43 protein-coding genes and 1 tRNA gene (1 of these 44 running past the window's edge) are annotated in these 51,592 nt (G+C 46.5%); 17 read left to right on the top strand and 27 right to left on the bottom strand.

All coding sequences use genetic code 11. From position 1 onward, the window contains the following. Positions 1–111: 111 nt before the first annotated feature. The 9 genes from AYK67_RS13860 to AYK67_RS13820 all read right to left on the bottom strand — a co-directional run bounded on the left by AYK67_RS13860 (position 112) and on the right by AYK67_RS13820 (position 8,582). Positions 112–459: a TM2 domain-containing protein gene (locus AYK67_RS13860; RefSeq protein ID WP_068087969.1), complete on the bottom strand. Its 348-nt coding sequence runs from the start codon at positions 457–459 to the stop codon at positions 112–114. Between the two features lie 183 nt (positions 460–642). Beyond that, the gene (kduI, locus tag AYK67_RS13855) at positions 643–1,473 is read right to left on the bottom strand and encodes a 5-dehydro-4-deoxy-D-glucuronate isomerase (protein ID WP_068087968.1); all 831 of its coding nucleotides are present in this window, start codon (positions 1,471–1,473) and stop codon (positions 643–645) included. A gap of 53 nt (positions 1,474–1,526) precedes the next feature. After that, positions 1,527–2,315 (bottom strand): GntR family transcriptional regulator, encoded by a 789-nt coding sequence (locus tag AYK67_RS13850; protein ID WP_206597542.1) that lies wholly within the window; start codon positions 2,313–2,315, stop codon positions 1,527–1,529. Positions 2,316–2,609: 294 nt separating this feature from the next. Next, positions 2,610–3,077 (bottom strand): NanQ anomerase/TabA/YiaL family protein, encoded by a 468-nt coding sequence (locus AYK67_RS13845; RefSeq protein WP_068087966.1) that lies wholly within the window; start codon positions 3,075–3,077, stop codon positions 2,610–2,612. Between the two features lie 19 nt (positions 3,078–3,096). After that, complete coding sequence (locus AYK67_RS13840; protein WP_068087963.1) at positions 3,097–4,377, bottom strand: TRAP transporter large permease subunit; 1,281 nt, start codon at positions 4,375–4,377, stop codon at positions 3,097–3,099. Positions 4,378–4,379: 2 nt separating this feature from the next. After that, positions 4,380–4,871: a TRAP transporter small permease gene (locus AYK67_RS13835; RefSeq protein ID WP_068087960.1), complete on the bottom strand. Its 492-nt coding sequence runs from the start codon at positions 4,869–4,871 to the stop codon at positions 4,380–4,382. A 203-nt stretch (positions 4,872–5,074) separates the two neighbouring features. Next, a complete protein-coding gene (locus AYK67_RS13830) occupies positions 5,075–6,082 on the bottom strand; it encodes an Ldh family oxidoreductase (protein ID WP_068087957.1) in 1,008 nt (335 codons plus the stop codon). Positions 6,083–6,094: 12 nt separating this feature from the next. Then, entirely contained in the window at positions 6,095–7,114 is a 1,020-nt protein-coding gene (locus AYK67_RS13825; protein ID WP_068087954.1) for a zinc-binding alcohol dehydrogenase family protein, read from the bottom strand. 1 nt (position 7,115) lies between these two features. After that, a complete protein-coding gene (locus AYK67_RS13820) occupies positions 7,116–8,582 on the bottom strand; it encodes a mannitol dehydrogenase family protein (RefSeq protein WP_068087949.1) in 1,467 nt (488 codons plus the stop codon). A gap of 241 nt (positions 8,583–8,823) precedes the next feature. On the opposite strand from AYK67_RS13820, the gene AYK67_RS13815 reads away from it, so the two are divergent. Together AYK67_RS13815 and AYK67_RS13810 are read left to right on the top strand one after the other, a co-directional pair. Then, entirely contained in the window at positions 8,824–9,561 is a 738-nt protein-coding gene (locus AYK67_RS13815) for an FCD domain-containing protein (RefSeq protein WP_068087946.1), read from the top strand. An 8-nt stretch (positions 9,562–9,569) separates the two neighbouring features. Then, positions 9,570–10,505 carry a sugar kinase gene (locus tag AYK67_RS13810; RefSeq protein WP_068087943.1) on the top strand — a complete coding sequence of 312 codons (936 nt, stop codon included), beginning with the start codon at positions 9,570–9,572 and terminating at the stop codon, positions 10,503–10,505. 363 nt (positions 10,506–10,868) lie between these two features. Here the strand turns inward: AYK67_RS13810 and AYK67_RS13800 are convergent, their stop codons facing one another. Further along, positions 10,869–11,963, bottom strand: coding sequence for a mandelate racemase/muconate lactonizing enzyme family protein (locus AYK67_RS13800; protein WP_068087933.1), 1,095 nt, complete (start codon positions 11,961–11,963; stop codon positions 10,869–10,871). Between the two features lie 220 nt (positions 11,964–12,183). Between AYK67_RS13800 and AYK67_RS13790 the strand changes: the two genes are divergently transcribed. Then, positions 12,184–12,939, top strand: a complete 756-nt coding sequence (locus AYK67_RS13790; protein WP_068087931.1) for a FadR/GntR family transcriptional regulator — start codon at positions 12,184–12,186, stop codon at positions 12,937–12,939. Here the strand turns inward: AYK67_RS13790 and AYK67_RS13785 are convergent. Together AYK67_RS13785 and AYK67_RS13780 are read right to left on the bottom strand one after the other, a co-directional pair. Beyond that, entirely contained in the window at positions 12,936–13,961 is a 1,026-nt protein-coding gene (locus AYK67_RS13785; protein ID WP_068087924.1) for a LacI family DNA-binding transcriptional regulator, read from the bottom strand. The genes AYK67_RS13790 and AYK67_RS13785 overlap by 4 nt on opposite strands. A 125-nt stretch (positions 13,962–14,086) precedes the next feature. After that, entirely contained in the window at positions 14,087–15,040 is a 954-nt protein-coding gene (locus AYK67_RS13780; RefSeq protein ID WP_068087923.1) for a 2-hydroxyacid dehydrogenase, read from the bottom strand. 769 nt (positions 15,041–15,809) lie between these two features. Here AYK67_RS13780 and AYK67_RS13775 point away from each other — a divergent pair. The 7 genes from AYK67_RS13775 (at position 15,810) to AYK67_RS13745 (ending at position 24,739) form a co-directional block, all read left to right on the top strand. Next, positions 15,810–16,511, top strand: a complete 702-nt coding sequence (locus tag AYK67_RS13775) for a FadR/GntR family transcriptional regulator (RefSeq protein ID WP_068087921.1) — start codon at positions 15,810–15,812, stop codon at positions 16,509–16,511. Positions 16,512–16,779: 268 nt separating this feature from the next. Further along, the gene (locus AYK67_RS13770; protein ID WP_068087914.1) at positions 16,780–18,354 is read left to right on the top strand and encodes a glycosyltransferase family 39 protein; all 1,575 of its coding nucleotides are present in this window, start codon (positions 16,780–16,782) and stop codon (positions 18,352–18,354) included. Next, positions 18,351–19,352, top strand: coding sequence for a glycosyltransferase family 2 protein (locus AYK67_RS13765; protein WP_082735827.1), 1,002 nt, complete (start codon positions 18,351–18,353; stop codon positions 19,350–19,352). The genes AYK67_RS13770 and AYK67_RS13765 overlap by 4 nt, the downstream gene beginning before the upstream one ends. Continuing rightward, positions 19,333–20,112 (top strand): ChbG/HpnK family deacetylase, encoded by a 780-nt coding sequence (locus AYK67_RS13760; protein WP_068087911.1) that lies wholly within the window; start codon positions 19,333–19,335, stop codon positions 20,110–20,112. The genes AYK67_RS13765 and AYK67_RS13760 overlap by 20 nt, the downstream gene beginning before the upstream one ends. 91 nt (positions 20,113–20,203) lie before the next feature. Continuing rightward, positions 20,204–21,718, top strand: a complete 1,515-nt coding sequence (locus AYK67_RS13755) for a glycosyltransferase family 39 protein (protein WP_068087906.1) — start codon at positions 20,204–20,206, stop codon at positions 21,716–21,718. A gap of 245 nt (positions 21,719–21,963) precedes the next feature. Continuing rightward, positions 21,964–22,914, top strand: a complete 951-nt coding sequence (locus AYK67_RS13750; protein WP_068087904.1) for a TAXI family TRAP transporter solute-binding subunit — start codon at positions 21,964–21,966, stop codon at positions 22,912–22,914. Positions 22,915–22,981: 67 nt separating this feature from the next. Then, a complete protein-coding gene (locus AYK67_RS13745; protein ID WP_156453171.1) occupies positions 22,982–24,739 on the top strand; it encodes a TRAP transporter permease in 1,758 nt (585 codons plus the stop codon). Positions 24,740–24,850: 111 nt separating this feature from the next. Here the strand turns inward: AYK67_RS13745 and AYK67_RS13740 are convergent, their stop codons facing one another. The 3 genes from AYK67_RS13740 to AYK67_RS13730 form a co-directional block, all read right to left on the bottom strand. Beyond that, positions 24,851–25,309 (bottom strand): hypothetical protein, encoded by a 459-nt coding sequence (locus AYK67_RS13740; protein ID WP_068087901.1) that lies wholly within the window; start codon positions 25,307–25,309, stop codon positions 24,851–24,853. Positions 25,310–25,765: 456 nt separating this feature from the next. Further along, positions 25,766–25,842 (bottom strand) — tRNA-His (locus tag AYK67_RS13735). A 260-nt stretch (positions 25,843–26,102) separates the two neighbouring features. Then, positions 26,103–26,603: a phasin gene (locus tag AYK67_RS13730; protein WP_068087900.1), complete on the bottom strand. Its 501-nt coding sequence runs from the start codon at positions 26,601–26,603 to the stop codon at positions 26,103–26,105. A 668-nt stretch (positions 26,604–27,271) separates the two neighbouring features. On the opposite strand from AYK67_RS13730, the gene AYK67_RS13725 reads away from it, so the two are divergent. From AYK67_RS13725 to AYK67_RS13710, 4 genes are all read left to right on the top strand, one after another. Further along, complete coding sequence (locus AYK67_RS13725; protein WP_068087899.1) at positions 27,272–30,241, top strand: histidine kinase dimerization/phospho-acceptor domain-containing protein; 2,970 nt, start codon at positions 27,272–27,274, stop codon at positions 30,239–30,241. A 68-nt stretch (positions 30,242–30,309) separates the two neighbouring features. Further along, entirely contained in the window at positions 30,310–31,260 is a 951-nt protein-coding gene (locus tag AYK67_RS13720; protein ID WP_068087897.1) for a threonine dehydratase, read from the top strand. Positions 31,261–31,575: 315 nt separating this feature from the next. Next, positions 31,576–32,580 (top strand): Fe(3+) ABC transporter substrate-binding protein, encoded by a 1,005-nt coding sequence (locus tag AYK67_RS13715; protein WP_068088008.1) that lies wholly within the window; start codon positions 31,576–31,578, stop codon positions 32,578–32,580. Between the two features lie 7 nt (positions 32,581–32,587). Beyond that, positions 32,588–34,342, top strand: a complete 1,755-nt coding sequence (locus AYK67_RS13710; RefSeq protein ID WP_082735825.1) for an ABC transporter permease — start codon at positions 32,588–32,590, stop codon at positions 34,340–34,342. A gap of 45 nt (positions 34,343–34,387) precedes the next feature. Here AYK67_RS13710 and AYK67_RS13705 read toward each other — a convergent pair whose 3' ends face one another. The 7 genes from AYK67_RS13705 to AYK67_RS13675 form a co-directional block, all read right to left on the bottom strand. After that, positions 34,388–35,014 carry a LysE family translocator gene (locus tag AYK67_RS13705; protein WP_068087894.1) on the bottom strand — a complete coding sequence of 209 codons (627 nt, stop codon included), beginning with the start codon at positions 35,012–35,014 and terminating at the stop codon, positions 34,388–34,390. A 144-nt stretch (positions 35,015–35,158) separates the two neighbouring features. Continuing rightward, the gene (locus AYK67_RS13700; protein WP_068087891.1) at positions 35,159–35,788 is read right to left on the bottom strand and encodes a CoA transferase subunit B; all 630 of its coding nucleotides are present in this window, start codon (positions 35,786–35,788) and stop codon (positions 35,159–35,161) included. 11 nt (positions 35,789–35,799) lie between these two features. Further along, positions 35,800–36,495, bottom strand: coding sequence for a CoA transferase subunit A (locus tag AYK67_RS13695; RefSeq protein ID WP_068087889.1), 696 nt, complete (start codon positions 36,493–36,495; stop codon positions 35,800–35,802). A 269-nt stretch (positions 36,496–36,764) separates the two neighbouring features. Further along, positions 36,765–37,586: an ABC transporter permease gene (locus AYK67_RS13690; protein ID WP_068087887.1), complete on the bottom strand. Its 822-nt coding sequence runs from the start codon at positions 37,584–37,586 to the stop codon at positions 36,765–36,767. Next, complete coding sequence (locus tag AYK67_RS13685; protein ID WP_244266929.1) at positions 37,583–38,515, bottom strand: ABC transporter permease subunit; 933 nt, start codon at positions 38,513–38,515, stop codon at positions 37,583–37,585. Before AYK67_RS13685 ends, AYK67_RS13690 begins: the two co-directional genes overlap by 4 nt. A 7-nt stretch (positions 38,516–38,522) precedes the next feature. Next, positions 38,523–39,686: an ABC transporter ATP-binding protein gene (locus AYK67_RS13680; RefSeq protein WP_068087884.1), complete on the bottom strand. Its 1,164-nt coding sequence runs from the start codon at positions 39,684–39,686 to the stop codon at positions 38,523–38,525. Between the two features lie 78 nt (positions 39,687–39,764). After that, on the bottom strand, positions 39,765–40,862 hold the full coding sequence (locus tag AYK67_RS13675; protein ID WP_068087883.1) for a polyamine ABC transporter substrate-binding protein: 1,098 nt from the start codon (positions 40,860–40,862) through the stop codon (positions 39,765–39,767). 480 nt (positions 40,863–41,342) lie between these two features. On the opposite strand from AYK67_RS13675, the gene AYK67_RS13670 reads away from it, so the two are divergent. Further along, positions 41,343–42,728, top strand: coding sequence for a glutamine synthetase family protein (locus AYK67_RS13670; protein ID WP_068087881.1), 1,386 nt, complete (start codon positions 41,343–41,345; stop codon positions 42,726–42,728). Between the two features lie 237 nt (positions 42,729–42,965). Next, positions 42,966–44,279: a GGDEF domain-containing response regulator gene (locus AYK67_RS13665; RefSeq protein WP_068087874.1), complete on the top strand. Its 1,314-nt coding sequence runs from the start codon at positions 42,966–42,968 to the stop codon at positions 44,277–44,279. Here AYK67_RS13665 and AYK67_RS13660 read toward each other — a convergent pair. Both AYK67_RS13660 and AYK67_RS13655 read right to left on the bottom strand, forming a co-directional pair. Further along, entirely contained in the window at positions 44,239–45,696 is a 1,458-nt protein-coding gene (locus AYK67_RS13660) for an aldehyde dehydrogenase family protein (RefSeq protein WP_068087871.1), read from the bottom strand. The genes AYK67_RS13665 and AYK67_RS13660 overlap by 41 nt on opposite strands. Before the next feature lie 104 nt (positions 45,697–45,800). Beyond that, a complete protein-coding gene (locus AYK67_RS13655) occupies positions 45,801–47,675 on the bottom strand; it encodes an ABC transporter ATP-binding protein (protein ID WP_068087868.1) in 1,875 nt (624 codons plus the stop codon). Positions 47,676–47,973: 298 nt separating this feature from the next. Here AYK67_RS13655 and AYK67_RS13650 point away from each other — a divergent pair, with 298 nt between their 5' ends. Continuing rightward, the gene (locus AYK67_RS13650) at positions 47,974–49,182 is read left to right on the top strand and encodes a TsoY family (seleno)protein (protein ID WP_068087865.1); all 1,209 of its coding nucleotides are present in this window, start codon (positions 47,974–47,976) and stop codon (positions 49,180–49,182) included. Between the two features lie 68 nt (positions 49,183–49,250). Here the strand turns inward: AYK67_RS13650 and AYK67_RS13645 are convergent, their stop codons facing one another. The 3 genes from AYK67_RS13645 to AYK67_RS13635 form a co-directional block, all read right to left on the bottom strand. Next, the gene (locus AYK67_RS13645; protein ID WP_068087863.1) at positions 49,251–49,772 is read right to left on the bottom strand and encodes a DUF934 domain-containing protein; all 522 of its coding nucleotides are present in this window, start codon (positions 49,770–49,772) and stop codon (positions 49,251–49,253) included. Positions 49,773–49,850: 78 nt separating this feature from the next. Further along, on the bottom strand, positions 49,851–50,648 hold the full coding sequence (locus AYK67_RS13640) for a phosphoadenylyl-sulfate reductase (protein WP_156453169.1): 798 nt from the start codon (positions 50,646–50,648) through the stop codon (positions 49,851–49,853). Beyond that, positions 50,635–51,592, bottom strand: partial view of a nitrite/sulfite reductase gene (locus AYK67_RS13635; protein WP_068087860.1) — the 3' portion only. Its footprint extends 701 nt past the window's final position; 958 of the gene's 1,659 nt are visible here — the last part of the coding sequence; the start codon falls outside the window, past its right edge — the gene reads right to left on this strand; the stop codon is at positions 50,635–50,637. The genes AYK67_RS13640 and AYK67_RS13635 overlap by 14 nt, the downstream gene beginning before the upstream one ends.

Raw genomic sequence — 51,592 nt, 5'->3', positions numbered from 1 at the left:
CTAAACCGAGATTTCTTCATAAAACTAGTCCTCAATATGAGGCAACAATATCTCTACTTTTAAACTCAATCAATTTCCGGGGGGAATACCTAGGCTTCATACATTAAAACTTCATTTTAGTGGTAAGCCTTCTTTGTCATAAAAAGAGCTAACAAGTATCATTACAAAATCAATAAAAGCCCATACGAAGAAACCACCAAATGTAAGAAGCATTAATAGGCCTGTAAGATTTTTACCAACATAAAATCTATGCATTCCCATAAAACCAAATAACAAGCAAAGAACTGCTGCCACGGTTCTTTTTTTAATAGAGACTTTAGTGCCATAGCCAGCTATCGGAGCACCACAATTAGGGCATGAGATGGCCTTTTTTGAAACTACATCACCACATGTGTGGCAAAAGGTGAAACTTCTATCACTATTATTAGTATTACTTGCTTCTAGAGTCCCAGCGCTCATAATCATCCTCTATATGAAAACACGATTGGCAACCTTAGATTGTATAAACGACTATTTTTGTAAATGAAAATACAATAGCTGCTAACACAAAAAGCTTGCCACAAAATGCGGCAAGCTTTCGTTCGTAAAAGAAGTGCGGGAATGCCAGAACTCTTCTTTTACATTGTTAGATAGGTTGGTCGATTAACGCATCTTGCTGATATCGCAGTGATCCATATCGTTATAATCTTTATTATCGCCAGCCATTGACCAAATGAAAGCATAGGAACCGGTACCAACGCCTGAGTGAATAGACCATGCGGGCGAGAGAACTGCTTGTTCGTTGGCAACCATAATATGGCGGGTTTCTTCTGGCTCACCCATTAAGTGGAAGACACGGGTATCTTCTTCCATATTCCAGTAGCAGTATACTTCAGTACGGCGGTCGTGTGTGTGGCATGGCCAAGTGTTCCATGCGCCACCTTTCCCAATAACAGTCATGCCCATTGAAAGCTGGCAGGATTGAGCAACATCAGGATTAACGTACTGGAATAATGTACGCTTACTGGCATTGTCCGTGGAGCCAATTTCAACACGGCGGGCATCTTCATGACGCACTAAACGTGTTTCTATTGCCTTGTGGGCCGGTGTAGAGATGAGATAAAACTTTGCAGGATTTGATGCTTTCTCGCTCTCCAATGTAACCTGTTCAGTGCCCATGGAAATATACAGCAGATCTTTGGCATTTAAGTCATATGTTACCCCATCTGCAGTGATGCGGCCTTTACCACCGATGTTCATAATGCCAACTTCACGCTGCGCCAAAAACGTTTCTTGCCCAATTGGCTTAGCAGTTTCCAAAGTTATCGTATCTGTGGTCGGTACAACAGTTCCGACTATTGTACGGTCTAAATGCGTGTAAACCATTTTGGCTTCACCTGAGGTGAACAGCTCATCTAAAAGATAGTTTTCCCGCAATTCAGCACTATCAAAACTTTTGGTTTCACGTGGTGAGCACAGATGTTGTACTTTCATTTTCTTGAGCGGTTGCCCGCCTCCCTGGTTTATTTTCGGTTTCGGGGGGATTTTTAGTTTGGTGTGGGATCCAGATTCTTTAAATCCAGATCGTGTATGAAATATTCTGGGCGCAAATCATGGAACGTTTCCAAATCTATGCGCAGCTGCATCAGATGGTTCGTCATGTTTTGCGCCGCTAAATCGGCATTACCTTGTTCTATACCCGCTATAATTGCAGCGTGTTCTTCTACAACGCGCTGCATTCTACCTTCTTGTGGTAGTGTGAGACGGCGATAGCGGTCTATCTGAACACGAACCTGAAGAATAAGCTCCCAAATTCCTGGGTAACCAGCGATCCTCGTTATGTGTGTATGGAACAGGTCATCAGCGTAATGAAAAGCATTCCTATCGCTAGCGATCTGTGCTTCTTGCTGCTGCTCTAACAACGCTTTTAATGTGGTTATTTGACTGCCAGTTGCCACTTGCGCAGCGCGACGTACCATTGCCGCTTCCAGTGCTGAGCGTGCAATGATTGCCTCAGGTAAACTTGAAAGTGGGATACGGCCAACATAAGTACCTGATTTAGGAACAACTTCGACCAGTTTTTCTTCTGCCAAACGCTGTATAGCCTCGCGTACTGGCGTCCGGCTGACACCAAATTGTTCTGTCAAACGGTTTTCATTAATCAAAGTACCGGGAACGAGTTTGAGAGAAATAATATCTTCTCTTAGCTTCCGTCGCACAACCTCAGAGGCACTTCCTTTTTTGTTGGCACCTAGGAACATTGCCTCTCCTGCTGGCGGCGCATTTTGTGCTCTTGGCCTACGACGTGCTCTCGCTTTATTGGAGGTATCTTCCATTATGGTTCTCACGCTTATTTAAGAGAAGCCCCATTTATAGAAGCCAGACTCATTCATGCATTACTTATATTAGATGTATACATGTTATGTATATAAGGGGAGTCCCTAGTTGCTAGGATAAATATATCTTTCAACACACATCAGCTTTGAGATTTATTGCTGCGAAATATATTATGATAACAATATCAGTAATTTGTAGTTTTTCCACGCATTTATATAGCCATAAGGAAAAGAGTAGTTACGCAAAAAACCCGGCACATAGTCCGGGTTTTTATTCATGCTATTGCTTTTTAACTAAAGCGCTTCACGGTGAATTTTCACAATTGCTTTTTTGATTTTGCCAGCACCTGTTTTGCCTTCTACTTGCGGGCGGTGTAGCTCACCTGGGTAGAAAACTGCAAAATCAAGTGGAGCAAGCTCGATAAATTTCTCATCTTCGATAGCTGCTGTGAAGGCCACATCTTTATCGGCCATTAAGTCTTCCGAGACTTCACCATGTGGCATATGGCCATAACCCAACACTTCACTACCTTCGATTAGGATTTGTACATCTAAGTAGTTATTGTGGAATTCAGGACGACGCTTAGCCAACTCTTCGGTTTCTGCATCGACGACCAAGACGAAAGCCTTGTCACCATCAATATCATGACGCCCACTCTCAGGGTTGCCATTCAAAAGCTTTTTGGCGTCTTCAATATAACCAGCCAGTTTTGGCGCGATGTAGGGTACAATACCCAAATTATTTAGATTTGCTGATAACATTCTTTTCTCCAGTTTTTTATTAGCCAGCTATGAGATTCATAGGTACTGTTATGAGCTGCGGGAAGACGATGAACAAGATTAGCAATAGTGTGTAAACGCCGACGAATGGCAGAATACCAACAATCGCTTTTTCTACACGTAGCTTACCCACGCCACACACAACGTTCAGTACAGTTCCGACTGGCGGCGTAATGAGACCGATACAAGTGTTCATGATGAACATCAGACCAAAGTAAGCGGGATCAATACCGGCCTGCTTTACCACTGGCATCAACAACGGCACCAAGATAAGAACGGTTGGCGAGAGATCCATAACCATACCAATTGCCAATACCATGAGCATAATTGTAGCCATCAGCAAACGTGGACTATCAATCAATGGGCCAAGCAACATTGCCAATTGCTGCGGCAACTGAGCAACTGTGATGAGCCAGGAAGCAACCATCGCACAGCCAACTAGGAACATGATCATACCGGCTGACTTACAGGAGTTTACAAGAACCTCGTAAAACTTCTTGAGGGTCAATTCGCGGTAGATGAAGGCAGAGGTGAAGATAGCGTAGACAGCAGCAACAACAGCAGCTTCTGTTGGCGTAAAGATACCAAAGCGAATACCGATGATGATGATAAATGGCAAAACCAGTGCCCAGATGCCATCACGGAATGCCGCTTTACGCTCTGCTTTATCTGCTTTTTCAACTTGCTGCACATCTTCATTACGCATCAAGAAGTTCCAGGTGAGCATCAAGGCCAGACCCATCATAAGACCCGGAGCAATACCACCCATGAACAAACGCGAGATGGAGATATTACCAGCAACGCCAATGAGAATTAGCGGCACAGAAGGTGGAATAACTGGCGCAATGATGCCACCAGCTGCCAGCAGACCAGCAGAGCGGGTTTCAGGATACCCAGCACCGCGCATCATTGGTAACAAAATTGCAACTAGAGCTGCAGCATCAGCCGCTGCAGAACCGGAAAGACCGGCCAAGACAACGGAAGTGAAGATTGCAACGTAACCAAGGCCACCCTTTTTGTGCCCTAAGTAAGCCATGGCCAAACGCACGATACGCTTTGACAAGCCGCCACAAGCCATCGTTTCGCCTGCGACCAAGAAGAATGGAATTGCAAGCAAGGCAAAACTATCAACGCCATTTACCAAGGACGAAGCAAGGATATCGGGGGAGAACATATCCATATGCAACATCAAGCCGATAGCGGACAGCAGCAATGCAAAGGCAACTGGAACACCTAGTAAAATGGCGCCAAGCAAAACGCCAAGGAAAATAGCAAGCGTCATGATTAGACCTCCTCGTCGCCAGCTTTATCTGCAGAAGGTACTAAGAAGCGGTGCAGAGCTATTAAGCCCATTGCGGTACCACCAACAACGCCTGCAAGGTATAGTAGGGAAACCGGTACGCCACTCATTGGCATTTTATTGTACCAGTTCATGTCAACTTGTGTGTACGAACCTTTCACCAACATGTAGCAGCAAACCATAATGATGGCGTAGACAACACGTCGCAACACAAATAGAGCTTTCGGGGGAATGAAACTCTCAATCAATCTGAGCTCAAGATGGTCTCTTTTGCGCATGCAAAGGATGGCGCCTAAAAACGTCACCCAAACAAACAAATAGCGTGACAATTCAGCGGACATTAAAATACCGCTGTTGAAACCATAACGCAGCACAACGTTCACAAAAACCAAAATGATCATCAAGACCATGGCAGCTGACATTAAAAGGTTTAACCCCTCCCAAAACCAGTCAATGACACGTCGGAACTTGTCCATTACTTGCTCCCAAAGCGGCCAAGCCGCTCTTCATTTATTGGGCAACCACGTTAAGCGGTTTGTCCCTTTCATTGTATTTTGAATGCAACCTTACAGTCCGACAGTCTCAAATGCACTGGAAAATGCGCTGCGCATGCAAGATCAAGCATTCCTCTTATCGGGGGATTTAGCCGGGGAAGGCCTTTGCCCTCCCCGCGCATACTTTAGGACACCAGGAAGTCGTAGACAGGTTTTGCTACAGGCACACCATTTTGCTGACAGTCAGCAAAATATGCATGTTGCGGATCACCTGGAACCATAACTGTTTCATTACCCGGAGCCGGCTTCGCTGCGTGAAGCTCATTGACCATATTCGCCATGATATCTGCGTAGTTGCCTGTACCAAATTTAGCAGGATCAATGACAAGCATGAGCGATGCAAGGCCACGCATCTTGCTGTAATCACCGTACATTTTATTGATGTGCGGGCCAAACTGCGCCCCCATCAGAACACCGGTAAGAGCTTCAATTGCAAAAGCCACGCCGTAGCCTTTATGGGCACCAAATGGCGTTAGTGTTGCAAATTTCTCTGGGTCTGTGGTGTAGTTGCCATCAGCGTCAAGTGCTGATTGTTCTGGCAGTTTGCCACCTGTTTCTTTGGCATGCAGAACCTTACCAAACGCAATCCCGGAGGTTGCCATATCGAAAATAGCTGGCTCTTTGCCCTTTACAGGAAAACCAAAGGCAATTGGGTTGGTACCAAAGAATTTCTCTGCGCCGCCGAATGGAGCTACGCATGAGTCTGTTTGTGTCATGCTTATGCCAACAGTGCCAGCCTTTGCTGCCATTTCAACGAAGTATGCCAAGGCACCACAGTGAGATGTCTTTTTGACAGGAACGATACCGATACCGGTTTCCTTTGCCATTTCAATGGCTTTCTCAGTAGCAAGGATCATACCAGAGTGGCCCATGCCATCGTCTGAGTCCAATACCGCAGCAGATGCAGAAACTTGCTCAAAAGACATACTGGCATTTTTGTTCATGCCGCCTTCGGTCAAGCGCTTGCAATAGTGCTCAACACGCAGAACACCATGAGAGCGAACGCCGTGGCTATCGGCATAAACCAGCACATCAGCAACTTCATCTGCTGACTTTGCATTAAGGCCAGCAGCTGTAAGTTTTGCAACTGCGAGTTTTTTCAGTTCTTCGATGGATACTTTTACATCAGTCATTTGTACACCTGATCACTTGAAGTTGATGACGCCCTTGATGAGCTCTTTATTGTCGACAACATCCTCGCGATAGGTGTGGCCGATTGTTTCAAAGTCAAACTGGAAATTGTTAAGGAAATCAGAGCGTAAGTCGCCACTTTCAAAAAGGCTTACGACATAGTCGTAGTCTTCTTTTGACGAGTTGCGCGAGGACAGAAGCGTCGTTTCCTTTTTGTGGAATGTCGGATCGTCGATTTGCAAATCGCCAATGTACAAACCAACAAATACAATTTTACCACCATGACAAATGTAGTTCACCGCGTTGGTCATTGCCCGTTTGTTGCCGGTAACATCGAAAAGAACCTGCGCCAATTCACCATTGAAAGCGGCTTTCAAGTCGTCTTCATAGGTTTCACTGGTTGGGTTTAAGGTCTTCAGTTGCAAGCACTTTTCGATATGCTCAAGGCGGCTGTCCTGAACATCGACGACGACAACATTTGCACCCTTGGCTTTGGCAACAGCGGCAACACCAATACCAATTGGTCCAGCACCTACAACAATAACATTTTCGCCGCCGGAGATTGCGGAGCGACGCACAGCATGGGCGCTAATGGTGTAAGGCTCGATATAGGCTGCATCCAAAAAGCTGAAGCTTTCGGGAACTTTTAGAATATTCTCTGATTTTACAGCAAGATACTCGCAAAAACCACCATCCTCGTGAACGCCGTAAAGCGACGCACTCTCGCAGCAATTTGTTTTGCCAGCTTTACAGGCCGGGCATTTGCCGCAATATTTTACTGGCATTACAGCGACTTTATCGCCTTTGCTGATGCCTTCGCATTTTGGTCCAACAGACTCAATAATACCAGAAATTTCGTGACCGAGAACACGGGGATAATTGAAGAAGGGCTGATGACCTGTATAGGCATGGATATCGGTACCACAAATACCAATTGCCTTAATTTTTAACAGCACTTCATCATCTTTTGGTGTCGGCATTGGACGGTCGATGTAGACCATTTCCTCTGGCTTATTACAGATAAGTGTTTTCATTTTATTCACCAGCAATCAGAGATTGGACGTGAGCACGGGAGCCGCGCTCGGCGATGGAGCCATATGCACTTTTGACAGCATCAACAAACACTGCTTGTGCAACCAGTTCTGGGTAGAAAATTTTATTGATTGAAAGGAGTGCATCGACCACTTCATCGTTGGTCTTTTTCCCTTCCAGTGCACTTTGGATTTCTGGCAAGAGCGGATCGACAACTTCGTTTGCCTCACCTTTTGAATCCTTGCCTTGCACGTATGTCATCCAAGCGGCGACCGAAGTTGCAAGGCATACAAAGCTGTTGCCTTTGCTGATATGGAAGCGAATGGAATCAAGTGCGCGTTGTGGCAGTTTTTGCGAGCCATCCATGGCGATTTGCCATGTGCGGTGACGAATGCTGGTATTTGCAAAACGTCCCAGCAAAAGGTCTGCATATTTTTCCAGATCATCTGGCACGCGTAATGTAGGTGCTTGTTCTTCAAGCATTAATTTACGCGCAGCTTTGGCAAATACTTCATCGGCCATACAGTCAGAAATCGTTTCATGACCTGCCATAAAGCCCGAGTAAGCGAGGAATGAATGCGTGCCATTGAGCATGCGTAACTTCATTTCTTCGTAGGGCAACACATCGCCAACCAACATGGCATCAGCCTGCTCCCACTGTGGGCGGCCTTTAACGAAGTTGTCTTCAACAACCCATTGACGGAAAGGCTCACAAACAATGCCACATGGGTCTTCAAAACCAAGGATCGCTGTAACTTCTGCATGACTTTCTGGTGTCATGGCAGGAACGATACGATCGACCATGGTGCTTGGGAAGCTTACGTTTTGTGCAATCCACGCGCCCAGTTCAGCATCAATGCGGTTTGAAAGTGCTTTGACGCAGTTACCAATCAAATGACCGTTCTCTGGAATGTTATCGCAAGACAGTACACTAAATGGTGCTAATCCCCGCTCACGGCGCAAGCGCAGTGCTTCAACAATTACACCTAATGCACTCTTTGGATTTTGTGGATCTTCCAGATCACCTTGAATGAATGGATTATTAAAATTCAGCTCTCCAGATGCATCCGAGCAATAGCCTTTTTCGGTAATTGTTAAGGAAACTATGCGGATATCTTCATCACACATTGCTTCCAAAACTGCTTGCATACCATCCATTGTCGGGTGCAAAGAGCTGGTTACACAGCGAATTAGGCGGGTCGACAGGGAACTGTCTGATTTTTCAGTAACCGTGTACAAGTGATCTTGCTGACGCAAGGCCTCAATTGCATCTTCACCACCAACGAGGTTAACTTCGCAAATTCCCCACTTATCTGCGGCAGTTTCGTTGGTTAACTCATTATAGAGCGCCATGTGACCACGGTGAAATGCACCAAACCCCAAATGCACAATACGCGTTTTAAGCTCAGAACGATCGTAAGTGGTTTGAAGGATTTGCGATGGAAGCGCTTGAGTAGCAAGTGATGTCATTGATTTTATTCCAGTAGCATATTGCTATTTTATATATTGGTCAGCACTAACTATTTAGATGTTGGACCAATTTCATAAAAGGCACGCTAATATGGACTCCTCTTACCGTCAAGCTGTAATATTACGTAGGAATATATTGAATATCTGAGGTGGTAATTTATCTTATATTGGCAAAGTTGACTGTCCTATGGTAATAGTTATTGGACCAATTTAAGAAACCGAAGCATTCACTGGAAAAATCATGGTGATTATACAACCCCGGACGAAGCGTCTTTACCAAGAGCTTGCCCTACAAATAGAGGCGGAGCTTACGGGAAGCACTGAGATTAAACCGGGCGACAAGCTTCCGACCGAGCGAGAGCTATCTGAAACCCATCAAGTCAGCCGAACCACAGTACGTGAAGCCCTCATTATGCTTGAGTTAAAAGGCATTATTGAGGTTCGCAAAGGTTCCGGTGTTTTTTTCCTTGGTTTACCGCAGGAAATTAAAGAAAATAATTTACCAGATATTGGCCCCTTTGAACTATTACAAGCACGCCAATGGCTTGAAAGCTCTATCGCCGAACTTGCCGCTACGCATATTTCGGCCGGACAAATTCGGAAATTGCGCGATATTACGGCTCAAGCAGCCAAAGCGCCCAATGAAAACCTTGATAAACAGTTTCACGTGCTTATTGCCAAGGCCACACACAACAACATGCTCATAAAAGCAGCCAGTGACCTTTGGGATATAAGAACCGCTAATGGAATGTGGGAAAAACTAGAAGCTCGGATCACAGATATGGAGCCCCTTAAAAGGCAATGGCATGAGGACCATACCGAAATTCTTCATGCCCTTATGCGTCGCTCCCCCAAGGATGCCAAACGTGCAGTTTGGCACCACCTTGAAAACGTCAAGAACGCATTATTCGATGCTTCTGACGTGGAAGACCCAGACTTTGACGGCTTTGTATTTGCACCTAACCAGCAAACCCAATGAGGACCCCGATGACTACAGACATCATCAGTTTTGGTGAACCCCTTTTTGAATTCAGCCAAGTAAAAGGCGTCGAAACCGGCCCTGACTACTTGAGCGGCTTTGGTGGCGACACCTCCAACTTTGCATGTAGTGCTGCCCGCCAAGGCGCTAAAGTTTCTGTATTGGCGCATTTGGGCACCGACGTATTTGGCGACAAGTTCATTGATCTTTGGAAAAGTGAAGGCGTTGACACAAGCCTGGTTGAGCGTAACCCTGATGCGCCAACCGGGATCTATTTCATCTCTCATGATGAGCGTGGGCACCACTTTACCTTTGCACGCAAAGGCTCGGCTGCATCTTTAATCACACCAGAGCAAATGCCAGCGGAAGCCATTAAAGCTGCAAAGCTTTTCCACTTTTCTGCTATTACTCATGCGATTAGTGCTTGCTCGTCTGACTCTGTCTTCAAAGGCATCGAAATTGCCCGCGATGCCGGTACACTGACCTCATTTGACACCAACCTGCGCTTGAAGCTGTGGGGCCTGGAGCGTGCACGCGGTGTCATTCACGAAACTGCCAAGTATGTTGACTTTATCATGCCGTCCGTTGATGAGGCCGAAGTTTTGACCGGCCTTAGCGACCCTGACAAGATTTGTGACTATTACCTTGGGCTTGGCTCCAAGACGGTTATTTTAAAACTTGGTAAAGAAGGCGCGATGTATGCCACAAGTGATGCACGCGAACGCGTGGCCGGTAATCCGGTTGAAGCACTGGATGCAACTGGCGCAGGCGATTGCTTCTCTGGCGCATTCTTTGCAAACATCGTTGCTGGCAAATCGCTCTCTGACTCTCTACGCTACGCCAACGCAGCAGCTGCCTTGACCACACTTGGTTACGGTGCTGTTGCGCCTCTTCCATACGCAAAAGATGTGGAAGCATTTATGGCCGAGCGCGGCGTAAAGTAAAATTTGTTGGACCAATTTCACAAGAGGCTGGTCAATTCCTGACCAGCCCTCTTTTTTTGCCCATTTCAGCCTAGAGAATACCCATATTCTCGCCTATGAACCGACTGGTGCATACAGAGTGCAAAACGTATCAAAAACGTACGAAATGCGGCTTATGTTTGGTCCTATTTTGCCTGATGATACCAACAAGCGTTAAAGCCCCACACTTTATGGCGCGTGATAAAAAATTGGCGACCCCGAGGGGCCGCCTGACTGCCGCTTTATTTTTATTATTGATTGGGAAATGGTCGATGGATTTTCCCGGCCACGGCAGTCAATTTGAGATCAATGGAGTGAGAATTGATCTCAATTCACTTGACTGAATTATTGTTTGAATGGCGCTAGTTTCGTCCAATCGAATTCAACGCCAATGCCCGGGGTCTCTGGTGCGATAGCGCGGTAACCTTCGACAACCAATGGCCGCTTGGTATATTCATCAATCGGGAAAGAATGCACTTCGATGTAACCTGCATTGGTTTGTGAAGATACCAAGGATACGTGCAACTCTTGCATACCGTGACTACATACCGGAATATTGTTTTTACGTGCCATCTCGGCAACCTTCAGCCAACCGGTAACACCGCCACAGTTAGATGCATCTGGCTGGACGAAACTTAAATTCGACTGCTCAAAGGCATAACCAAACTCGTGCAGGGTGTGTAAGTTTTCACCCATTGCAACAGGGATACCTGTCTCTTCAGCAATAACGGCGTAGCCTTTGTAATCATCTGGAATGATTGGCTCTTCAAACCACAGCACATTATACTCTTTAAAAGCGTTTGCCGCTTCAATAGCCCTTGGCAAATCAAGAGAATAGTTTGCATCGACCATAAAGTCGATATTCGGGCCAATGAGTTCGCGTACTGCTTTTACACGGGCGACATCTTCGGCCAAGTCCGGCTTGCCAACTTTAATTTTAACACCATTAAAGCCGCGATCCAGATAGCCCTGAATATTCGAAAGCAGTTTCTCGAGCGTGAAATTAAGGTCAATACCACCACAGTAGGCACGGCAAGAGCGATCTGCACCACCGGCGATGCGCCAAAGAGGTTCGCCGACCTTTTTACAGCGAATATCCCAAAGAGCGATATCAATTGCAGAAATCGCAAAGGACGCAATACCACCACGACCCACATAATGGATATGCCATTCCATTTCTTCAAAGAGCTCTTCGATATTACCGGCTTTACGGCCAATGAGCATTGGGGCCAGATCATGCTCTATCATTGCCTTAATTGCGAAACCACCTTTGCCGCCGGTGTAAGTGTAGCCAGTACCCACACTTCCATCATCCAATGTGATTGTAACTGTCACCAGCTCAAAGAAAGTATGATCGCCGTGTTTGGCGTCTGACAAGACTTCCGCCAATGGAACATGGAAGATACTAGGCTCAACCTTGGTAATTTTCGCGTTAGGCATTGTTATCTCTTATTTGCACCGGGTTGCCGTCGGCCCAATTTTGGTAGGACCAAATTTCTTTTAATTGGTATACCGCTTGGCTATTATTTGCAATTATTATTGCTCGGATAGGTATTTGCACATATATTGCGTCTAGTTTTGATACTGAATTATATTTTTTTGTAGAACCAAACAGAGAAATTTGCTTAATTAGTGGAAATAGGTTTGGAGCTACAACCAAATGGAAAAAGTGGAACGGGCCGCGATAAAAGTTGCCCAAACCCTTGAGAGCGAAATTTTAAGTGGTGCTTTAAGTGATGGAAGTAACTTGCCAACAGAACGGCAATTGCTGGACCGCTTTTGTACAAGCCGCACCGTCATACGCGAAGCAATTGCCTTGCTGGATAGCCGAGGCTACCTAATAACCAAGCCAAGGCACCGACCAATTGTTCGCCGTCCTGGTTTTGATAGTGCCTTTAGCGTAGTTCGCAACGCGGCATCGCAATTGCTTACGGATGCGCAAGGGCTGCGCAACCTGTTTGAAACCCGGATTTTTATGGAAAAGGCTTTGGTACGCCACCTCGCCTTACATGCCAGGCGTGATGACATCGTGCAGCTTAAAGCCGCGCTGGAAGCAAATAAGCAATGCATTGATAACAGCGAAGCGTTTTACCAAACCGACATTGCTTTTCATCGCGTGCTTTACCGCGCCATGAACAACCCCATTTACGTGAGCATTCACGAGACCTACATCCTTTGGCTCAAGCAACGCTGGCAACAAATGCCGGACTGCCAGCAGCGCAACCAGCGCAATTACGATGAGCATACCCTAATTTATCAGGCTATCCTTGAACGTGATGCGGAACAGGCCGAGAAGATTATGGGGCAACATCTGGAAAACAGTTGGCAAGACGTGAAGATGACTTTCGAACTCATCCGGCAAGAAACAAAAATATCCGAGGCTGCAACTGGTGAAGCTTCGTTGCTCATTGACTAGTTTTTCAAGTTAATTGCAATGGTTGATTCTCGCGGAATAAGTGAGGGTCTTGTTCTCGAAGCGACGAAGTCTTGCGTGTCGCCGTTCAATCGGGCAATGAGCAAGCTGGAGACCTCTTGACCCATGGCAACAGGATTAAGCTCAACTGTGGTGAGGCTTGGTGTCCACATACTTGACAATGCAAGATTATCGAAGCCTGCAACTGCAACATCTTTTGTTACATCGACACCACAGTCACGCAACCCCGATAACGCCCCGAAAGCCATAATGTCATTATGACAGAAAAGCGCCGTGAAATTCACTCCATGCTTGGCCAGCTCTTTTGATGTCTTCAGTGCATCATCTCTGGTGGGGGGACAACTGATTTCCAATACATTTTCTTTAGCAATACCTGCCTCTGCCAGCGCGGCATAAAAACCTTGCGCACGCAATTGCGCGGTGGTTGTTCCCGGCAAGCCTGATAGCATCGCAAACTGCCTATGCCCTTGATCGAGAAAGTGTTTGCCAACAAGATAACTGCCGTGGTGGTCGTCGCGGCCGATAAAGTCCGCTTCCAAACCATGGACCTGCCTGACAATTGTAATGCAGGGAAGTTCGCGTTTGGTGATTGTTTTAAAATGCTCTGGTGTGGCGTTGGCGGTGGGGCTGACAATTATACCCGCAACACCATGGGCTATACTCTCATTTATCATGGCCACCATGCGCTCCGGCTCTTCACCGATATTTGCCAGAATTGGCAAGTAACCATGCTTGGACAATTCCACCTCGAGTGCTGCCGACATTTCGGCATAAAGCGGGTTTGCCATATCCTGCACCAGTACGCCCACAAGACGGGAGCGGCCCGAGCGCAGTTTTGCCGCACCATAATCGCGCACAAAGCCCAATTCATCCATAGCTTGTTTCACACGCAACTTGGTTGCATCGCTCATACGACCCGTGTCGTTTAAAGCATTGGAAACAGTGGCAACAGATACACCTGCTTTCCTTGCAATATCCGATACTGTTATTTTTGATTTACGCAAATAATTTCCCGCCACATCCAGTAGGTTGCTGCAGGCTATACTGCCTGCAACATAGATAGGTCCCTATTTATATTGTTATAAAAATGTATAGATTTGCTTTACAGCACTCCCTATGATTATCAAGTTCAGCTGAGTGATTGTAGATCCAGCTCGCCTTGCAAAGGTTCCCCTGCTTGATAGGCTAATAAGTTACCCAATGTCATATCTGCCATTTTTTGCCGTGTTTCATAGGTTGCGCTGGCCATGTGTGGCACCAAGGTTGCGTTTGATGCAGCACTGAGCCAGTGCGGCACCTCTGGCTCCTGCCAGTAAACATCTAGCGCTGCATGCCCTATGATGTTGTTTTGCAAAGCGTCTTGAAGTGCTTTCTCGTCAATCAAGCTACCCCTTGCCACATTGACCAGCAAGCCATCGGGCCCCAGAGCCGCAAGTACCTGCTTAGAAATCAACGATTTGGTTGCATCGCCGCCCGCGGCCGCTAAAACCAATATGCGGCTTTTTTTCGCGAGCTCTATTAGTTCCGGACAATATTGTTTCTCAAAGCCCGGTTTCTCGGAGAGGTCGTTATACAAAATTTCACAGCCAAGAGATTGAAAGAGCTGTGCTATTTTTTGGCCTATACGCCCAAAACCAACAATACCCACGGTTTTTTGCGCAACACTAAAGCCTATAGGTAGTTTCTTTTGTAGCCACTCTCCACTGCGCACAAAGCGGTCGCCCTCTGCAATGCGCCTTGATGCGGCCAATGCTAATGCCAAAGCCTGTTCTGCAACTGCATCGGTTAACACTGGTGTGGTGGTGACTTTTATACCGCGTTGCTTTGCCATTGCTAAGTCTATTTTGTCATAGCCGACACCGTAGATACTTATAATCTTCAAATTGGGCAAGTGCTGCATAAATTGCGCGGAGAGACCAAGCGTTCCTTTTGTTGCAACGGCCTCAACATTTTCTAGTGAGCTCAAAACTTCGGCTTCAGGCTTTGTTTCAACCAGCTCCCACCAACGATGCAGCTGAAATTTTTGCTGAAACAACTCGTTAATGTACTCCGGTGCATAAGCACTCAGTTGTAGCACTTCCATTTGAACCTCAGTAGATCTTATTATTAATTATTGCGCCCAATGCACTTACCTCAATGCTTGAGGCAAGTAAGCAACTATATTTAATATATAGACGATAGTCTACTAGGTTCTCAATGGGACTATTATTCAGAGCCTTATAGAGAACTTAAAACAGTTCAAAAGTACTCACCCAGAGTGAAACAGCTATCAACAGACCGTACAACACGCCACTACTATAGATTGCAGCTAACTATTAGAACACTGTAAATAATAGATAAAAAATGAGCACTATTATTGCTGTTACAGTACATGCGCGTAGCATGTGATTAATAAAGCGCACAAAACTCATTAATGGCCGTTGATTAATTATAGCGCTCATAATTGCCCCCCACTTTTGCTCGGCAATTACAATAGAACCAACCCAATAATAATCTGTTTGTAGATTGCCGGTAGTTTACTAGTAGATCTACAACCCATCATCTAATATATCTTTGCTCTTTTCTATAAGTAATAGATCTTAGGTGTATATGTGCTGTCAAATAAATCATAAAACAATAAATTGCTAAAATAAGTTATCAGGTGTTATCAAGAGGCGAAAACCATATATTATTCTTTGAAATCAATTCGTTATGTATATTCCTCTTACATTTTATTACATTACAACATACCTAGGTAAACTACTAGTTTGATTTCAATAGTCTAGCAACGTTATTATAAAACAAAGATAACAGGGCATGCTTCCTTTAAAAAATCAAGCATTAGCCAACGATAATAGCCAGGAAGAATGCGCATGGGACGTCCGGCCAATCTTACCAAGAGTATTTATAAGAAAATAAAAGACCACATAGAGGCTGGCGAGTATCCCGAGGGTTTCAAGCTGCCAACGGAGAGCGCGCTATGCGCCAAGTTCGAGGTTTCGCGCCCCGTCATACGTAATGTTATCGAGCGTTTGCGCGCTGAAGGCGTTGTCAAAACCGTGCGTGGCTCGGGGAGTTTTGTAGTCCGTGGGCGGCGTAGTGTGCCGGTTCCCTTTGTCGAAAAAGCCAGTTTCTCGGTTTCCAATATTGGTGATATCATTCAATGCCAAGAGACACGAATGATATTTGAAGGGGAAATGGCCTCTTACGCGGCTGAGCGGTGGCGTGACGATGATTTGAAAAACATCCAAGAAGCAATGGATGCGATTGTAGTAGGCGGCGTGAGCGGGGAAGAATCCGTTGAGGCAGATATTGCTTTTCATCGCTCTATTATGAAAGCCGCACATAATGAACACGCTCTTGCAATTTACGAAAGCATGGTACCGCAAATTCTAATTGGCATGAAAATGAGCAGCGGTCTGTATCCTGTACTCCCGGCCTTTGCTCAAAAACACGGGCTTGAAGAGCACAAGGCTATTTTGGATGCCATTGAACAGCGTGATACAAGAAAAGCACGCCGCGAGATGCGCAATCATATTTGCTTTACAAACGATTCTATTCGTTCCCCTGAGTAACATTACAAAGCCAGAACCATTGCAGCAAGAATGCTTGATATACAGGTTTCTTGCTGCTGCGGGATCGTTGTCAACGCCAATTCCGTGGACAAATTTGCCTATTAATTAGGATAGGCCATAATTTATTGTTTAACGATAATTTTAAAATTGTAAACGAAACATCACTCGCCTATAAGCCTAATAAATAACCATTAGGCATTTTCGTCCATGCAGTAGGTCGCCACCGGGCGCAATTGAGTTCGAATATGCAACTCTTGCGAGCTGATAGATGTTAACCGCACCAAGAATAACACGAAATTTGTTTCAAAAGCTCACAGATTCAGCTGAGTTTATAGGACAGAGCCTCGACAAGCGGCCCTATACTATAATTCTTTCCTGCCTATTTTTGCATGCTGTTATCTGGTCTCTGTTATCTTGGGCACTTGCTTCTAATTTGCCTCTCGACTCGGTTGAATCGCTTTATTGGGGGCATGAATGGCAGCTTGGCTATTTCAAGCACCCGCCAGTGACAGCCTGGATGGCAGAGGCTGCAGTTCTTATTTTCGGGCGTCATGATTTCGTTATTTATGCGCTCAGCCTTTTGTGCACATCACTAGCAATTTTGCCCATCGCTTTATACATTTGCGAAAAATTTGGCGGTCGGGCTGGTGTGTTTACCTGTTTGCTGGCGCTTGCCACCCACTTTACGACCCTCTCAGCCGTTGAGTATAACGTTAACATGGGTTTCCTGCCCTTCTGGAGCTGGATGGCCTACGCTTTTTTAAAAGCGCAAGAGAGCAACAAGCTCGCTTTTTGGGTGCTACTCGCCATCGTGAGCACCTTAGGTGTTATGGCCAAGTACACCGCTGGGATTTTGCTGATTGTTATGTTGGCGTGGGTTCTTTTGGGCAGACGTGATTTATTGCGCGAAAAAGGGCCTTACATTGCAGCGGGCCTATTTGTTGTGTTGATGCTACCGCACCTGATTTGGCTTTATAATGATGATTTCGGGCTAATTTCCTACGCTTTTGACAGAGCTGGCTCTAATGCCAACCTCATCTATAAGCATTTATGGTTGCCCACCCGGTTTTTACTGGACTTTGTTTACTCTATTGCCCCGATGCTATTAGTAATGGGCGTTTCGCTTGGTTATGTACGATTAAAGAAAATCCGCATTGCCGATACCACCGGATTGATTGGGCACATTCGCGGCAATGCCTTTTTGTTCATCAGTTTTGCAAGCGTTGCTTTTATTTTTGCAATGTCTTTGCTACTGGGCGCAAAAATCAAAAGCATATGGTCGATGCCTCTCGGCGTTGTTTTTTCCGGTGCTCTTGGCATATTGATGGCACGTTTTGGGACCAAAGAGCGTGATGGCAGATTTATTAAAGTATTTGCTGTTGTCTACCTCATTCTCATCATTGTTTACGCTGCAATTATGCTTATTGCTCCATTGGTAAAAAAATACCCCAAACGTATGTTGCACGATGGCCCTGCATTGGGAGAGATTGTTGACCAGTATTGGCAGCAGCATTCCACACAACCACTTAAATATATTATTGGCATACACTGGCCCGCCGGTAGTGCTGCCTGGTACGCCAAGGACAGACCTATAATGTTTGAAGAGGGCAACATACACTTCTCTCCTTGGGTTGATGAAGCAAGGCTACACAAAAGCGGCGCTATGTATGTTTCATATGGTGAGTTAACGGCTGGTGAAGAGGTTAACGGCCTATGTGTAGAAGACCCGAAACACGTTTTTTGGCCTGCGGCCTATGGCGTTCATTATAAAAAACACCCCAAAGTTTGGCTTGCGTATCTTGCACCCAAGAATGGCATAGACTGTAAAGGTAGCGCACAATGAAAAAGCAAAAGCTCACAATAGCCATACCCGTTTATAACGAAGCGGAAGCTCTTGCCGATTTTCATCAACGGATTTCAAGCGTTATCGAACGAATTGTTGATGAGTTTCCACTTGAGATCGATCTTATTTATGTGAATGACGGCAGCCGTGATGCGACCTACAGTGTCATGGAGCGGCTTGAAGCAGGCCGCTTTAAACTGCAGCTTATTAACTTCAGCCGCAACTTTGGCAAGGAAGCTGCGCTTAGTGCTGCCCTGGACCATTGCCATGATAGCGCTATTGTCTTTTTAGACGGCGATGGCCAGCACCCGCCCGAAATGCTGCCCGACTTTATTAAACACTGGCTCTACGACGAGGCGGATGTCATTTTTGCTGTGCAAGCCAAACGGCAGGACGGCTTTATAAAGCAACGCTTCGTCGGGGCTTTTTACCGGCTTATCAACGCCGGAAGCCGATTTGAAATTCCTAAAAATGCGGCGGATTATAAACTCCTTTCACCGCGGGCAATGCAAGCTTTGAAAGACTGCCCCGAAAAGGTACGTTTCTTTAAAGGCTTAAGCTCATGGATCGGGTTTAAACAGGTCAGCATACCCTATACGCCCGAAGCACGCATTGCAGGCTCTACCAAGTGGTCATTCCTCAAACTGATCGCCCTTAGCTCCGAGGGTGTTATATCTTTTTCTGTAGTGCCATTACGCGCCACAATGTTGCTGGGCTTTTTTATCGCCCTTAGTGCTTCAATTTACGGGTTCTGGATTATCTTCCAATTTTTCTTCTTGGGGTATTCACTGCCCGGTTATTCCTCTTTGATTACCGCCACTGTCTTCCTTGGCGGGGTTGAGCTGGTGATGCTCGGCATTTTGGGGGAATATATCGGCCATATTTTGCGCGAGGTTAAAAGCAGACCCGTTTACATTGTGGCTGAGAAAAGCGAAAAACCACGCATAGATAGCGATGAGGCAACAAGGCAGGAGCAATATGCTGTATATCGCGGATGATTATGCTTATACGCCTGAGGCGACTGCTGGTATTCTGGATTTAATGCGCGCCGGTAAAGTGCATGGTACCTCTTGCATGACAGCCTCGCCTTATTGGCCTGTTCATGCGCATGCACTTAAAAACCTTTGTGAAGAAAACAAAGGATTGCAAGCAGGTTTGCATATTACCCTTTCTGGAAGCTGGTTTGGCGCTTTAGAAAGCTCGCTTTGGAAAGGTGGTTTTCCCACTATGGAGCGTTTGTTGCTGACCAGCTTGGCCAGACAACTGGACTCCACCGAGATTGCGACAGAAGTACGCGCACAACTTGAAGCCTTTGTGAGTGTTTTTGGGCGGTTGCCAGACTATGTTGACGGACATCAACATTGTCATGTTTTTCCGCAGATCCGAAGTGTTGTTCTAACAGAATTACATAAAGCACAGTTCACTGGTTGGGTGCGCCATTGCGGGGGACCTATCAGGAACATTTTGCAACGCCCGTTTAAAGTTAAAGCGCTCATTCTCAATCATCTTTCAAATGCTATGCTTAGAATTAATCGGGAAGCATTTGCAACCAATAAGGATTTTTGTGGCCTCTATGATTTTGCCCCTTCCTCCGATTTTGAAGGATTGCTGCAAACATGGACGCGATTTGAAGATGATGCTTGCATCTTGATGTGCCATCCCGGCCATGACCTTCAGACTGGTACCCCAAGAAAATATAGGGATAGCGACAGTATTGCCTCGGCACGCTCGAGAGAATTTGCGCAGCTCAAAGCCTAATTGGGCGACCACATTGGCCTACCTTAGAGTACCGACAGTGCCTCCCCTTCAATAAACGCATCCTCTTTAATAAAGGTGTAATAAAATACTAATGATAACTGCGCGGATTTCTCATCGGCTGGAAAGTAGTCCAGCATTACAACTTAATGTTCTCATTTTAAGCCATGTTCTCATATGGACTATCGTTTTTTTGGCCGTGAATTACCCCGGTGGCCTTACGGATGATATGCTGGAGACTTTCTCCTGGGGGCAAGAATATGCGATGGGCTATTACAAGCACCCACCCTTTTACAGTTGGGTCGCAGGCCTGTGGTTCGAGTTTTTCACCACCAACAATTTGAACTACTATTTGCTCGCCTCGCTCAACAGTGCTGTTGGCTTATTGGGAGTTTGGTTCGTTGCCGGACGCTATACGCGTGGTCTCAACCGCTTGGCGGCAGTATTATTGCTTGAGCTTGTGCCGCTTTACACCCTGCAAAGCTACAATTTTAATGCCAATATCTTCTCGCTATCCATTTGGCCTTGGACCGTTTATGCGTTTTTGCGCTCATTTGAAGACCGTAACTATTTTTGGACGATAATATTTGGTGCCCTTGGTGCAGCTGATGTGTTGACGAAATATTATGGCGGTATTCTGCTGGCCAGCTGCGTTTTAACTTCGGTTTGCACAAAGGACTGGCGCAGCTATTACAAAAGTGCGCATCCATATTTAAGCGTTGCGGTATTTGCCGCTTGCATGGTGCCACATGCGCTTTGGGTTTTTTCTGCTCCCGTTACTCCCTTTGATTACCTAGAGGGCAAAATGCACGGGTTTCCCTACCTAAGAAAGGTTGAAAAAGCGCTCAAAACCTTCGCCTCAGGCATTGCTTTCCATGCCCTTTTGTTTCTTTGCCTTTACTACCTGCGCAAAGAAGTCCTACTGAAATTTAAAGGAATGATGCCGCGAGCATGGTGTGAACCTAAAATCCGCATCTTAACCTTGGTCAGTTTATTGCCATTCGTATTGACTATTTTTTGCGGACTTGTACTCGGCGTTAAACTTTCAAGCCGGTTTTTGATTCCGGCATTTGCACTTGTCCCACTATGGCTTTTAGTGGTTTTGCAAGCACAATGTAACTGGCGGTTCATTAAAGTAAGCAGCATCCTTGCGGTTAGCTTTGCGCTTGTTCTGGTGGTCGGTTCGCCAATCAATTCGTACTTGCGTTTAAAGGACCCATTAAAAGAGCATATCGACCCCCGGCAGCAAGTTGCAGATTTTGTTGGTAAAGAGTGGCGAAAGTTTTCTCATAGGCCCATGCAGTTGGCGGCAGGAACGCAATCCTACTCACTGGCCGTTGTTTATTATGACCCCATGAACCCATCGCATTATACCGAGTTCAATCGTGGCTACGCGCCTTGGGTGCATGAGGATATGCTTGGCAATAAAACAATGGCTGTTATTTGTCTTATGCAAGATCAAAACTGCCTGAGCCAAAGTGACGGGCTTGCGCAAAAATATGAAGGCGGGCGTGTGAAGCAAGAAAAGTTTTCCAGCCATAACCGCGCTTTCTGGTTTGACGGCGAGACAATTGAATTTCAGCTAACCATGTTGGAACCTGCGCAGTAATCGTTATTGCCGTAGCACCCAATCGTTTGGTTGTTTACGCTTGCAGCAACTTATCGGCAGGGGTATATCCCCTGCTTTTTTAAAGGGGCAGCAGCGCCTTGAGTAAGCCATTGCTTGAGCATTTTCTGCAGTAATTTGATGTTTTCTCTAGTATATTCTACCTACACAAATTGATGAGTACTTGCTTTAGTAGCTCGCTGCTCTAATACTCCCCCTACTTAAAACCAATGAATTAGGGTGGACCTATGAAACGTATCGGGATGATTTTAGCTGCAAGTGCAATTTTTGCAGCTGGAAGTGCATTTGCGGAGACGCGTATTACTTATAAGGCGGCTAAGACTTCTTCTTCCTACTATCAAATGGCAGTACAAATTGCCGAAGCGATGAAAAAGTCTTCCGATGGCAATATCATTGTAACTGTTGAGGAAAGCCAAGGTTCTGTTCAAAATGTTTTAGAAGCCTCGGTACGCCAAGGTAATTATGTCTTTACATCCCCTCCATCTCTCGTTGGGTTGGCGCAGCAAGGTAAGGCAATGTTTGCCAAGCGCCCATCTCCCCGTTTCCAAGAGATTAGAGCCCTTTACCCTATCCCTTCTTTGAGCATGCACTTTGTTGTACGCGCTGACAGCGGCGTTAACAGCTTTGCTGACCTTGCCGGAAAGAAAATTCTTATCGGCAAAGGCTCATTTGGGGCAAAAGAAGGGGCTAAATACATTAAGTTGTTTGGCCTTGAAGGCAAAGTAAAGCTCGCCGATGTGGAACTTTCCAATGCGGTGCCAGCTTTAAAGAACCGCCGCATTGATGGTTTTGTGACCTCCGGCTCTTTCCCTGCACCCAATGTTATTGAAGCAGCTGCTGGAACCGGCGTTAAAGTCCTATCCTTGAGCGATGCGGAAATCGCTAAAACAAAGCGTACGAAAGTTGTTATACCAGCTGGCACATACTCTGGCCAAGAGCAAGCAATCACAACAACCTCATTGCCTGTTATTGCTTACAGCACCACGCAAATGGATAATGACACCGCATACGCTTATACCAAAAACTTTTGGGCAGAAAAAAAGCGCATGGGTGAAAATGCAGCATGGTGGAATGGTGTAACACCTGATTTACTGGCTAACATTAAAGGTAAAATCCATCCTGGTGCTTTAAAGTACTATGATGAAGCCGGCTTTAAAATCAGAGACGATCAGCGCTAATCAAGCGTTTAAGCTAAGACTTTTGGGGTCCGGCATGCCGGACCCTTTTTAACTTTGGAAGGTCTACGTGAAACTACTGCCCCGATACTTAATAGCTGCCCTTGGTGGTGCCACCCTCCTGTTCCATGTGGGCCTAATTTTCTCCGGGTTGGTGCCTAATCTGGTAAGCCGTCCTTTGCACATGGCTTTTGCACTGCCATGGGTATTTATTATTCTTGCAAAAACACGGTTACAACTGTGGAGTGGTTTTTTACTTTGCGGCGCGGGCGTGGGTGCTTGCCTATGGCTTGCTTATAATCAGTCGGCGCTTTCGGACCAATACGGTTATTTAATGGGCAATGAGCAAATACTGATTGCCGGAGTCTTGCTGATTTGTGTTTTGGAAATGGCCCGACGGACCATTAGCTGGCCCTTGCCCACTGTTGCACTGATCGCCATACTCTATGGCTTATTCGGGCAATATATACCTGGTGAGTTTGGTTATGCCGGAACGCCAGTTGAAAGCTTTTTGGGCACATTAACAATTGCCGAGGGAGGACTTTGGGGCAAACTCACCGGCGTTTCGGTTAGTGTTGTGGCGATATTTGTTATTTTCGGCGCTGTGCTAAATGGGGGCGAAGCTGGAGCTGGATTTATGAATGTGGCTGCTGCTGCTGCTGGAAGGCTAAAAGGTGGCACAGCCAAAGTTTCGGTTATTTCTTCTGCTTTATTTGGCTCTATTTCCGGCTCTGCTTCGGCTAATGTTGCCTCGACTGGGGCCATTACATTGCCCGCAATGACACGCCTTGGTTACCCCAAAGCACTGGCTGCTGCGGTTGAAGCTGTTGCCTCTTCAGGCGGGCAAATTATGCCGCCATTGATGGGCGCTGGCGCTTTTGTCATGGTGGAGCTAACCGGCGTGCCCTACACCAGCATTATGGCAGCTGCCACACTGCCCGCCATTTTGTATTTTCTGGCGGTATGGATGGGCATTAATGCCTTTGCCAAACGCTATGATATGAAGGGGCTTTCTGCAGAGGAGCAACCATCAACACGCGATGTAGTCGTTACTTCCATGTTTTTCCTATTGCCTTTCACGGTTTTGTTATGGGCAATGTTCGTATGGGGTTACACGCCGCAATATGCTTCATGCATCGCCATGGGACTGGCTGCCCTATTGTTATTGATTGATAGCAGTTTCAAGTTCGATGGCCGGCGCACTTTGCAACGTATTGAAAAGGTGTGTGTTACTTCCAGCAAGCAAGTAGCAACAATTGCCTCAATTATTCTGTGTGCTTCAATAATCGTTGGCACTTTAGGGGTTACGGGACTTGGCGTTAAAATAACTTCGCTTATTCTTTCGGGCTCCTATGGTATGCTTTGGCCCGCATTATTATTGACTGCCGTTTCCTGCTTAATACTGGGAATGGAAGTACCAACCACAGCCGCCTATGTGATTTGCGTTAGTGTTGCTGGCCCTGCCCTTATACAAATGGGCCTTGAACCCTTAACAGCGCATTTGTTTGTGTTCTGGTTTGCGCTTTTGTCTACCATTACCCCACCTGTTTGCGGTGCGGTTTTTATTGCTGCTGGCATGGTGGGGGAAAACTGGCTGAAAGTAGCGCTCTTTGCCATGGCATTGGGGCTTGGGCTTTACCTTATACCGCTTGGTATGGTTGCTAATCCGCACCTTATCGAACTATTATCTGCACCCTTTTCTGCTCTTGGAGCCGCGCTGAAAGTGGGCATCGCTTTGTCCGCCATATCTTATGGCGTGATTGCTCCCTATAAAATACCGAGGAGAATCGCGCTGATTGTTATTGGTGCAGTTGTACTGTTTATCTAACCAGTTGGATAGTAACGTGTTTGGGAAGATGGCGTGAATATTGATTTCACGCCATCTTGTTTTTATAGGCAAACACTTATTGCTTGATTATGAAACCAAGTAGAAAGCACTTTAGAACTGGAATGGCAATACTTCGCCTGTAGACAGTTCACATTTACCAATACCACCACCGCTAAAGCCACTGCTTGGGGAGCTCAATGTCAGTGAACATGTCATGGAGCGTTTCGCACTAAAGAGAATACCTTTTGCTTTAGAGCTGTAGCTTGTGGAATCGCTGAATGACAGCGTGTCATCATCATCGTCTTTATCAAAATCGAATGTGTCCGTGACTTTTTCAGTCTCGGTTTTGTTGATGATCATTTTACCAGTGAAAACTTCACCGCTCGCGAGGCGGGCTGTTGCCTTTGCACTATCTTCCAAAAACTCTTCGGTGATCGAGAAAGTCACACCTTGGGATGCAGTGCCTTTAATGCCCTCGACACGGCCCTGACCTTCAGTTGTGGTTTGGCAACCAGCGAGCAGCGCCACAGAAACGAATGAAAGACCAATGATTTTCGTTAGTTTGTTCATTTTAACTTTCTTTTTCCATAAAAACAGCTTGGCAGCATTAACCGTAAAAGAGTAATTACGACTCCATACCACCACTGGTTTATACTTATCGTATTAGCTAGGTTTTGCAATAAAATTTTACTGCTTATCGATATTATTCTTAAAATTTATTAATTCATAATAAACTAATGTAATCAACGTTCAACTTGGCCAAAATTGTCTAAAACTAACTAATAATTGAAACATTTGAAGCGTTACATTGTAGTAGGGCGATGTAGCCACTTACATGCTTGCTGTGAACGAATGATTATGTTGGCGCAATTTCTATGTTTGATTAAATAGGATCCTTCAAACGGCTCATTAGGGCATAAAAAAATGATCCAACCCTTATTGATGCCGTTATATGCATAAAACAATGCTAGGCATCGTTCGCCGACTAACTATCTAATATAAAGGGGAGTTTACTTGCCAGGCAGATGGTACAGACGAGTGGATTCGAACCACCGACCTTCGGAGCCACAATCCGACGCTCTAACCAACTGAGCTACGTCTGCTTGGCAAGTGCGCGGAACATAGATTTTATGTTGCGCCTTGGCAAGAGGCTAAAACATTTTTTAGATAAAAATCCACAGCACAGGCAAAAAGTGGCTTTTTTCTATGAATATCAGGTGCATAGCAGCTTAGTTATTCACAATTCGAGCCGTTTTCAGAACACTTTTTTAGCGTTCAATGCATTAGTCCACCCTGCCAGACACATAAAAAGGGCAGGATCGAAGCCCTGCCCTTTAGTAAAAAACAAAATGCGCGCTATTGGTTAGCTCACTTTAAAATCTTTCGTTGCTTTTTCGAAAGCTTCTTTAGCTGGCTTGCCCATATTTTCAGCAAGATCGCGGGCAGCACCCTGGAACTCTTTTGATTGCTCTGAAAGCATATCATACTGTTTGCGGGCAAAAGCGGATTGCAACTCTACAGCTTCGGAAAGAGACTTAACATTCAGCATGCTGGTGATGTGCGCGAATGCAGCGTCTACGTTTTCTTTCGCAGCTTCAACAGCTTTCAAATTATAAGAAACTACGCCCGTACGGGTGGTTTCTACTGTTTCTTCCAGTGCAGTGGTTAGCTCATCAGAAGCAGATTTGAACTTGGAGTAAGCATCTTTTGCTTGCTGCATACCCTTTTCGTTCATTTCGCGGAAAGCTTCTGGCATTTCAAAGTTGGACATGGAGAAAACCCCTTCTGGTACTGCTGTCTCTTTGGCTTTCGTGCTACGAGATTTGGATTCTGTTTTCGATGTTTCTGCTACAGTTGTCGCCATTTTAAAAATTCCTTCCTGATTAACTGGCAATCACTTCTGGAATTTTCTTGGCTATCCAAATGAGCGCTGGTGCGCCTACAAAGCAATGGTTGCCGATACATAAAGCCGACATGCAATAGCTTTATACTTGATAGCCAGAGAAATAATTCCCTCACACGAGTCACTATAGTAATAAAAATTGTGCATTGCAACATAATTTTGCAGCGCAACATAAAATTCTATTCCGTATCGTAAATGCCCTTAAAAAATGGCGGGAGATATAAGGCAGTTTCATCTGTTGGAACAAAGGAATAAACTTAGATATCTTAGCCAAGCCGAACTATTTATATAATCGCAACGGAAGCCGTGCGTAGAGTACAAGACAGCGCATAACGCTGAAATTGTTAACTGAATAGGCAGGAATTCTCTTGGATATTTTAGGGGGAGAGAAGCCAATGTGACGACTTTGGCTTACCTTGGTGAAAGTTTATGTATAAGCTTACAGTAGTATAGCTATACCTAAACGTACCTAGAACCAATGAGCCGCGTTTGGAGAACTATGCCGTGGCATTGGCTGCTTTGGAATAATAGGCACTTTTGGTGTTCGCTCTCTTTGACTGGCACACTCAACATAAAAACTCTCTAATGTTACATGGGCCAGAAGTAACTTGGAAAGAACTATATACAGGATGGATTTACCCGTTGCAGTATGCAAGAAAACAGCAGAAAGCACATACGAAGCGAGTGATGCAATGAGCGGGTTTATATTCAAGCGCCGCCAACGCCCAATACGCTTTGCTTGGCGGACTGACGCGCAACTGAACCTTACTGCGCTTTCCAAGGAATTTGATCAGTTGCTCGGGCCACAGAGCGCACAAATGATCGGGCTTTCCTGGCAAGAGATTTGCCGACGAATCAACCTTGCACAAGACGAGGCACTGCCTAGCCAGTTGTATGAGCAGCAGAGCTTTGCTGGTGCGAAAATTATGTGGCCAAGTTGTCAGGCTCACCTTGTTGTACCTGTCGATCTTTCGGCGCAAGCACAATATGACGAGAGCGGCAACTTCTCCGGTTTTTCCGGTTTTGGTATCATTCGCAGCGTTCAAGCAATTGAAAGTGATGCTTGGTGTGACCCTTGCCGCGAACCAACCGAGATAACGATTAAAGCACCTGATAGCGACGCACCTTCGGTTGACGATCACCCTAAACAGCCAGAAGATTATGCGCAGTTTGTTAAACCAAATGCTCATGATGAGCTTGAAGATGAGTTTAATTCTGGAGGGCTTTTACGACCCGATGCGACAAGCTTGGCTGTTTCCGGAGCCGGGGCAGACTATGACATTGTGATACCCGAGCCCGAAGCTCAAGCTGCAATTCGTCACGCTGGCCATGATGTAACAATCGAACAGAAGAGTTTTTCACAAACCGATAGTGATGTGCCTTTGGAACAGGAAACCTCTCAAAGCGAGCCGAGTAAAACCGGCGACCTTTTTGAAGACCAAAGCACTGATGACAGATCGGCGTTTCAAAAGGCGGTTGAAAGCGCCCCGGATGCGCCACCGCGCAGTACATCCTTGGGCGGTGCCCGCAGCTTAGCCGAGTTAACAAGCAATATTGTACGCTTTGTCGATAAGTCAGCTGACCGGCTGCAGTCTCGCCTTAGTAAACCCGAGCAAGACGCCTTTCATAAAATCGCGCGGGCTCTTTCCCCCGATGATAAGCAAGGGGCCCCCAATGATAAGCAAGGGGCTTACAATGAACGGCACGGGGCAGCAAAAAGCAGCATTGAGGCAGCTTCTAAATCGCCGGTAAATCATGCCTCTTCACAACAGGCAGATAGTAAGCAGCTATCAACACAACAAAAGGAACACCAGAGCACTTTTCAAGGTAAGGAAGCCCCCGTCAGTGCGCAGGGAAGCTTTGCTACAAAGGTTGCGAACAGTTTGTCAGCCGCTACAAAAAAGCAACCGCCTCAAAACACTGATAATGTGACGCATGTTGTTGTGCAGCGCTCGGCACAAGTTATTGAAGAACAGAAACAGTCTGCCAAGGATTTACCTGCGGCCATTACCCAGCCAATTGACCCTAAGCTCCTTGAGGTTTTGCCTATTGGTGTCATTATCGTACAAGATCAGGAGCTGATCTACGGCAATGAAAGCCTGTTAAAGCAGCTGGGTTATAGCAGTTTTGAGCAACTCAAACAGGCGGGGGGCTTAGAAGCGATTTTTGTTTCCCCTGAAGATGCCCCAGTGCAAACAGAGGGCGTGTTGGACCGACAGTTGCATATGCGTTGTCATGATGGACTAATTAAACCCATTGATGCGCGCATGCATAGTGTGCCTTGGCAGGACGGCCAAGCATTGATGATTTCATTATTACCAATCAAGGCTGCTTCTGCAAATAATGGGCGGAGTGCGTCATACCCTGCGGACAAGGGTCCAAATGACAATAACCATGGCTCTAACCATACGATATTGGCCTCTGATTCAGCGCGTGCTTTAGAAGCGGAAACAGATTTAGGCCTTAGCTATGAGCAGCTTTCATTTGCAGTGCACAATGCAAGTGATGCTGTGCTGATTTTAGATACGAAAGGGCACATTTTAGCCGTGAACCGCAGTGGAGAAGGGCTTTTTGATTGTAGCCGTGACGAGATGCTAGGTTCTCCGCTTGCCGCTTTTCTTGAGGACGGGGCAAAAGAGTTGGCAGCACACCGCCTCGATTCACTTGGTGCCACAGGCATTCCCAGTATTGCCAACGACCGTTTTGAGCTGGAGCTGAGTACGGCGAAGGGCAACATGGTGCAAGCTGAGGCGGTCATGGCGGCACTGCCAAACGAAAAAGGTGCATCATCGCAAGGAAAACAGGCGGCATTTGCTTGTCTTGTATTACGCGACATGAGCCGACACCGTAAAGTAGAGCGCGCTTTGGCAGCACGACAGGAACGCGCTGAGACGGAGAGTACCAGAAAATCCGAGTTTTTGACCAAGGTCAGCCACGAGATTAGAACGCCGCTGAATGCCCTGCTCGGTTTTGCAGAGGCCATGTTAGAAGAGCAATTCGGTTCACTTGGGAATGATCGTTATCGCGAATATTTGCGCGATATCCTACGTTCGGGAGCCCATATCAGCGCATTAGTGAATGACCTGCTCGATTTGGCACGTATTGAGGCCGGGCATTTGGATTTGAGCTTTGAAGCCGTTTCTACCGGAGATATTTTGCGCGAGTGCGTGGGGCTCTTGCAGCCAGTTGCGCAAAAGCAACGGGTGATTATTCGCTCCAGCGTTCCGGAAAACCTCCCTGCAATCGTGGCGGATACCAAATCGATGCGGCAAATTATTTTTAATTTGCTCTCCAATGCCCTCAAGTTCACCGGTGAAGGCGGACAGGTCATTGCTTCGCTTCGACTTGAAGAGCACGGCGAGATGACCTTGAGTGTGCGTGATACCGGTTGTGGTATGAGTGAAAACGAACTTGAGCTGGTGATGCAGCCCTTTCATCAAATCAAGCGCCCCGGAGTTGCGCATGGAACCGGGCTTGGTTTGCCGTTGACCAAAGCACTCGCACAAGCAAACCATATGGAATTTAAACTCGAGTCCGAGGAAGATATGGGAACCGTTGCCAGTTTGGTTATTCCCCCACAACGGGTATTGGCGGAATAGCGCTTATCGCTTTGTTAGTTTTCTTCCTTCAGTTTCTTGTTTTGGTATTCATGAGCTAGGGAGTTTTTATGCTAACGCTTGCTTCGCTTTTTGAAGCCCGTGATGTCATTCACCGGTTCCTACCAGAAACACCAGAGTATAACTGGCCGTTGCTCGACGAGGCTTTAGGGGCTGAAGTATGGGTTAAACACGAGAACCACGCACCTACCGGCTCGTTTAAAATCCGTAGTGCCCTTGCCTATATATATGCCCAATCATTGCTACAACCACCTCACACAACATACATAAGCGCGACAAGCGGCAATTTTGGGTTAAGCATTGCTTATGCGGCACAGAAATTCAATTATGGCAGTGTTGCAGTCGTTCCCGTAGGTAGCCCCCTTTCCAAAAAAGCTTACATGCAGGCAATGGGTTGCTTTGTTATTGAACACGGCGAAAACTATAATGAAGCAGAAGCACACGCGGTGACATTAAGTGAAGAGCAAGGCTTTCAGCTGGTGCCCTCTTTTCATCACGAGCTGGTTTGCGGGGCGGCAACATATGCACTTGCATTCTTTAAAGCACAACCAAAGCTTGATGTTGTGTATGTACCGGTGGGCCTTGGTACCAGTATTTGCGGCGTCATAGCTGCAAGGGATCTATTACATCTCTCGACTAAAGTCGTTGGCGTTGTTGGGCAATGCTCTCAATATCAAAGTAATGGCCATTCCACACACCCGTTAGAAACGCACTCATTTGCCGATGGTATTGCTATTTCCATGCCTCACAAAGAAGCTGAAGCCATTATAGGCCGCGGGGCAGAACGCATTATTCAAGTAAGTGATATAGAAATTGCCGATGCCATTCGGCTGGCCTATGGTGCAACCCATAATCTACTTGAAGGCGCGGGCGCTGCCGGATTGGCAGGCATGATAAAAGAGCGCAACATGCTGCAGAAAAGCCGTATTGGTACGATTTTTTGTGGGCAGAATATCGACAGGCATAATATGGCTTTAATCCTGCAAGGTTTGACCCCTTGAGCAAAGCCCTCCCTTTTGAGCGTTACTTGTAAAACCTTCCACAACTTCCTCAGCAAAATGCAAAAAATCATGAAAATGAATTTCATTGGCATTTGCAATGAGATAAGAACACTTGTGCTGTTTTTATATTTCGAAGTGACAACTAATCAGTATTATTGCTACAATTTAAATTGACAATAAAACTCAAGTTTTTTACCTATTACTTAAACCTGACTAGTAAAGTCACATTCTAAACAGATGGTTGCACAAAGGAACAGCACAATGCCAATTACATTCGACAGGCTGAAAACCACGGTTGCCTTCGGCCTTGCCGCGATGAGCGCTGGCATTTTCTATCATACCTCTGCGTCAGCTCAGGAAGAAGTAAACATCTATTCCTACCGTGCACCTGAGTTGATTAAACCGCTACTTGATGCCTTTCAAAAAGAAACCGGCATAAAAAGCAATGTTGTTTTTGCTAGTAAAGGCCTTGCTGAGCGCATTAAGGCCGAAGGCGAAAACTCTCCTGCCGATGTGCTGTTAACCGTTGATATTGGCCGGTTGCAAGGAGCGGAAGAGTTGGGTGTGACGCAACCATTGAACGACCCCGAGATTAACAAACACATTCCAGCCAATTTGCGTGACCCCGATGGCAACTGGTTTGGCCTTACCACGCGTGCCCGCGTCATATACGCATCACGTGATCGGGTGAAACAGGACAAAGTCACCTATGAAGAGTTGGCGGATCCAAAATGGAAAGGACGGATTTGTACTCGTTCGGGACAACATGTTTATTCTATTGGCTTGATTGCCTCCATGATCGCCCATCACGGGGAAGACGAGACCAAGAAATGGTTGGAGGCAGTACGCGATAACCTTGCCCGCAAGCCAACTGGTAATGACCGCGCCCAAGTTAAAGCCATTTTTGCCGGTGAATGTGATATTGCCTTGGGCAACACTTATTATATGGGCAAAATGCAAACCAACGAGAAAGACCCTGAGCAAAAAGAATGGGCAGCTTCGGTGCGCATATTATTCCCGAACAGCGATGATCGTGGTTCCCACGTGAACATTTCCGGCGTAGCTTTGGCCAAGTATGCGCCACATAAAGAAAATGCGATCAAACTGATGGAGTTTCTTGCCTCCCCTGAGGCGCAAAGCATTTATGCGGCGCAAAACTTTGAATATCCTGTTTTACCAGGGGCCAAAGCCTCAGAGCGCGTCCAGTCCTGGGGCAACTTGAAGCCAGATACAGTTGCTATTGACCAAATTGGCGATCTTCGTAAAAAGGCCAGTCAACTGGTTGATATTGTTGGCTTTGACAATGGGCCTGCGAACTGAGATCTGAATGTTAAATACTATTTGCTGTCGCGTATCACTGCTGTTGTCCGCTTTCCACCATCGTGGGGAGCGGGCAATCGCGCTTTTAAGCATACTGCTAACTGTTATTGCAGTTTTACCTGTGTTGACTGTGATTTACCTAGCTATTGGTAGCGCAGGCGATAATTGGCATCATTTGCTATCCAGCGTTTTACCTCAATCGGTGTGGGCCACACTGCAGTTATTGGCGGGCACAAGTATTTTAATACTTGTTATCGGCGTGGGATGTGCTTGGCTGGTTACGATGTGCCGGTTTCCCGGTCGACGCCTCTTTGATATTGCATTGCTGCTGCCCTTGGCAGTTCCGACATATATTATTGCTTTTTCATATGTTGAACTGTTTGATTACACCGGTGTCATCCAGAGTACTTTGCGGGCAGTGATGGGGTTTAAAACCTCCAGGGACTATTGGTTCCCCGAGGTCCGCTCCATGGGCGGGGCAATATTTGTAATGGGCTTTGTGCTTTACCCCTATGTTTATTTAAGCGCACGGGCGAGTTTTATTGCTCAATCAGCCTGCACGCTCGATGTTTCCAGAACATTAGGGGCATCTCCGCTGCGACTGTTCTTTCGTGTTGCTTTGCCGTTAGCGCGGCCTGCAATTGCAGTTGGCGCCTCGCTTGCACTTATGGAATGCCTTAACGACATTGGTGCGGTAACATTTTTCGGGGTTAAGACCTTAAGCTTTACCGTTTACGATACCTGGCTGAACCGCTCTAGCCTAACAGGCGCTGCACAAATCGCCTGTGTGATGTTGTTCGTGGTTCTGGCATTAATATGGCTGGAAAACCATGCAAGGCGACAGCAACGTTTTTACCAGAGCAACACAAGCGCCGGAAAGGCATTACAAGGTTACACACTACGCGGAGTGCATAAATGGCTGGCAATGGGCTTTTGCGCCCTACCCATTCTTTTAGGGTTTGGCCTGCCTGCTATTTTGCTATTAAGTCGCGCCATCCGCCGCCATGAGGGGTTGTTCAATCCAGCCCTATGGCAGGCTGCGCAAAATTCTCTCGTTCTTGCAATCATAGGTGCCAGCTGTGCTATTTTCGTGGCACTTGCGCTAAGTTATTACCGGCGCACCAACCCTGGTCCTCTTTCGCAGTTTTTAGGTCGTCTGGCATCAATAGGTTATGCTGTACCCGGTACGATTTTGGCGGTAGGGATTTTGTTTCCTGTGGCTGCACTGGACAACAGCCTTGCCAATTTCTTTAAACTGAACTTTGGAATCTCTACGGGTTTGATTTTGCTCGGCTCGGGCACTGCACTGGTTTATGCTTATGTGGTCCGCTTTTTAGCCGTGACTTATGGCCAACTCGACAGTGGCTTTGGCAAAATATCCCCTAGTCTTGATATGGCTGCACAGACGTTGGGACAAAGCCGTTTTGGAATTTTCCGGCGGGTGCATGTACCTTTGTTAAGCCCCGTCGTCTCTTCTGCCTGCCTATTGGCCTTTGTGGAGTGCATGAAGGAGTTGCCAGCTACATTGCTGTTACGCCCCTTCAATTTTGAGAGTCTGGCTACCACAGTATATACCGCAACAGCACGAGAGGCCTACGAAGATGCGGCAATGCCTGCGCTGTTTATTGTTTTGGTTGGCATTATCCCTGTTGTAATGCTTGCTAGAACAACAATTCGTAATTACCGTGACAAAACCAGTAGCCGCAGTTTGATGCCCTCGCTCGCAACAACAAGAAACCCGCAAATGGCGCAGGGCCAATAAGGCCTTGCGGCGCTTTAGTTGTGATATTCAATCAATCGCATTGAGCTAGCGCTGAGTGGTGGCCAGTTTCAGCGCAAGACCCAAAAACACCGTTGCAGCAATACGGTTCAATATCACCTGAGCTTTTGGGTTGTTGGAAAGCTTTTGGCCAATAGTTCCTGCAGCCAATGCAACCCCACCAAACACCAATAGTGTAACAAGAATAAATATGAAACCTAACTGGGCAAATTGCAGTGTTAGCGGGCCATGAAGCGGATTAACAAATTGCGGCAGGAAAGACAGGAAGAATATCGAAACCTTGGGATTGGTGATATTCATAATCACGCCACGTCGATATAGTGCAAGCAACGACATGGGCTTTTCTTTTTCTGCCTGCAGAGATTCTGGCTTAGCGCGCCAAGCCCCAATGGCAAGATAAGCCAAGTACCCTGCCCCAATCCATTTTAGCAGGTTAAATGCCAAGTCTGAGGTAGCAAAAATAGCAGCAACACCTAAAGCAACTGCCGTGGTATGGGCAATAATTCCTGTCGCCAAACCCAATGTGACCGCAATACCTGCGGGCCGGCCAGACATGGCTGATTGTGTGAGAACAAAGACGTTATCTGGGCCCGGTGCTAATGCCAATACAATTGCAACGGAAGTGAAAGTGCTCAAGACTTCGATCGGTAGCATTTAAAACTCATAGGGTACAACGAATATGCACAGCACATTAGCAACTTAGCTAAGGAAACAACAGTTATTTCTGGTAGGAATCAAAAAAGGCGGCTCTTCGCCGCCTTTATCATTTACACCAATTGCAGGGCATAATTACAAAACCTAAGCGACGAGCGTTGCCTCGGTTTTTGCATGCACTTCTTCATTCGTGACATCTGGCGCCAGCTCGATAATTTTCAAGCCACCTTCAACCACGTCAAATACCCCAAGATTGGTGATAATGCGATGTACACAATGAACACCGGTGAGCGGTAGTGTGCAGTTTTTAAGTAGCTTGGTTTCGCCCTTTTTATTGGTGTGGTCCATAAGCACGACAACGCGCTTTACACCAGCGACCAAATCCATAGCGCCGCCCATGCCCTTAACCATTTTCCCCGGAATCATCCAGTTGGCGAGATCGCCGTTTTCGGAAACCTCCATAGCGCCCAGGATTGAAAGGTCGATGTGGCCGCCACGGATCATGGCGAAACTATCGGCCGAAGAAAAATAGCTGGTGCGGTCCAGCTCGGTAATAGTTTGCTTGCCGGCATTAATAAGATCAGCGTCCACTGCATCTTCCGTAGGGAATGGGCCCATACCCAACATACCGTTTTCTGATTGCAGCGCCACATCCATGCCGTCCGGAATGTAGTTTGAAACCAGTGTTGGAATACCAATTCCTAAGTTAACGTAGAAACCGTCTTGCAATTCTTGTGCGGCGCGTTCGGCCATTTGCTCACGTGTCCAAGCCATGTGTTGCCCCCTTACGCTGCTTTTACTGTGCGCTGTTCGATGCGCTTTTCGAATGTGCCCAATACAATGCGATCAACGTATATACCCGGAGTATGGATTTGATCGGGGTCAAGCGCACCAATTTCTACAATCTCTTCCACTTCCACAACGGTTTTCTTACCTGCGGTTGCCATCATTGGATTGAAGTTACGTGCGGTTTTACGGAAGATCAGGTTGCCCTCTTTATCGGCTTTCCATGCTTTTACCAGCGACAAATCTGAGACAAGGCCGGTTTCCATGATGTAGGTCTCGCCGTTAAAGTCTTTGTGCTCTTTGCCTTCGGCAATGAGGGTTCCGACACCGGTCTTTGTGAAGAAACCCGGAATTCCCGCGCCACCAGCACGAATACGCTCGGCCAATGTGCCTTGCGGATTAAACTCAAGCTCTAGTTCACCGTTGAGGTATTGTTTTTCGAAGGTGGCGTTTTCTCCCACATATGAGGATACCATCTTTTTTATTTGTCTGGTTTGTAACAGTAAGCCTAGGCCAAAGTCATCAACGCCGGCATTGTTGGAAATGGCTGTTATACCAGTAGTACCACTATCCCGCAGAGCAATAATGAGGTTCTCGGGTATACCGCAAAGGCCAAAACCACCGGCCATTACAGTCATGTCATCAAAGACAAGCCCCTCTAGCGCTGCAGCCGCACTCGGGAAAACCTTGTTCATTCCTATCTCCCAAATTATCTTTAGTATGCGAGCAGGCTGTGCCAAACGCGAGAGAGGAAATACTCGCGACGCCCTTTTTAGGGCCCATCACCTACTAAAGAGATATCCCAGTTACACGTATTGATAGCGACATTATGACAGGACGCCAAGGGTCCGGTAGACACTCTCAAGACATTTTGCTGCCCAACAATACTAAAGGCTAAGCCACAACGACTAGCTAAGCCTTTCGTTTAATGTGTTTTTACTTGCTTTTTAGCGAACAAAAAGCACTAGGAGCCCGCACGTATTGTAGCCGAGGACTGTTTTTTCGTATGTGCCTGCTTGTTTAATAGGGAGATTGTTATCACTCCTAAAGTGACCGCAGTAATCATGATTGTGCAGATTGCATTAATCTCTGGTGTCACACCCCTTCTCACTTGCGAGTAAATCGCCATAGGCAAGGTTGTGGCACCAGGACCGGAAGTGAAGCTGGCAATGACCAGATCATCAAGCGAAAGTGTAAAAGCTAACATCCAGCCAGCAAGAACGCCGGGAAGAATTTGCGGTAAGGTAATAACGAAAAATGCCTTGAGCGGTGGACAGCCAAGGTCACGCGCAGCCTCTTCTAGTGATTGATCGAACATGGCCAAGCGAGATTGCACAACCACGGCCACATAACACATAGTGAAGGAGGTATGGGCAATGGTGATGGTCCAAAAACCACGGGCTTGATCGACCGCTACAAACAACAGCAGCATCGAGAGCCCCAGAATTATTTCTGGCATCACTAGAGGTGCGTAAATCATGCCCGAAAATAACGTTCGACCCATAAAACGCCCTCTACCCGCCAAGACAAGTGCTGCCATGGTGCCTAAGACAGTGGCGATACTAGCGGAAACCAGGCCGATACGAAGCGTGATATAGACAGCACTGAGCAATTGCTCGTTATGCAGCAATGCACTGTACCATTTTGTAGAAAAACCACCCCATACAGTCACCAGCTTGGAGCTATTGAATGAAAAAACCACCAAAATAACAATGGGTAGATAGAGGAATGAAAACCCGAGCACCAATGACGTGATACTGAACCAGTCCTTTTTTAAGGCTTTCATGTCAACACCTCGCCACTTTTTCTCTGGTGACGTTGAAACAGCAGTATGGGAATGATTAAAATAACAAGCAAGACAACGGCTACTGCCGAGGCCAATGGCCAATCGCGGTTGGAGAAGAACTCAACCCATAGGGTTTTGCCTATCATTAGGGTTTCCGAGCCACCTAAAATATCTGGAATAACGAACTCACCTACAGCAGGGATAAAGACCAAAAAGCAACCAGCGATAATGCCTGGTTTCGAGAGCGGGAATGTCACGCGCCAAAATGTTTTGGATGGCGGGCATCCCAGATCTTGTGAAGCTTCGATTAAGGTGTTGTCCAACTTCTCCAGTGTGGCATAAAGCGGTAACACCATAAAAGGCAGGTACGAATAAACTATGCCGATGTAGACAGCGATGTTGGTATTTAGAATTATCAATGGCTCATCAATAACGCCCAACATCTGAAGGAACTGATTAAGTAGCCCTTCATTTTTCAAAATGCCTATCCATGCATATACGCGAATAAGGAAGCTGGTCCAGAATGGGAGAATGACCATAACAAGCAGCAGCGGCTGCAACCCTTTGGGTGCCTTCGCCATGCTGTAAGCCATGGGATAACCTATTAAAAGTGTTAGTATAGTCGCGATTGCCGCAATTTTTAGAGATGATAGGTAGGCGCTTAGGTACAGCTCGTCTTCTGTCAGCCATAAATAATTGTCAAGCGACCAATGACTAACCATGGCCTTAAAGCCATCCCAACCCGCTGACCAATCCATTTGCGGGGCATATGGGGGAATTGAAAGAACCTGCTCGGAAAAAGAGATTTTCAAAACTATCAAAAATGGCAGCAGGAAGAATATTGACAACCACAGATAAGGGACCGCGATCAGCGTCCAGCTACGCCGTCTACCATGATGACTATTTTGCATTTTCCTGTTTTTTGTCATCTTGACCTCACTGCGACAGGATAACCCCGGCCTCTGCATCGAATGAGAGCCAAACTTTATCTTCCCACGAAATCGGCCGCTCTACCAACCGTGTGGTGTTGGCAACGATGGTACGTACAATATGCCCCTGAGAAACCTTAATGTGATAAATGGAGACGTCGCCTAAATATGCGATATCCCAAACCTCACCTTTTATCGTGTTCAAGCTTGGATCTAGCGGCTTTTCAAAGGAGATGCGCATTTTTTCCGGGCGGATGGCAAATGTCACAGCATCGCCAATCATTCTTGGGTGACCGGCTTTCACTTTAATTTCGTTTCCAAGCTCTTCGGAGTGTAACGTAATCGAAGCTCCGCCATTTTGTGGTCGACAACCGGTAACCTTACATTCGAAGAAGTTAATATCACCAATAAAGTCAGCTACATATCTTGAAACGGGCTGCTCATAAATTTCGCCGGGTGTCGCAACTTGCAAAATGTGCCCCGAATTCATGACCGATATTCTATCGGCCAAATTCATGGCCTCTTCCTGATCGTGCGTGACGATTAGAAAAGTCATGCGCAACTCTTCTTGCAGGTTCATAAGTTCTATTTGGGTTTCTTCGCGCAGCTTTTTATCTAGTGCAGCCAGAGGCTCATCTAACAATAAGACTTTGGGACGTTTGGCAAGAGAGCGTGCCAGCGCAACTCGCTGGCGTTGACCACCTGAAAGTTGATGCGGTTTTCGTTTGGCAAAGGCTTCCAATTTCACCAGAGCCAACATTTCGTCCACCCGTCGTTTGATGTCTGATCTAGGTAAGTTATCCTGCTTCAAACCAAAAGCGATATTCTTCTCAACATTCAAATGCGGAAATAAAGCATATGACTGGAACATCATGTTCACCGGCCGCCGGTGAGGTGGAATACGGGTAATTTCCTGGCCATCTAAAAAGATTTGGCCCTCGGTTGGCGTTTCAAAGCCAGCCAGCATCCGCATCAATGTGGTTTTACCGCAACCAGAGCCCCCTAATAACGCATGGAACTCTCGCTGATAGATTTTTAAAGACAACTGATCGACAGCAACAAACGAACCAAAGCGTTTGGTGACATTGCGAAATTCAATAAATGGCTGCTGCTCTGGATTTTCCCAGGGTGCAAATGCACGGCGCACTGGCCCAAGTGGCTTTTTTGCCAAAACGCTGCTCCATGGTTGACGGGATCAAAAAAGTTGCAGACCGGCTAGCGGTCTGCATGAGTTCGGTTTTTTTTCTGGCTATTGCCCGGTTTTGACTTTTGTCCAAGCCCTATTCATTAGCCTTTGTGCCTTTAGTGGCTTGGCGCTAATTGTATAGAGACGTTTCATAACATCTTTTGTCGGGTAGATATTATGGTTTGATGTGATTTCCGGATCAACCAAAGAAGTTGCATCTGCGTTTCCGTTTGCATACCAAACGTAATCGGTTAATTTTGCTGCAATTTCAGGGCGCATGATGAAGTTTAAAAACTCGTGGGCCTCGCTAACATGCTTCGCGTCCGCTGGAATTGCGAATTGGTCAAACCACATTTGCGCGCCTTCTTGCGGAAGGACGTAGGAGACTTCAACGCCGTTATCTGCTTCTGCCGCGCGATCACCTGCTTGCAGCACATCACCAGACCAACCATAAGCCAAGCATATGTCGCCATTTGCTAAGCCGTTGACATACTCCGAATTGTGGAATTTGCGGACATAGGGGCGTATTGCCGTTAGAAGCTCTGCGGCTTTATTGATGTCTGCTTTGCTATTTGAATCCGGGTCCAACCCTAAATAGTGCATCGCAGCAGGGAACATTTCATCCGGTTCATCAAGCACATAAACACCGCAGGCTGAGATTTTCTTAAGTACGTCAACATCGAACAGGAGACGCCAGCTGTTGAGAGGCGCATCTGGCATTAATTCTTGAATTTTTTGTTTATTCACGCCAAGACCTGACGTGCCCCACATATAATTGATCGAATAACTGTTTTGCGGGTCAAATTTTTCGGTACGCGCTTCAATATCCTTGCGCATATGCTTTAAGTTGGGCAGCTGCGATTTGTCCAGTTTCTGGAATACGCCTGCTTGTATTTGCCGATTAAGGAAAGTGGCGGAAGGAGCAACAACATCGTAACCGGTATTGCCAGTTAATAGCTTTGTTTCCAGCACTTCATTGGAATCAAATAGATCGTATTTGACTTTGATGCCGGTTTCACTCTCAAACTCCTTGAGAACATCTGTATCAATATAATCTGACCAATTATAAACGTTTAACTGGCGTTGATCGGATTGTGCCAACGCTGCGGGCGTTGCCAATAAAATTGCGGCTATGCCTATTGGCACCAGCTTTCCAGACATTCTCGCTTCTCCTTAGATTCACGCTTGTGGTGTTATGCTTTCGTCGACCACAGCGCAAAAAGTCACCATGATATTTCCTCGTGTGACTATGTTTGTTTGCCAGCTTACCACCCAGAAGCTCCCCTTCCTTGTGATAGCGTGTGTTTCTATCTCTAATGTCTTGTGGTTTAACCTGTGTAAAGAGATCCTTGAAGATAATTTGTTTTTATCAACTCAACAAATGAGTTTTATACAGGTAAATAAATTACACCCTAATCCACCTCTTAAATAAAGTAAAATAAGCGGAAATTCTAATAAAGTTATCCTATTATTTTAAATGTGATATAATGTTAGCTAATGCTGCTTGCCCCCAATAATACTTAGGGGCGGGTAAGTGCTCTCGCACATTTGCATGTTTGCTTTAGACAGACTAAATAATTGGCAGGATAGAATATCAACTCGCCTTTGTACTGCAAAACTACCTCGTTCGATTGTGGGACCATGCTAAGCAATATCCAAAATTCACCCGTGCGCGGTGTAAAAAACCTGGAAGAAGCCAAAGTCTGGCTACGAGAACGTAACATCGCCGATATTGAATGTATTGTACCTGATCTTGCCGGGGTTGCCCGTGGCAAAATGATGCCAACGGAAAAGTTCTTTTCGTCAACCACCTTAACAATGCCATCGTCGATATTTGCACAAACCATTTCCGGGGATTACCCAGAGGATGACGCAGACTTTCACCATGTGCCGGATGACGGTGATTTGTTTTTCAAACCCGATCTTTCCACATTGACCGTTGTTCCGTGGGAAAGCGACCCCACCGCACAATTGATTCACGACACCTACACAAAAGATGGCGAACTTTATACCGTTGCACCGCGAAATGTACTCAAGTCGGTTTTAAAGCGATATGCTGATGAAGGGCTGCAGCCCATAATAGCTCCTGAAGTTGAGTTCTACCTCGTCAAACCCAACCATGACCCGGATTACCCGTTAACGCCCCCTACCGGCCGCTCCGGGCGACCAGAAGTCGGCAGGCAATCCTACTCGATTTCTGCCCTAAACGAGTTTGACGAGTTGATTGACGATATCTACGATTTGTCAGAGGCTCAAGGACTGGAAATTGATACCCTCATTCACGAGGAAGGTGCGGCGCAGATGGAAATCAATTTGCGCCATGGTGACCCACTTGAACTTGCGGACCAAGTTTTTTTATTCAAGCGCACCATTCGAGAAGCCGCGCTGCGTCATGAGATGTATGCCACCTTTATGGCCAAGCCGATGTCAAGCCAACCCGGCTCTGCGATGCATATTCACCAATCACTGGTGGATTTAGAGACCGGACAGAATATTTTTAGCGATCAGGAAGGGCAAAGTACTCAGTCTTTTATGCATTTTATTGGTGGCCAACAAAGATTCATGCCCGCTTTAACGCCTATTATGGCCCCCTATGTGAACTCTTACCGGCGCTTTACCCGCAACGCGACTGCACCTACCAATTTTCACTGGGGACATGATAACCGCACCGTTGGCTTTCGGGTTCCCAACTCCACCGCTGATGACAGGCGGCTAGAAAACAGAATTGCCGGCTCCGATGCAAACCCTTACCTTGTTATTGCCGCAACTCTTGCAGCCGGTTTCGCTGGTATGAAGCATAAGGTTCCTGCGAATACGGCTAGGGATGGCAATATGCGTGCAACAGCAAACGCTTTGCCACGCACCATGTTGCACGCACTTGAGTTATTTGAGCAAGAAGACGAGTTGATTTCTATGTTTGGCAAGCAGTTTGTTTCCACATACCGCGCTGTCAAACTAGAAGAATATGAAACGTTCATGTCAGTCATTAGCGCTTGGGAACGCGAATATCTATTACTCAATGTATAGTACATTCGAACAATTTTATGATAAAATCTCAACCTCCCCTAGAGCCAACCACAAGTGAAACTAATGTAATTACATAGAGATAACAATATACATACTACATAATTTATATTTTTATATGTATTTTATTAAATAAAAATGTATTTAAGACTTTTCAGGGCGTATTCATTACGCTATGTAACCACTGATAGTATACGTACTAATTAATAATCTCCCTCAAGTTCAAAAGTGAACTGCTTTATGTGGCGAAAGAAACAACAGGTTTTACTCGTTGAAGACGCTAACTTTTTTGCAAAGATAGTCGCCAATGAAGTGGAACGCTCAGGCCCTTATTCCGTTAGAATTGCAAGAAACTACAGGGAGGCAGTCGAGGCTTTAAATGACACGGAATACAGACCGTTTCTGGCCCTTGTTGATGTAACTTTGCCCGATGCCAACGATGGTGAGATTGTTGATCTCATGAGATCGCATGATCTACCCACTATTGTTTTTTCAGGACGTTTTGATTGTCATACACGGCAGAAAATTCTGGATCGCGGCGTTGTCGATTACATCTTAAAGGACTCTCCTGCCAGTTTAAGCTACCTTGGTGACTTGGTTGGCAGGATCGACCGCAACAGAAAAACTACGGTGCTGGTTGTTGACGACTCGCTTACGGATCTGGCTATCATAAAAGAGCGGTTATCACGTTATTGTTTAAAGGTACTTCTCGCTTCAACAGCCCAAGAGGCTTTGGACACGCTGGCAATACATCCTGAAATTCGCATGATGATTCTGGACCACGGTTTACCAGATAAAAGCGGCTTTGAGACCCTTTCTATTGTTCGTAGAACCCGCAGTATGAAAGACCTTTGTGTTATTGGGATTTCGGCAACCCCTAGTGCTGCATTAACCGCTAAGTTTTTAAAGTGCGGAGCAAGTGATTTCATTGCGAAATCCTGTAGCCCTGAAGAATTGATTCTCAGAATTTCGCAGAGTCTGAACCAACTTGATCGTATTCACGAATTAACCGAGTTGGCAAATAAAGACCCGCTTACAGACATGTTCAACCGCCGTTACTTGCACGAATACCAAGAGCAAGAACACCTCAGGCTGAAGATTGAAGGGCGCACCACACGCTATGCCATTATTGACATAGACCACTTCAAGCAAATCAACGACCAACATGGCCACGAGCTTGGAGACTTTCTTATTGTGACACTTGCTGCAGAATTAAAAGCTCTCTTACCCAAAAACGCCATTGCCGTGCGGTTGGGTGGCGATGAGTTTTGTGTCATATTACCTGACTATGACGCCCAAACCTGTGAGTTGTTTTTAAACAAATTACGCAGGGCACTTAAGAGCTCACTTGCAGTCAAAAAAGATATTTTGTTCACTCCGACCATAAGTGTTGGGGTTTCGACCGGCTCTGAAGCGTCGCTACTTGCTGGCCTGCGAGAGGCAGACACCTGCCTTTACCAAGCCAAACAGCAAGGTCGTAATAAGGTGATTATTGGCCCTTCTTCCAAGCAAACTAGTAAAGAGAGCTTTTTTGTGCAAAGCCCATATGAATAACAACCGGTTTTGTCATCACTTGATCGAGCTGAGGACGCCAAGCCTGATAACAGCTTAGTGCGTCTTTGGCATGAAAACTGCCATTCACACTGGTTTGTTGGCTGCGGCTACAACGCAATAATGTGAGCGCCTGTTGCAAATCTTGCGACCAAAATACCCATTGCCCGCTTTTTGAATGCTCTTTAACGATTTGGCAGGCTTGTGCCTCGTCTTCCAAAGATACCAAAGTTATAAGCTGTGAGAAACTGTTGTCATTTACCAAGGGGTTATCATAGGGCAATGGGCCAAGCGCAACCAAAGGATGGAAGTAACCATTACTGTTAGATCCCGGGGCTACAGCACCTTCTGCAATGATTGGTAGTTTGTTGGTGTTTGCCTCACGGATGAGGGCTTTTAAAGAACGTAAATGCGCCGCAGATTTAAGCGCTCCAAAATCTGCATTGCTTTTGGGTGGGCCGACCACACATTGACGGAGTTTTGTTCTTATAACCTCTTCAACCCGCTCTATTATTTCTCGCTCAACCAAAAGGCGAATGCCGGTTTGTGCAAAGGGGCGCAGCTTTAAATCTTCCATTACGGCTTGTACAAATACTTCAATATTTGTTGATGCCATACACACATGAGTGGTTTTTGTGTTTACCAAATTCTTGCAGGGTATACCGCTTTTCGCGGCGGCCGTTGCAACAGGTACAATATGCGCCTTTGAGCCAATGGATACCAAGTAGTCCAAGTCCGGGTGGTGGGATAATGCGGCACCCGCCTCTTCATTTAAACCCGTTACTATGTTCAGCTGACCTGCAGGAAAACCGGAGTCTTGCCATAGTTTTCCCATATATAACAAAGCAGCGCCAGATGATTGTGATGGCTTCACCACAACACTATTGCCCTTGGCCGCTGCATTAACCGCCAATAAATAGAAAGCCGTTAGCGCAGCATGGGAACCCAACATAACACCGATGACACCACGAGGACTACGGGTTACGTTTTGCCAGTTTTCGGCTGCAAGAACACTGGTTGACGGCTGAGCATTGAAAGATGTGGCGGTATTGGTGCGAATAAAGCAGTCAATTGCATCCAATTGGCGCTCAATGCTGGTAACGCTCGCTCCTGTACTATTTATCTCCAGCTTAATAAGCTCTTGCCTATTCTCACTTAGAAGAGTGGCAAAGCGACTAAAACACGCTATTTTTTGTGTAGGGCTGTAACTCCCCCAAGTGCCAGCCTGATAAGCCTGTTGGGCCGCAAGTACTGCTTTGCCGACATCAGATGCACTACATCTGGGCACCTGTGCAAACACCTGAGCTGTCGACGGGTTAATGAGGTTTAAAACCTCTTTTGAAGCCGCAAAGCTTTGCTGGCCACCAATTAACGCCATACAAGAAGTAATATCAGAAATCTGCGCAGCTTGTTCCAACATACCCCTCTCCTCCCCATTGCTTTGGTTCAGCTTACCCAGTTTCTTTATCTTTGCGCAATGAATATGGTCAGGACTTTAGTGTTAGTTTTGCCTTTTATTGTCTTTTAGGAAAAATCCACTCGCATTGCCTGAATTTCTGTTGCTTGGTCAAGATTTAGACCATGGAATTGTTTTTGCCATAAGTTTGCATATAACCCATTATTTTCAATAAGCTTTTTATGGCTACCCATTTCAACAAGTTTGCCCCCGTCCAATACGATCAGCCGATCCATACGCGCGATGGTTGACAGGCGATGCGCTATGGCAAGTACCGTTTTTCCTTCCATCACTTCGCGTAGGACCTCCTGTATTTCATTATCCAATTGAGTATCGAGGGCCGAGGTTGCTTCATCCAGAATAAGAATTGGCGGGTTTTTCAGGAAAACACGTGCCAATGCGATTCTCTGGCGCTGACCGCCTGAAAGCTTGACACCGCGCTCGCCAACATAGGCATCAAACCCCTTCCGACCCTTGTTGTCTTCAAGATCGTTAATAAACCCAAGAGCCTGTGCTTTTTCTGCGGCGAGTTCAACATCTGCCATGCTGATATCTTGCGCACCGAGAGTGATATTGTCGTAAACCGAACGATGCAGAAGTGCTGTATCTTGCGTAACCAAGCCGATTTTTTGTCTTAAGCTATCTTGTTGTAAATCTTTGATATTTTGCCCATCTATGGAGACGGAACCCGATGAGCAATCATAGAGGCGCAATAATAGTGACGCGATGGTTGACTTGCCCGCGCCCGAGCGGCCAACAAGGCCGACTTTTTCGCCCGGTTTTATGTCCAAATTGAATTCTTTTAGGACACGACCACCTGCTTCGTAAGCAAAATCAACGCTTTGAAAACTAACCTGCCCCTTTTGATAGGCAAATGGCTTTGCCTGTGTAGCATCTTGCAGCGTAACCGGTTTGGCGGAAGCTTTGAGGGTTGATTCCACTTGCCCATAGGCACGAAACAGATCGAGGAGCCGTGTCAAAACATGGGAGAGGTTGGTTTCCAGACGTAGAATTAGGCCCAGCACCATGGCGACTTCACCGATTGAAAGCTCTCCGGTTTGCCAAATGAAGATGGTCGCCCCACCCAAAACCGCAATGGCAATATTATTGGTTATTAGCGAAGAGCTGTTGCCAAGTATAATACAGGAGATGAACCTGTAGCCTTGAGTGAGGAATTTTTGGAATGCGGATTTGGCATAAGCTTGCTCAATTTCCTTATTTCCAAAAAGTTTAACAGTAGAGATATTACTATAAATATCAGTAATTTGCCCTTGGCAGTACTGCGCATTTTCTGCCATTAACTTTGCCTGTTCACGCGCTACCGGTACAAATTTGTAGCAAACAAAAATAAAAGCCAAGAGCCAAACAGTGGTCAACAGGCCAAGTATAAAGTGCGCATAAAAAAGCGTTACGGCAGTGGCGATTGAAAACACAGTGATGAAAAGAACAAGTTGTATAGTAATTGTAAATACATCTGTGCCTGAGACACCTGAAGACCAAACTTTAGAGCTTAAGTTACCGGCAAATTGCTTTTGAAAAAACGTCATTGATTGTGATGTGAAGCGGCGATGTACATTCCAACGGATTTTTGTATTTAAATTGAGGCGTAAGCCCAAAGTGGCAAGAGAAAAACTGCATATATAAACTAGCGAGCGCCAACAAAGGATAAAGAACAGTAAAAACCAAAGGTAGCCTTGGTGATCTGTCAAGAAATTCTCTGTTCCACTTTCCCTCATATAATCAACCAGTTGCCCTATGGCATGATATATATATACCTCTGTAAGACTAGTAGCTGCGGTAAGAACTATAGAGATATAAACCAGGTATTTGACGGGCTTTAAGAGCGATAAAATAAGAGAAATCGGCGTGAGCTTCTCCCAATCCAATTCTTGAATAACAAATGGGCTAAACAGTCCTGTAAGCCAATTTCTGAGCTTGAGCATTTAAATAACTTTCTGAAATGATTTTGAGGTGAGTTTAGAGGCGAATTAAATGAGAGACAATGGCAACAATACGATTGGGTATTTACCTGCCATTGAAATTTAAAATCAAAACCAGACAAACACGAAATGCATCGTTAAATGACGATTAGTTATACACAGGCTATCTGTAACAGTAACCACAAATCAAATATTAAACAGCATAATCAATGATTTAATAAATATTAGTTATTTATAATATTCCCTTGCCATTTTTATGTTTTAGTATATTCTAATATTTAAATTATGAAGGGATAGACACATGAGCACATTCAAAAATTTAGGGGAGCGTTACTCTCCGCTGTATTTTCTTTCTTCTGTCGGGGCTGGTGGTTTGGCGATCAGCTTCTTTATGTATCTGATGTGGATGACACCGCATAAAGGTTCGCCAATACCGAGCTATTCGACCCTTATGCCGCTGCTAAAGAATGGCAGCACTATACAGCAAGCGATGATTGCCACAGCGTTGCTGGCCATTATCTATTTTATATTTATGCATCTCCGCCTTTTAGTTTGGAACTTGAAGCAATACAGCACATTTAAAGCTTCCAGCGGGTTTAGCAGTTTTAAAAACTCTAATGCCGAGAGCCAGTTAATGGCTATCCCGTTAACCTATGCCATGACCATGAATGCCGGTTTTATTGGTGGTGCGCTGTTTGTGCCTGGCCTTTGGGAAAGCCGTGAGTTGCTGTTTCCGTTCTCGCTCGTCGCCTTTTCGGCAATCGGGATCTACGCTATGCGGATTTATCTCGACTTCATTTCCCGTAGTCTTACCACTGGCGGTTATGATTGCGCGAAGAATAACAGCCTTGGGCAGATGATTGCCGTGTTCTCGTTTGCTATGGTTGGCGTTGGTTTCTCTGCCGTTGCTGCTATGAGCCATGTAAAGCTGGTTTCTGCTCTTGGTTTTATGGGCTCTGTGTTCTTTATTAGTGCCGCAATATTACTGGGCTTTATAAAACTGATCCTTGGTTTCCGCTCGATGATGGAGCACAAAGCTGCCGGTGAGACCACGCCAACCCTTTGGATTCTCATTCCTTTTATCACTGTTGTTGGTATTGCGCTGTATCGGCTGAAAATGGCAATGGCCCATAACTTTGATGGGGTTGTGACCGCCTCTGGTAATTTTGCCTTCTTTAGTGTGCTGTTTTCTATCCAGCTTTTGTTCGGCTTAATTGGCTGGTCGGTGATGAAGAAGGTCGGCTATTATGACCGCTGGATTTCCGGTCCCGAGAAATCCCCAAGCTCTTATGCCCTGGTTTGCCCTGGTGTTGCGCTGTTCGTTTTTGGCAATTTCCTGATTAATGCCGGACTGGTTAAAATTGGCGTTGTTGCTTATCTTTCAACGGCTTACTTCGCTCTCTACGCACCAATCATTGCCGTACAACTGGTAACGGTATGGCTGTTCTTCAAATTGAATAGTAAGCTTTTGAAGGAAGAAGCCGGAGCACAGTTGCAAGCTGCAGAATAAAATTTAAATATCAAAACCAAAAGTAGAGGCTGGGTAGTACCAGCCTCTTTTTATTTATTCTCAATAGGTTAATTTGCTTTTCGCAACCAAGGGCGCGCGTTTTGGGCTTTAGACTCGCTGCCTATCGCCGGTTGGGTATAGAGGCGGACCTCGTTAAGGTGGCCTTTTTCCAATGCGGCTTGTAGGTGCGGGTTTTCCAGCAGGAAACTATCAATACCGCAGCGCTGCATGAGCGATATCTGGTCGAGGATATAATGACCCGTTGCCCGTATTTCCCCTTTATATCCAAGCTGTTCACGTAAGAGACGTGCGGAAGAAAAGCCGCGACCATCGCTAAAGGCGGGGAAATCGACTGCTATCATCGACAGTTTTTCCAGCCACGGGCCGAGCTTTTCGACTTCATCGCCGACATTGACCTTCACCGCCAAGCGGACTTGGGCGGATGAGGGAAGTGCGCCCTGCTCTGCCAGTGCTAAAAAATCGCCAAAATCGAACAGGTGATCACCCTGTTCAAAATCGACTTCATTTCGTGCGAAAATCGTCCAACTATTGGTGCAAATCTGCCCATTTTTGTATACAGAATGGTTCATATGCCAACCTTGGTTTTAAGGTGCGCCCAGCGGCGACTAAACGGTAATTGCGGGGCGGGTTGCTGAAGTGATTTCATATCAACTCGCCTCATTTCCTGCCTGTTTGATTGGGAAATGAATCCCGCACTCGGTCTTGTTTTTGCCACGCCAACGCCCGGCACGCGGGTCTTCCCCTTCGGCCACTTTATCGGTGCAGGGCATGCAGCCGATAGACGGGTAACCTTGAGCAACCAGCGGATGTGGTGGCAGCTTATGGCGCTTGGCATAGTCGAGCACCTGCTTGGCGCTCCACGAGGCCAACGGGTTGATTTTAACCCGCCCTTGATCCAACTCGAAATGTTGCAGGCTGGCACGGGTGCTGGACTGGTGACGCTTGCGCCCCGAGATCCAAGCCTTGTAACCGCCCAGCGCTTTTTCCAGCGGTACCACTTTGCGAATGTGGCAGCAGCGGTCGCTATCGTTGAACCATAGGCTGCCCTTAGCATCTTCGCTGGCGATATTTGCTGCCTCCGGCTTGACCGAGCGCACCCCTTGCAGCCCCAGCGTTTCGATAAGCTGGTCGCGGTAGCGTTTGGTTTCGCCGAACAGCTTGCCGGTATCGACAAACACCACGGGAATTTGTTTGTCGATTTGCGCGGCCATGTGCAGCAGAACCGAGGAATCGGCACCGAAACTGGAGACGAGTGCCATTTGCCCCGTGAACAAGTTTTCAATGGCTGCTGCCAAGATATCCTCGGCGCAGGCATCGTCGAAGCGGCTGTTTAATTGCGCAATATGGGCTGTTAGATCATTAAGATGCTGCCCGGCAGCGGACTCGCTTGCCAGAGCAGCTTGATTAACTTGCCCCAATACCTGCTGAGGGCTAAGCGGTGCCATAGAGCGCCTCCTTGAATGGCTCGGGCCCCACACGGCGGTAGGTTTCGATAAAGCTTTCCTGAGGGTTATCACGCAGGCCCTCATATGCGTTGACGACAGTTTCCACCGCACCGGCAATTTCGTTGCGCGGGAAGCCACGGCCAATGATTTTGCCAATGCTGGTGTTTTCATCAGCTGAGCCACCGAGGGTAAGCTGATAGAGCTCTTCGCCTTTACGATCGACCCCTAGAATACCGATATGGCCCACGTGGTGGTGGCCACAGGCGTTGATGCAGCCGGAGATTTTGAGTTTCAAATCCCCCAGCTCTTGCTGGCGGCTGTTTTGGGCGAAACGCTGTGAAATCTCCTGGGCAACCGGTATGGAGCGGGCATTGGCAAGGGCGCAATAATCCAGCCCCGGGCAGGCGATCATATCCGTTACCAGCCCAGCGTTCGGCGTTGCCAAACCGTGCTTTTGCAGCTGGGCGTAAATGGCGGGCACATCTGTTAGTTTAACATGTGGCAGCACCAGATTTTGCTCGTGGGTGACGCGAATTTCATCGTGTCCATATGTGCTTGCCAGTTGCGCAACCACATCCATTTGCTCGGCGGTGGCATCGCCCGGCGCTTCGCCAATGGCCTTGAGCGATATGGTGAGGCTGGCATAACCCGCCGCCTTGTGGGCGTGCAAATTGCGCTGGACGAACTGCGCCAGATCGCGATCAGTGGCTTTGGCTGCTTCTAGATTTTCGGCGGTATAGGGCAGCTGCTCAAAGGTTGGTGGCGCAAAGTAGCTGTTAATGCGGTCCACCTCCGCCGCTGGCAGAGAGAGGACACCATCTTTAATGCGCTCGAATTCGGCTTCGATATCGCCTTTCAAGGTTTCCAAGCCGGTTTCGTGTACCAGTATTTTGATACGCGCTTTGTACTTGTTATCGCGGCGGCCATACAGGTTGTAAACGCGG

This window comes from Polycladidibacter stylochi, assembly GCF_001562055.1.
In the GTDB taxonomy this organism is placed as follows: Bacteria; Pseudomonadota; Alphaproteobacteria; order Rhizobiales; family Stappiaceae; genus Pseudovibrio; species Pseudovibrio stylochi.
The sequence above is the reverse complement of the archived record's forward strand: the minus strand, read 5'-3'. Positions and strand labels throughout refer to the sequence as shown.

Coding starts and splice junctions, on each gene's coding strand:
- AYK67_RS13685 (WP_244266929.1), bottom strand. CDS start 38,515: ATGACAAAAAACAGGAAAATGCAAAATAGTCATCATGGTAGACGGCGT.
- AYK67_RS13750 (WP_068087904.1), top strand. CDS start 21,964: ATGAAACGTATCGGGATGATTTTAGCTGCAAGTGCAATTTTTGCAGCT.
- AYK67_RS13720 (WP_068087897.1), top strand. CDS start 30,310: ATGCTAACGCTTGCTTCGCTTTTTGAAGCCCGTGATGTCATTCACCGG.
- AYK67_RS13695 (WP_068087889.1), bottom strand. CDS start 36,495: ATGAACAAGGTTTTCCCGAGTGCGGCTGCAGCGCTAGAGGGGCTTGTC.
- AYK67_RS13825 (WP_068087954.1), bottom strand. CDS start 7,114: ATGAAAACACTTATCTGTAATAAGCCAGAGGAAATGGTCTACATCGAC.
- AYK67_RS13860 (WP_068087969.1), bottom strand. CDS start 459: ATGAGCGCTGGGACTCTAGAAGCAAGTAATACTAATAATAGTGATAGA.
- AYK67_RS13730 (WP_068087900.1), bottom strand. CDS start 26,603: ATGGCGACAACTGTAGCAGAAACATCGAAAACAGAATCCAAATCTCGT.
- AYK67_RS13840 (WP_068087963.1), bottom strand. CDS start 4,377: ATGACGCTTGCTATTTTCCTTGGCGTTTTGCTTGGCGCCATTTTACTA.
- AYK67_RS13845 (WP_068087966.1), bottom strand. CDS start 3,077: ATGTTATCAGCAAATCTAAATAATTTGGGTATTGTACCCTACATCGCG.
- AYK67_RS13835 (WP_068087960.1), bottom strand. CDS start 4,871: ATGGACAAGTTCCGACGTGTCATTGACTGGTTTTGGGAGGGGTTAAAC.
- AYK67_RS13780 (WP_068087923.1), bottom strand. CDS start 15,040: ATGGAAGTGCTACAACTGAGTGCTTATGCACCGGAGTACATTAACGAG.
- AYK67_RS13790 (WP_068087931.1), top strand. CDS start 12,184: ATGGAAAAAGTGGAACGGGCCGCGATAAAAGTTGCCCAAACCCTTGAG.
- AYK67_RS13690 (WP_068087887.1), bottom strand. CDS start 37,586: ATGAAAGCCTTAAAAAAGGACTGGTTCAGTATCACGTCATTGGTGCTC.
- AYK67_RS13645 (WP_068087863.1), bottom strand. CDS start 49,772: ATGAACCATTCTGTATACAAAAATGGGCAGATTTGCACCAATAGTTGG.
- AYK67_RS13655 (WP_068087868.1), bottom strand. CDS start 47,675: ATGCTCAAGCTCAGAAATTGGCTTACAGGACTGTTTAGCCCATTTGTT.
- AYK67_RS13715 (WP_068088008.1), top strand. CDS start 31,576: ATGAGCGCTGGCATTTTCTATCATACCTCTGCGTCAGCTCAGGAAGAA.
- AYK67_RS13770 (WP_068087914.1), top strand. CDS start 16,780: ATGTTAACCGCACCAAGAATAACACGAAATTTGTTTCAAAAGCTCACA.
- AYK67_RS13640 (WP_156453169.1), bottom strand. CDS start 50,648: ATGGCACCGCTTAGCCCTCAGCAGGTATTGGGGCAAGTTAATCAAGCT.
- AYK67_RS13670 (WP_068087881.1), top strand. CDS start 41,343: ATGCTAAGCAATATCCAAAATTCACCCGTGCGCGGTGTAAAAAACCTG.
- AYK67_RS13700 (WP_068087891.1), bottom strand. CDS start 35,788: ATGGCTTGGACACGTGAGCAAATGGCCGAACGCGCCGCACAAGAATTG.
- AYK67_RS13665 (WP_068087874.1), top strand. CDS start 42,966: ATGTGGCGAAAGAAACAACAGGTTTTACTCGTTGAAGACGCTAACTTT.
- AYK67_RS13815 (WP_068087946.1), top strand. CDS start 8,824: ATGGTGATTATACAACCCCGGACGAAGCGTCTTTACCAAGAGCTTGCC.
- kduI (WP_068087968.1), bottom strand. CDS start 1,473: ATGAAAGTACAACATCTGTGCTCACCACGTGAAACCAAAAGTTTTGAT.
- AYK67_RS13650 (WP_068087865.1), top strand. CDS start 47,974: ATGAGCACATTCAAAAATTTAGGGGAGCGTTACTCTCCGCTGTATTTT.
- AYK67_RS13800 (WP_068087933.1), bottom strand. CDS start 11,963: ATGCCTAACGCGAAAATTACCAAGGTTGAGCCTAGTATCTTCCATGTT.
- AYK67_RS13820 (WP_068087949.1), bottom strand. CDS start 8,582: ATGACATCACTTGCTACTCAAGCGCTTCCATCGCAAATCCTTCAAACC.
- AYK67_RS13850 (WP_206597542.1), bottom strand. CDS start 2,315: ATGGAAGATACCTCCAATAAAGCGAGAGCACGTCGTAGGCCAAGAGCA.
- AYK67_RS13660 (WP_068087871.1), bottom strand. CDS start 45,696: ATGTTGGAACAAGCTGCGCAGATTTCTGATATTACTTCTTGTATGGCG.
- AYK67_RS13710 (WP_082735825.1), top strand. CDS start 32,588: ATGTTAAATACTATTTGCTGTCGCGTATCACTGCTGTTGTCCGCTTTC.
- AYK67_RS13775 (WP_068087921.1), top strand. CDS start 15,810: ATGGGACGTCCGGCCAATCTTACCAAGAGTATTTATAAGAAAATAAAA.
- AYK67_RS13755 (WP_068087906.1), top strand. CDS start 20,204: ATGATAACTGCGCGGATTTCTCATCGGCTGGAAAGTAGTCCAGCATTA.
- AYK67_RS13765 (WP_082735827.1), top strand. CDS start 18,351: ATGAAAAAGCAAAAGCTCACAATAGCCATACCCGTTTATAACGAAGCG.
- AYK67_RS13705 (WP_068087894.1), bottom strand. CDS start 35,014: ATGCTACCGATCGAAGTCTTGAGCACTTTCACTTCCGTTGCAATTGTA.
- AYK67_RS13810 (WP_068087943.1), top strand. CDS start 9,570: ATGACTACAGACATCATCAGTTTTGGTGAACCCCTTTTTGAATTCAGC.
- AYK67_RS13760 (WP_068087911.1), top strand. CDS start 19,333: ATGCTGTATATCGCGGATGATTATGCTTATACGCCTGAGGCGACTGCT.
- AYK67_RS13740 (WP_068087901.1), bottom strand. CDS start 25,309: ATGAACAAACTAACGAAAATCATTGGTCTTTCATTCGTTTCTGTGGCG.
- AYK67_RS13725 (WP_068087899.1), top strand. CDS start 27,272: ATGGATTTACCCGTTGCAGTATGCAAGAAAACAGCAGAAAGCACATAC.
- AYK67_RS13830 (WP_068087957.1), bottom strand. CDS start 6,082: ATGACTGATGTAAAAGTATCCATCGAAGAACTGAAAAAACTCGCAGTT.
- AYK67_RS13675 (WP_068087883.1), bottom strand. CDS start 40,862: ATGTCTGGAAAGCTGGTGCCAATAGGCATAGCCGCAATTTTATTGGCA.